At 49.8% G+C, this 47277-nt stretch carries 46 protein-coding genes, 1 tRNA gene and 3 pseudogenes (1 of these 50 running past the window's edge); 24 read left to right on the forward strand and 26 right to left on the reverse strand.

The window, feature by feature from the left end; genetic code table 11:
• Positions 1 to 1790 carry the 3' portion of a prophage tail fiber N-terminal domain-containing protein gene (locus ACLJTG_RS19700; RefSeq protein ID WP_079969972.1) on the forward strand. It extends 889 nt beyond the left edge of the window, so 1790 of the gene's 2679 nt are visible here — the last part of the coding sequence; its start codon lies beyond the left edge, outside the window; the stop codon is at positions 1788 to 1790.
• Positions 1791 to 1804: 14 nt separating this feature from the next.
• Positions 1805 to 2323, forward strand: a complete 519-nt coding sequence (locus ACLJTG_RS19705) for a tail fiber assembly protein (protein WP_000421115.1) — start codon at positions 1805 to 1807, stop codon at positions 2321 to 2323.
• A 314-nt stretch (positions 2324 to 2637) separates the two neighbouring features.
• On the opposite strand, the gene ACLJTG_RS19710 is transcribed toward ACLJTG_RS19705, so the two are convergent.
• Positions 2638 to 2739, reverse strand: a complete 102-nt coding sequence (locus ACLJTG_RS19710; protein ID WP_223230078.1) for a PagK family vesicle-borne virulence factor — start codon at positions 2737 to 2739, stop codon at positions 2638 to 2640.
• A 35-nt stretch (positions 2740 to 2774) separates the two neighbouring features.
• Between ACLJTG_RS19710 and ACLJTG_RS19715 the strand changes: the two are divergent.
• Positions 2775 to 2914, forward strand: a pseudogene (locus ACLJTG_RS19715) (hypothetical protein); the annotation flags it as partial.
• Between the two features lie 47 nt (positions 2915 to 2961).
• Here the strand turns inward: ACLJTG_RS19715 and ACLJTG_RS19720 are convergent.
• Together ACLJTG_RS19720 and ACLJTG_RS19725 are read right to left on the reverse strand one after the other, a co-directional pair.
• Positions 2962 to 3135 (reverse strand): annotated as a pseudogene (locus tag ACLJTG_RS19720) (phage tail protein); the annotation flags it as partial.
• A 16-nt stretch (positions 3136 to 3151) separates the two neighbouring features.
• Entirely contained in the window at positions 3152 to 3922 is a 771-nt protein-coding gene (locus tag ACLJTG_RS19725; RefSeq protein WP_000758584.1) for a transporter substrate-binding domain-containing protein, read from the reverse strand.
• A gap of 475 nt (positions 3923 to 4397) precedes the next feature.
• On the opposite strand from ACLJTG_RS19725, the pseudogene ACLJTG_RS19730 reads away from it, so the two are divergent.
• Positions 4398 to 4541 (forward strand): annotated as a pseudogene (locus tag ACLJTG_RS19730) (helix-turn-helix domain-containing protein); the annotation flags it as partial.
• Positions 4542 to 4569: 28 nt separating this feature from the next.
• On the opposite strand, the gene ACLJTG_RS19735 reads toward ACLJTG_RS19730, so the two are convergent.
• A complete protein-coding gene (locus ACLJTG_RS19735; protein WP_001536069.1) occupies positions 4570 to 5370 on the reverse strand; it encodes a hypothetical protein in 801 nt (266 codons plus the stop codon).
• A 475-nt stretch (positions 5371 to 5845) separates the two neighbouring features.
• Positions 5846 to 6052 (reverse strand): DinI-like family protein, encoded by a 207-nt coding sequence (locus ACLJTG_RS19740; protein WP_000497440.1) that lies wholly within the window; start codon positions 6050 to 6052, stop codon positions 5846 to 5848.
• A gap of 426 nt (positions 6053 to 6478) precedes the next feature.
• Between ACLJTG_RS19740 and pepN the strand changes: the two genes are divergently transcribed.
• The 3 genes from pepN to zapC all read left to right on the forward strand — a co-directional run bounded on the left by pepN (position 6479) and on the right by zapC (position 11017).
• Entirely contained in the window at positions 6479 to 9091 is a 2613-nt protein-coding gene (gene pepN / locus ACLJTG_RS19745; RefSeq protein ID WP_079787389.1) for an aminopeptidase N, read from the forward strand.
• Between the two features lie 207 nt (positions 9092 to 9298).
• The gene (gene pyrD, locus ACLJTG_RS19750) at positions 9299 to 10309 is read left to right on the forward strand and encodes a quinone-dependent dihydroorotate dehydrogenase (RefSeq protein WP_000291723.1); all 1011 of its coding nucleotides are present in this window, start codon (positions 9299 to 9301) and stop codon (positions 10307 to 10309) included.
• Between the two features lie 165 nt (positions 10310 to 10474).
• Positions 10475 to 11017, forward strand: a complete 543-nt coding sequence (gene zapC, locus ACLJTG_RS19755) for a cell division protein ZapC (protein WP_001220671.1) — start codon at positions 10475 to 10477, stop codon at positions 11015 to 11017.
• Here the strand turns inward: zapC and ACLJTG_RS19760 are convergent.
• Positions 11014 to 12123: a YcbX family protein gene (locus ACLJTG_RS19760; RefSeq protein ID WP_410959050.1), complete on the reverse strand. Its 1110-nt coding sequence runs from the start codon at positions 12121 to 12123 to the stop codon at positions 11014 to 11016. The two genes, zapC and ACLJTG_RS19760, sit on opposite strands and share 4 nt — an antisense overlap.
• 98 nt (positions 12124 to 12221) lie before the next feature.
• Here ACLJTG_RS19760 and rlmKL point away from each other — a divergent pair, with 98 nt between their 5' ends.
• The 6 genes from rlmKL (at position 12222) to rmf (ending at position 20146) form a co-directional block, all read left to right on the forward strand.
• Entirely contained in the window at positions 12222 to 14330 is a 2109-nt protein-coding gene (gene rlmKL, locus ACLJTG_RS19765; protein WP_001086485.1) for a bifunctional 23S rRNA (guanine(2069)-N(7))-methyltransferase RlmK/23S rRNA (guanine(2445)-N(2))-methyltransferase RlmL, read from the forward strand.
• Positions 14331 to 14342: 12 nt separating this feature from the next.
• Positions 14343 to 16250: an ABC transporter ATP-binding protein gene (locus ACLJTG_RS19770; RefSeq protein ID WP_023250206.1), complete on the forward strand. Its 1908-nt coding sequence runs from the start codon at positions 14343 to 14345 to the stop codon at positions 16248 to 16250.
• A 14-nt stretch (positions 16251 to 16264) separates the two neighbouring features.
• Positions 16265 to 17518 (forward strand): membrane integrity-associated transporter subunit PqiA, encoded by a 1254-nt coding sequence (gene pqiA / locus ACLJTG_RS19775; RefSeq protein WP_079951478.1) that lies wholly within the window; start codon positions 16265 to 16267, stop codon positions 17516 to 17518.
• 4 nt (positions 17519 to 17522) lie between these two features.
• Positions 17523 to 19163 (forward strand): intermembrane transport protein PqiB, encoded by a 1641-nt coding sequence (gene pqiB / locus ACLJTG_RS19780; protein ID WP_000433414.1) that lies wholly within the window; start codon positions 17523 to 17525, stop codon positions 19161 to 19163.
• Positions 19160 to 19723: a membrane integrity-associated transporter subunit PqiC gene (pqiC, locus tag ACLJTG_RS19785; RefSeq protein ID WP_000759136.1), complete on the forward strand. Its 564-nt coding sequence runs from the start codon at positions 19160 to 19162 to the stop codon at positions 19721 to 19723. The genes pqiB and pqiC overlap by 4 nt, the downstream gene beginning before the upstream one ends.
• A gap of 255 nt (positions 19724 to 19978) precedes the next feature.
• Positions 19979 to 20146 (forward strand): ribosome modulation factor, encoded by a 168-nt coding sequence (rmf, locus tag ACLJTG_RS19790; RefSeq protein ID WP_001537784.1) that lies wholly within the window; start codon positions 19979 to 19981, stop codon positions 20144 to 20146.
• 99 nt (positions 20147 to 20245) lie between these two features.
• Here the strand turns inward: rmf and fabA are convergent, their stop codons facing one another.
• Positions 20246 to 20764 (reverse strand): bifunctional 3-hydroxydecanoyl-ACP dehydratase/trans-2-decenoyl-ACP isomerase, encoded by a 519-nt coding sequence (gene fabA / locus ACLJTG_RS19795; RefSeq protein WP_000227928.1) that lies wholly within the window; start codon positions 20762 to 20764, stop codon positions 20246 to 20248.
• Between the two features lie 68 nt (positions 20765 to 20832).
• A complete protein-coding gene (locus tag ACLJTG_RS19800) occupies positions 20833 to 22593 on the reverse strand; it encodes a Lon protease family protein (RefSeq protein WP_000156448.1) in 1761 nt (586 codons plus the stop codon).
• Positions 22594 to 22778: 185 nt separating this feature from the next.
• On the opposite strand from ACLJTG_RS19800, the gene matP reads away from it, so the two are divergent.
• On the forward strand, positions 22779 to 23231 hold the full coding sequence (matP, locus tag ACLJTG_RS19805) for a macrodomain Ter protein MatP (protein ID WP_000877172.1): 453 nt from the start codon (positions 22779 to 22781) through the stop codon (positions 23229 to 23231).
• Between the two features lie 71 nt (positions 23232 to 23302).
• On the opposite strand, the gene ompA is transcribed toward matP, so the two are convergent.
• Positions 23303 to 24355, reverse strand: coding sequence for a porin OmpA (gene ompA / locus ACLJTG_RS19810; protein ID WP_001670727.1), 1053 nt, complete (start codon positions 24353 to 24355; stop codon positions 23303 to 23305).
• 356 nt (positions 24356 to 24711) lie between these two features.
• Positions 24712 to 25221, reverse strand: coding sequence for an SOS-induced cell division inhibitor SulA (gene sulA, locus ACLJTG_RS19815; RefSeq protein ID WP_000288732.1), 510 nt, complete (start codon positions 25219 to 25221; stop codon positions 24712 to 24714).
• Positions 25222 to 25437: 216 nt separating this feature from the next.
• Here sulA and ACLJTG_RS19820 point away from each other — a divergent pair, with 216 nt between their 5' ends.
• A complete protein-coding gene (locus tag ACLJTG_RS19820) occupies positions 25438 to 26043 on the forward strand; it encodes a TfoX/Sxy family DNA transformation protein (protein WP_001202375.1) in 606 nt (201 codons plus the stop codon).
• Here ACLJTG_RS19820 and yccS read toward each other — a convergent pair.
• Positions 26030 to 28183, reverse strand: a complete 2154-nt coding sequence (yccS, locus tag ACLJTG_RS19825; protein WP_198898297.1) for a YccS family putative transporter — start codon at positions 28181 to 28183, stop codon at positions 26030 to 26032. The two genes, ACLJTG_RS19820 and yccS, sit on opposite strands and share 14 nt — an antisense overlap.
• A gap of 18 nt (positions 28184 to 28201) precedes the next feature.
• On the reverse strand, positions 28202 to 28648 hold the full coding sequence (locus ACLJTG_RS19830) for a YccF domain-containing protein (RefSeq protein WP_080154471.1): 447 nt from the start codon (positions 28646 to 28648) through the stop codon (positions 28202 to 28204).
• Positions 28649 to 28771: 123 nt separating this feature from the next.
• On the opposite strand from ACLJTG_RS19830, the gene helD reads away from it, so the two are divergent.
• Positions 28772 to 30826 (forward strand): DNA helicase IV, encoded by a 2055-nt coding sequence (gene helD / locus ACLJTG_RS19835; RefSeq protein ID WP_198898298.1) that lies wholly within the window; start codon positions 28772 to 28774, stop codon positions 30824 to 30826.
• Between the two features lie 35 nt (positions 30827 to 30861).
• Here the strand turns inward: helD and mgsA are convergent, their stop codons facing one another.
• On the reverse strand, positions 30862 to 31320 hold the full coding sequence (mgsA, locus tag ACLJTG_RS19840) for a methylglyoxal synthase (RefSeq protein ID WP_000424187.1): 459 nt from the start codon (positions 31318 to 31320) through the stop codon (positions 30862 to 30864).
• Between the two features lie 118 nt (positions 31321 to 31438).
• A complete protein-coding gene (locus ACLJTG_RS19845) occupies positions 31439 to 32077 on the reverse strand; it encodes a DUF2057 family protein (RefSeq protein WP_410959051.1) in 639 nt (212 codons plus the stop codon).
• A 173-nt stretch (positions 32078 to 32250) separates the two neighbouring features.
• Between ACLJTG_RS19845 and ACLJTG_RS19850 the strand changes: the two genes are divergently transcribed.
• Positions 32251 to 32664, forward strand: a complete 414-nt coding sequence (locus tag ACLJTG_RS19850) for a CoA-binding protein (protein WP_001537782.1) — start codon at positions 32251 to 32253, stop codon at positions 32662 to 32664.
• A 44-nt stretch (positions 32665 to 32708) separates the two neighbouring features.
• Here the strand turns inward: ACLJTG_RS19850 and hspQ are convergent, their stop codons facing one another.
• Together hspQ and rlmI are read right to left on the reverse strand one after the other, a co-directional pair.
• Complete coding sequence (gene hspQ, locus ACLJTG_RS19855; protein ID WP_000561983.1) at positions 32709 to 33026, reverse strand: heat shock protein HspQ; 318 nt, start codon at positions 33024 to 33026, stop codon at positions 32709 to 32711.
• 57 nt (positions 33027 to 33083) lie between these two features.
• On the reverse strand, positions 33084 to 34295 hold the full coding sequence (rlmI, locus tag ACLJTG_RS19860) for a 23S rRNA (cytosine(1962)-C(5))-methyltransferase RlmI (RefSeq protein ID WP_000140480.1): 1212 nt from the start codon (positions 34293 to 34295) through the stop codon (positions 33084 to 33086).
• A 214-nt stretch (positions 34296 to 34509) separates the two neighbouring features.
• Here rlmI and ACLJTG_RS19865 point away from each other — a divergent pair, with 214 nt between their 5' ends.
• Genes ACLJTG_RS19865 through yccX form a run of 3 tightly spaced genes read left to right on the forward strand, consistent with a single transcriptional unit; the run spans position 34510 to position 36193 of the window.
• On the forward strand, positions 34510 to 35058 hold the full coding sequence (locus ACLJTG_RS19865) for a YbhB/YbcL family Raf kinase inhibitor-like protein (RefSeq protein WP_000859416.1): 549 nt from the start codon (positions 34510 to 34512) through the stop codon (positions 35056 to 35058).
• Positions 35059 to 35083: 25 nt separating this feature from the next.
• On the forward strand, positions 35084 to 35863 hold the full coding sequence (locus ACLJTG_RS19870) for a helix-turn-helix transcriptional regulator (protein WP_000548082.1): 780 nt from the start codon (positions 35084 to 35086) through the stop codon (positions 35861 to 35863).
• 48 nt (positions 35864 to 35911) lie between these two features.
• Entirely contained in the window at positions 35912 to 36193 is a 282-nt protein-coding gene (gene yccX, locus ACLJTG_RS19875; RefSeq protein ID WP_000072884.1) for an acylphosphatase, read from the forward strand.
• Here the strand turns inward: yccX and tusE are convergent.
• Together tusE and yccA are read right to left on the reverse strand one after the other, a co-directional pair.
• On the reverse strand, positions 36190 to 36519 hold the full coding sequence (gene tusE / locus ACLJTG_RS19880) for a sulfurtransferase TusE (RefSeq protein ID WP_410959052.1): 330 nt from the start codon (positions 36517 to 36519) through the stop codon (positions 36190 to 36192). The genes yccX and tusE overlap by 4 nt on opposite strands.
• Before the next feature lie 86 nt (positions 36520 to 36605).
• On the reverse strand, positions 36606 to 37265 hold the full coding sequence (gene yccA / locus ACLJTG_RS19885) for an FtsH protease modulator YccA (RefSeq protein WP_079951474.1): 660 nt from the start codon (positions 37263 to 37265) through the stop codon (positions 36606 to 36608).
• A 393-nt stretch (positions 37266 to 37658) separates the two neighbouring features.
• On the opposite strand from yccA, the gene ACLJTG_RS19890 reads away from it, so the two are divergent.
• Positions 37659 to 37746: transfer RNA gene (locus ACLJTG_RS19890), tRNA-Ser, on the forward strand.
• A gap of 136 nt (positions 37747 to 37882) precedes the next feature.
• On the opposite strand, the gene pipA is transcribed toward ACLJTG_RS19890, so the two are convergent.
• Both pipA and pipB read right to left on the reverse strand, forming a co-directional pair.
• A complete protein-coding gene (pipA, locus tag ACLJTG_RS19895; RefSeq protein ID WP_023196027.1) occupies positions 37883 to 38563 on the reverse strand; it encodes a type III secretion system effector protease PipA in 681 nt (226 codons plus the stop codon).
• Between the two features lie 221 nt (positions 38564 to 38784).
• A complete protein-coding gene (gene pipB / locus ACLJTG_RS19900) occupies positions 38785 to 39660 on the reverse strand; it encodes an SPI-2 type III secretion system effector PipB (protein ID WP_001123044.1) in 876 nt (291 codons plus the stop codon).
• Between the two features lie 214 nt (positions 39661 to 39874).
• Between pipB and ACLJTG_RS19905 the strand changes: the two genes are divergently transcribed.
• Positions 39875 to 40198 (forward strand): hypothetical protein, encoded by a 324-nt coding sequence (locus ACLJTG_RS19905; RefSeq protein ID WP_077905920.1) that lies wholly within the window; start codon positions 39875 to 39877, stop codon positions 40196 to 40198.
• A 9-nt stretch (positions 40199 to 40207) separates the two neighbouring features.
• Here the strand turns inward: ACLJTG_RS19905 and sigE are convergent, their stop codons facing one another.
• Positions 40208 to 40549, reverse strand: coding sequence for a type III secretion system chaperone SigE (gene sigE / locus ACLJTG_RS19910; protein WP_000444724.1), 342 nt, complete (start codon positions 40547 to 40549; stop codon positions 40208 to 40210).
• A 16-nt stretch (positions 40550 to 40565) separates the two neighbouring features.
• Positions 40566 to 42251: an SPI-1 type III secretion system effector inositol phosphate phosphatase SopB gene (gene sopB, locus ACLJTG_RS19915; protein ID WP_001166949.1), complete on the reverse strand. Its 1686-nt coding sequence runs from the start codon at positions 42249 to 42251 to the stop codon at positions 40566 to 40568.
• A 332-nt stretch (positions 42252 to 42583) separates the two neighbouring features.
• Here sopB and ACLJTG_RS19920 point away from each other — a divergent pair, with 332 nt between their 5' ends.
• A complete protein-coding gene (locus tag ACLJTG_RS19920; protein ID WP_001111006.1) occupies positions 42584 to 42754 on the forward strand; it encodes a YlcI/YnfO family protein in 171 nt (56 codons plus the stop codon).
• On the opposite strand, the gene ACLJTG_RS19925 is transcribed toward ACLJTG_RS19920, so the two are convergent.
• From ACLJTG_RS19925 to hprR, 4 genes are all read right to left on the reverse strand, one after another.
• Positions 42755 to 42865: a hypothetical protein gene (locus ACLJTG_RS19925; RefSeq protein ID WP_079951473.1), complete on the reverse strand. Its 111-nt coding sequence runs from the start codon at positions 42863 to 42865 to the stop codon at positions 42755 to 42757.
• 108 nt (positions 42866 to 42973) lie between these two features.
• Positions 42974 to 44443, reverse strand: a complete 1470-nt coding sequence (locus ACLJTG_RS19930) for a C69 family dipeptidase (protein WP_000760235.1) — start codon at positions 44441 to 44443, stop codon at positions 42974 to 42976.
• Between the two features lie 172 nt (positions 44444 to 44615).
• Positions 44616 to 45980, reverse strand: coding sequence for a heavy metal sensor histidine kinase (locus tag ACLJTG_RS19935; protein ID WP_000240026.1), 1365 nt, complete (start codon positions 45978 to 45980; stop codon positions 44616 to 44618).
• Positions 45973 to 46653, reverse strand: a complete 681-nt coding sequence (gene hprR / locus ACLJTG_RS19940; protein ID WP_000698207.1) for a response regulator transcription factor HprR — start codon at positions 46651 to 46653, stop codon at positions 45973 to 45975. The genes ACLJTG_RS19935 and hprR overlap by 8 nt, the downstream gene beginning before the upstream one ends.
• 135 nt (positions 46654 to 46788) lie before the next feature.
• Between hprR and hiuH the strand changes: the two genes are divergently transcribed.
• The gene (gene hiuH, locus ACLJTG_RS19945) at positions 46789 to 47199 is read left to right on the forward strand and encodes a hydroxyisourate hydrolase (protein WP_000833182.1); all 411 of its coding nucleotides are present in this window, start codon (positions 46789 to 46791) and stop codon (positions 47197 to 47199) included.
• Positions 47200 to 47277 lie beyond the last annotated feature (78 nt).

A 47277-nucleotide genomic window follows, 5' to 3' on the forward strand; every position in this document is an offset into this window, starting at 1 on the left:
CCAGCGCAACAGCCGCCTCGTCATCAGCATCGGAGGCATCCAATCACGCCGCCGCATCTGATACCAGCGCATCACTGGCGGCGCAAAGCAGTACTGCTGCCGGAGCAGCAGCCACCAGAGCAGAAGATGCCGCAAAACGGGCAGAAGACATCGCGGACGTGATTTCCCTGGAAGATGCCAGCCTGACGAAAAAAGGTATCGTTAAGTTAAGCAGTGCCACGGACAGTGACAGCGAAGCGCTGGCAGCCACACCAAAGGCGGTAAAAACCGTTATGGGTGAGGTGCAGACCAAAGCGCCGCTGGACAGCCCGGCATTCACTGGAACGCCGACCACACCGACGCCGCCAGACGATGCTAAAGGGCTTCAGACAGCAAACGCGGAGTTTGTCCGCAAACTGATTGCCGCGCTGGTTGGTTCCGTACCGGAGTCACTGGACACCCTGCAGGAACTGGCGGACGCGCTGGGTAACGATCCGAGCTTTGCCACCACTGTACTGAATAAACTGGCGGGCAAGCAGCCGCTGGACGATACACTGACGGCGCTGTCAGGAAAAAGCGTTGACGGTCTTATCGAATACGTTGGTTTACGGGAAACCATAAATCACGCCGCCGATGCATTACTAAAATCGCAGAACGGCGGAGATATTCAGGACAAAAAACAATTTGCGAGAACTATCGGCGCTGTGACTTCAACTACAATTTCACTTGGCGAATCAGGCTGGTTCAAAATTGCTACGGTTGTAATGCCACAGGAAACGTCAACAGCGGTAATTAAGCTTTATGGAGGTTCGGGGTTTAACGTTGGATCATTTGAGCAAGCGGCTATCAGCGAACTGGTTCTGCGCGCCGGCAATGGTTCGCCTGTCGGAATTACTGCCACATTATGGAAACGCTCACCTAACGGTGTTCTTGAGTGCGCCTGGATTAACACATCAGGCGACAATTACGACATTTATGTCAGGATCAACCAGTATGCGTATTGGTTAATTGCACAGTACGATTATTCCGGTAATGCAAATGTCACGCTGCACAGTACACCTGAATATTCATCAGTACAGCCGGGAAACTCAACCAGCGGTCAGACATATGCACTGTTTAATAGTCTGATGAAACCCACAGCCGGTGACGTTGAGGCTCTGTCAGTTAATGGAGGACGGCTAAACGGTGCGTTAGGCATTGGTACTGATAATGTGCTGGGTGGAAGCTCAATTGTATTTGGCGATAACGATACCGGGTTTAAACAGAATGGCGACGGGATACTGGATACGTTTGCGAATAGCCAGCACACCGTTCGTGTCGCTCCCGGTGAAATGCAGGTTCTGGGGGCCATTCGCGCAGGCAATGCCAAACGAATGACCATGACTAGCTCAAATAACTCCGTGCTGAATGCTCAATTTAATTTGTGGGGTGACGGAAATCGACCAACAGTTATTGAGCTGGATGACGACCAGGGATGGCATTTATACAGCCAGCGTAATACCGATGGCAGTATTCAGTTTGTTGTTAATGGACAAGTTATTCCGGATAATTACGGTAATTTCGACGCCCGTTATTTAACATCAGGAAACGTATATACAAAAGGCGAATCAGATAATCGTTATGTCCAGAATATCCAGCGTGGCGCCCCAGTATGGCCGGGCAAAGTAGATGAATATGGACCTGCAGAAGCGCCTGCTGGTTGCTTTTTAACACAAGCCAGACATGACCCAACAACAGCATACGGTGTGACATTTGCGTATCGACCGTTGCAAATGTGGGTGGGTAATGGCTGGCGTACAATTAATGGATGATTAAGGAAACTATAATGGAATTAAAAAACGTAACCAGATACACTCCTGATGACCCGGATTATGATAACAACTTTCTGTATTTTCGTAGTGAAGATGGTCAGGATTTTTATGAGTCGCTGAGTAAATTCACGAAAAAATATAAGTTGTGTATTGACTCCGAAAATATAATCCGTTCCGTATCAGAAGATGTCTCTCGTCTTTATCCGGCTGGTTTTTCAGTTGTTGAGGTTAACAAGTTACCTGCAGGATTTAATATCTATGGCGACTGGAAATATTCGAACGGCGCTGTTGTCGCTGTTCCCGTTGATTATCATGCAAAAGCCGAAACCACACGTCAGAAGCTACTTACCGATGCTAACAGCACCATTGTCGACTGGCGAACCGAACTGGCGTTGGGGGATATCAGCGACGATGATAGGGCAAGCCTGACTAAATGGATGGTCTATATCAGGGCGCTGAAAATGCTGGATTTGAGCGATGTGAAAGATGAGGCCACCTTCACAGCAATCAGGTGGCCTGCATTACCACAGTAATAACTACTGGCTGGCTGGTTTCTCAGGAGGCATGGGCCAGTAAGTCAGTAATATGACGTTGTGAAAAAACAGGCTGGCGTTAATAAAATACACCAGCCTGAAGTAATATTCAGTTCAGGAGGAACTGATGAAGCATAATAACCAGATATACCATCAGTACTGATATGGTTGTTACAGCCTTCTGTAAAAATTAACAACCACAAATCTGACACCACTCCGGTGGTTTTTCTATATCTGGTGGCCAGTTGTCACACCAGGGGGGACGAATAAATGGGGCGGGTATTGGCGGCAGTCCACTGGAGGCGGATTTTGTATTATCTGGTGGGGGGTTTTGTATCACTAGCGGCCATCGCCGATGCCGAAAAGGCTGTAGCCGACAACACCAGAAGCAATGGGGAAAATATACGATGTCTCATAATATCACCCGTGAATATTCAGACTATCCTTACTGTTGACTTCCTTCATTTCCAGCATAGTTCACACTTCATCATCGTGGAATAAATAATTAAGTTTGTTGAGCGAGAATTTACTTACAGAAAAAATAATAAGCATCAATATTTTTGCAATATTTCAACTTATACCAGAATAAATGTGCTAAAAATCTGGTGACCAAGAATACCGACAACCAGTAATCGCTCCTGTGATAATGCAGACCATCTGATTGCTGTGAAGGTGGCCTCATCTGAAACGCCTGTTAAATCCAGCGTTTTAAGCTCCCTGATATAAGCCATCCATTTAGCCTGGCTGGCTTTATCATCGTCACATCTTTCACCCCGCGCCAGTTCTGTTCGTCAGTCGGCAATGGTGCTTGTCAAAACTTTGTGGCGGCTACTCTGGATTTATCTGCCACTTTCTGGCAAGTATGATTCTGTTTTCATCAGATAACCAGCTATTTACAGCGTCAAGAAGATACTGATTATCCTTCGCCATCATATAGACTTTATTACCGGCAGTGTCGGGGAGGATACTCCTGGTTGATACGCAGAAGACACCTGGCTCTTTGTTCTGGTAATAATTACCTTCGAGCAAGTCGGTAAACATGACATCAGCGCTGCGTTCACGAATCCTCTGCAGAGTGGCATCATTATCTTTTTCGCGAATAACATCTGCATACCTGATATGCTTGTCAACATAGTCCTGATTTGTACCACCTGGATTAACAACAATCCGCACGCCCTTACGGTCAATATCTTCAAGAGATTTGAAGTCATTAATCCTGTTACATTGCGTCAGCGCTATTTTCCCATTTTTAAGTACCGGAGAAGAAAGTGCGAACTGTTTTCTTCTGCCGGGAGTTTCTGTAATCCCTCCCATTGCAATATCAAATTTGTCTGCTGCCAGGTCAGTTGACAGCGTAGGCCAACTGCTAGGTACAAACAGGATATTCAGGTGCAGAGCTTTGCCCAGTGAATATGCCATATCAATATCAAAACCGATTAATTTATTTTGTCTGTTGTGAAATGCGAGGGGAGCATAGTCACCAGGCACCCCCACACGTAACTCTTTGCTTTCTTTAATCTCCTGCCAGGGTTTTGCCATCGCGGAATGAATACCTGAAAGTGACAACAAGATAACAAACATAAAATATACTTTTTTCATTACTCTTACCCTAATGTTTGATCAGTAGACTACAGATGAGATTGTCTTCTCTCTATTGCGCCGGTAACCTTTACCGGACAGGGAATCCAATAATAGTGGTATATTAAACGGGAGATCCTCTCGCCACGATATACCATCCGCTATGAAGACCTGCTTCGGGTTAAGTGACAGCTTCAATTAAATTTTCACCCTGATTTTTCACATTTCTGATGTGATGGATTACCTCAGTCACGTTGTTTGCAAGAGCATGCCTTGGTAGGCTACCTGCTGTTTAGTCAGGACTGACTGTAATCGTGTTTATAGGTCGTACAGTTCACTATTGTGATGTAACGTCGTATGTTGATCAGCAGATCGTATGCTGACGATTTCAAAAGTACATAATTAAGTACATTTTTATATGTCACTTTTTTTAATTCTATTTAATTCAGTTAGTTGAGTTTTTGTTTTCGTAATCGTTATTAAATAATAATCACAGGAACAATGGGCGCAGGCCGGGCGCCTGATTGGGGCGGGAGTACCGCGACAGCAGGTAGCGATTATTTATGATGTTGGCGTTTCGACGTTGTACAGAAAATTTCCGGCGAGTAACATGCCTTTGATGCCATTCATGGGAAAATAACACTCCTTTAATCAGCCATAAGAGTTAATTATATAAACTTAAATGGATTTGTTAATTGAATTTCATCAAGATTAACTCTATATAAAAGATTTATTGTCTTTGTTATGGCGTCTATATATTCTGCGCTATTCATTATAGCAGTGTATTTATCGTATGCTTCGAAGCAATGATTTTCATTGATATATTCACTGCTATTGTTTTTATAAATTTCATATGACTCTTCCTTTTTGAAAATGCGCGCATCCAGCCAAGGGTCAAGTATATATTCCGATATTCCTTTTGAATCAGTAAAAGTCAAAAAAACGACCACATGATTCCCTCCTGACGCGCTATTATACATAAGGGATGTGCTTATTCTGGCATCAAATACATTATTTTTCGAAAATCCTATTCCGGTTAGTCTTTGTGGTATATATTTTGCAATAATCGCACCTAAAATTAGCGACATATCAGCACAGTTCCCTGTGTTATATTTTATTGAATCAATGGAAGAATATATTAGACTCAGAGATATTGGGTTTTCTGGTCTTTCAGCCATAGCTCTGTCAAAAGAGTTTGCTTTTATAGTTTGCAGAAATTTCTTGTGATGTTCTCTTTGTAAATTAAGAGCGTCGTATTTTTCCTGCGTATCAATTTTAAGCCTGTCAATTTGCATAGCATCATAACTGTCCGATTTCTTTATTATTGTTCTGACAAAAACGGTACATTCTGAAGCAGCATTAATAATACAGGAGGATAAATCAACTGAAGTACTCTGTTGGTTGTTACAGGCGCTCACTCCAGTTGTGTCGAATTTTTCTGTAGCTACATGTCCAACATTTATAATCAATTACATTTCCCTGTATTCAAAATTAAGCGATATTCTTATGTCACGACAACCTAACAGGGACTGACTACAAAGATCTTTAAAGAAACGTTCATTATTGTATCTATTGATGAACTCCCTTCAGATTTAGAGGTTGTGCCCATGGTCGAAAAGCTCCTCTACGCTCATATACTTAACTTATCGGGGACATGGTAGGTTAGGATGTGAAAACACAGGGACAGTTACTGTCACTGCGAAGGCAGCAATAAGGAGGCCTATCCTGTACGAACTGTGGAAAACTATATCTTGTTCACGATCACCTGCATCGTTGACGATGCGCGATCCTGGAGGTTTGACGACTGCCCGGTATGATCGGTGCCGCAGCCACGTCGTATGCAGGAACGGCCTGCGGCAAACTGGCGATCGTTCGATAGTGCGAATATTGAATGGTTGCCAGTCGCGGCGGATTCTACTGGTTAAGAATGTCTAATCAATGTGTTTAATCTGAAACCAGGCATCTGTTCAACTTTTCGTGATCGCTTTTGTTGGCATCACTATTCAAGCAGTTTGCCTGCATCGGCTTCACCCTCACTTCGGCATCAGGGAAAATCTGGTGCACCTGCTTCGTCAGTTCGGCCAGAATGATCTCGCTGGCCCCTTCGAGTCCTTCAACATTACGCTTGTCATAAACCAGTTCTACGAACATACGTGTTTCGCTAATAACTGTTTGTATATACAGTATTTTTGCTTTGGCGGTTTTGTCTGTCAAGGCATGAACCACTTGTTTTTAAATTTTGGGGAACATACTGCGGGCGTGTTTGTTATCGATTTTCCCTGCAGGGCTGATGGGGTCTGGCGTTGACTAAAATTATGTGTGGGGCATGGATGGGGCAAAAGTGGTCTGTGAAGTTCGTTAAAGTTCGTTAATCAAGCTTCATCTCGATCTCGCTCATCCCTTGTTTAAAGCGCTCCTGGACGATCTTTATCGATTTTAAAAACTATGAGTACATATTATAAAAATGTAGCAAATAGGCCGTTTGTGCCTGAAAAGATGAACATTCTGCGTAGCGCGATTTGCGCAACAGGAATAGACTGGAGTCGACACTCTACACAAAGATGCGAAAGGTTTTTTATGACACAACAGCCACAAGCCAAATACCGCCATGACTATCGCGCGCCGGATTACCAGATTACTGATATTGACTTGACCTTTGACCTCGATGCCGAAAAAACCGTGGTCACCGCAATAAGCCAGGCTGTTCGTCATAGCGCGCCTGATGCGCCTCTTCGCCTTGATGGGGAAGATTTAACGCTGGTATCTATCCACGTCAACGATGCGCCGTGGACAGCATATAAGGAAGAAGAGGGCGCGCTTATCATCAGCGACCTGCCAGAGCGTTTTACGTTACGCATTGTCAACGAGATAAGTCCGGCGGCGAATACGGCGCTGGAAGGATTGTACCAGTCCGGCGATGCGCTCTGTACCCAGTGTGAAGCGGAGGGCTTCCGCCATATTACCTGGTATCTTGACCGCCCGGACGTACTGGCGCGATTTACCACCAAAATTATTGCCGATAAAAGCAAATATCCGTTCCTGCTTTCCAATGGCAACCGTGTTGCGCAGGGTGAACTGGAGAATGGCCGTCACTGGGTTCAGTGGCAAGATCCGTTCCCGAAACCGTGTTATCTGTTTGCGCTGGTGGCCGGTGATTTTGACGTGCTGCGCGATACCTTTACCACCCGCTCCGGGCGTGAAGTCGCATTAGAACTGTACGTTGACCGTGGCAATCTGGATCGCGCGCCGTGGGCAATGACTTCGCTGAAAAATTCCATGAAATGGGATGAAACGCGTTTTGGGCTCGAATATGACCTCGACATCTATATGATTGTCGCGGTGGATTTCTTTAATATGGGCGCGATGGAGAATAAAGGTCTCAATATCTTTAACTCCAAATACGTGCTGGCGCGAACCGATACCGCGACGGATAAAGATTATCTCGATATTGAGCGCGTGATAGGTCATGAGTATTTCCACAACTGGACCGGCAACCGCGTCACCTGCCGCGACTGGTTCCAGTTGAGCCTGAAAGAGGGGCTAACCGTGTTCCGCGATCAGGAGTTTAGCTCTGATTTGGGGTCACGCGCGGTGAACCGCATCAGTAACGTGCGTACCATGCGCGGTTTACAATTCGCGGAAGACGCCAGCCCGATGGCGCATCCTATCCGCCCGGATAAAGTAATCGAAATGAATAACTTCTACACCCTCACCGTTTATGAAAAGGGTGCGGAAGTCATTCGCATGATCCACACGTTGCTGGGTGAGGAAAATTTCCAGAAGGGGATGCAGCTTTATTTTGAGCGCCATGACGGCAGCGCCGCGACGTGTGATGACTTCGTACAGGCGATGGAAGATGCTTCTAATGTCGATTTGTCCCATTTCCGCCGCTGGTACAGTCAGTCCGGCACGCCGATTGTAACGGTAAAAGATGATTATAATCCGGAAACCGAGCAGTACTCGTTGACCATCAGCCAGCGCACTCCGGCGACGGCGGATCAGGCGGAGAAGCAGCCGCTGCATATTCCATTCGCCATCGAACTGTACGATAACGAAGGCAACGTCATTCCGTTGCAAAAAGGCGGTCACCCGGTCAACGCCGTGCTGAACGTCACGCAGGCGGAGCAGACATTTACCTTCGATAATGTTTACTTCCAGCCTGTTCCGGCCTTGCTGTGCGAGTTTTCAGCGCCGGTGAAACTGGAATATAAATGGAGCGATCAGCAGTTGACGTTCCTGATGCGCCATGCGCGCAATGATTTCTCCCGTTGGGATGCGGCGCAAAGCCTGCTGGCCACATACATTAAACTGAATGTGGCGCGTCATCAGCAGGGGCAACCGCTATCGCTTCCGGTGCATGTCGCTGATGCGTTCCGCGCAGTACTGTTGGATGAGAAAATCGATCCGGCGTTGGCCGCAGAAATTTTAACGCTGCCTTCGGCCAATGAAATTGCGGAGCTGTTTGAGGTCATTGACCCGATCGCCATTGCGCAAGTTCGTGAAGCGCTAACGCGTACGCTGGCGGCAGAACTGGCGGATGAGTTCCTGGCTATCTATAACGTCAATCATGTGGATGAGTATCGTGTTGATCACGGCGATATCGGTAAGCGCACGCTGCGCAATGCTTGCCTGCGCTTCCTGGCGTTCGGCGAGACGGAGCTGGCTAATACGCTGGTCAGCAAACAGTATCGCGACGCCAATAATATGACCGATGCGCTGGCGGCCCTGTCTGCTGCAGTGGCGGCGCAGTTGCCGTGCCGCGATATGCTGATGCAGGAGTATGACGATAAGTGGCATCAGGACGGCCTGGTGATGGATAAATGGTTTATCCTGCAATCCACAAGCCCGGCGGAAAATGTACTGGAAACCGTACGCGGCCTGCTCAAACACCGTTCTTTCAGTATGAGCAACCCGAACCGCATCCGTTCATTAATTGGCGCGTTTGCTGGCAGCAACCCGGCGGCGTTCCATGCGCAAGACGGTAGCGGATACCAGTTCCTGGTCGAGATGCTGACCGATCTGAATAGCCGTAACCCGCAGGTAGCATCTCGCCTCATTGAACCGCTGATTCGTCTGAAACGTTATGATGATAAGCGTCAGGAGAAAATGCGCGCGGCGCTGGAGCAGTTAAAAGGACTGGAGAATCTTTCCGGCGATCTGTACGAGAAGATAACTAAAGCGTTAGCCTGACAGTATCCGTTATAAAGAGGTAAGACATGCCCGGTAAGCGTTAGCGCTGCCGGGCATTTTTTTGCCGGACGATGACGCTCGCTGGCGAAACGTGAAGTGAGAATGAAGGAAAACGATTGCTATTTATTGCCGTAGGTCAATTCCCTTTTGCTTTGTTATCGCCCATAATATGCCCCCGGTTTGCACACCGGGAATCCAGGAGAGTTCATGTACTATCCCTTCGTTCGTAAAGCCCTTTTCCAGCTCGATCCAGAGCGCGCTCATGAATTTACATTTCAACAATTACGCCGCATTACAGGTACGCCGCTGGAAGCGCTGGTGCGCCAGAAAGTACCGACAAAGCCGGTTACCTGCATGGGACTTACCTTTAAAAATCCACTGGGGCTGGCTGCCGGTCTGGATAAAGACGGGGAGTGCATCGACGCGTTAGGCGCGATGGGGTTTGGCTCCCTGGAAATCGGCACCGTGACGCCGCGCCCACAGCCGGGTAACGATAAGCCGCGTCTTTTTCGTCTGGTGGATGCTGAAGGTCTGATCAATCGGATGGGCTTTAATAATCTGGGCGTCGATAACCTGGTCGAGAATGTTAAAAAAGCCCATTTTGATGGTATTCTGGGAATTAACATCGGTAAAAATAAAGATACGCCTGTCGAAAATGGCAAAGATGACTACCTGATTTGTATGGAAAAAGTCTATGCTTATGCGGGTTATATCGCCATTAATATTTCTTCGCCGAATACGCCAGGGCTACGTACGCTCCAGTATGGCGATGCGCTGGACGATCTGTTAACTGCCATTAAAAATAAGCAAAACGATCTTCAGGCGATCCACCATAAATATGTGCCGGTGGCAGTAAAGATCGCGCCGGATCTTTGTGAAGAAGAATTGATCCAGGTTGCCGATAGCCTGCTTCGTCATAATATTGATGGGGTGATTGCGACAAATACCACCCTCGATCGTTCTCTGGTACAAGGAATGAAAAATTGCCAGCAAACGGGGGGATTAAGTGGCCGACCATTACAATTAAAAAGCACAGAAATTATTCGCCGTTTATCCCAGGAGTTAAAGGGACAATTGCCTATTATCGGCGTCGGCGGCATTGACTCAGTTATCGCCGCGCGCGAGAAGATAGCGGCAGGAGCTACGCTGGTACAAATTTATTCCGGCTTTATTTTTAAAGGCCCGCCATTGATTAAAGAAATCGTAACGCACATCTAAACTTTAGCCTTTATCAGACAACCAGGGCTTTATTTCCGGCGCTGGTTGTTTTATATTTCTCCACTGTTGCTTATTTAGACATTTTAGGCTTTTATTATTGGGGTAATAAACGAAGCGGCAAAAGGACAATGCTGTTACGAGTTGCTTAAAAGCGGGAGAGAGGTAATGCGAATTAAACCTGACGATAACTGGCGCTGGTATTATGATGAAGAGCACGATCGTATGATGCTCGATCTCGCCAATGGTATGCTTTTTCGCTCGCGCTTCTCTCGTAAAATGCTTACGCCGGACGCGTTTTGCCCGACCGGTTTTTGTGTGGATGATGCCGCGCTCTATTTTTCCTTTGAAGAAAAATGCCGGGATTTCGAATTAACCAAAGAGCAACGCGCGGAGTTGGTATTGAATGCGCTGGTGGCGATTCGCTATCTCAAACCGCAGATGCCAAAAAGCTGGCATTTTGTAGCGCATGGCGAAATGTGGACCCCAGGAACGGGCGATGCCGCAAGCGTCTGGTTAAGCGATACGGCGGAACAGGTTAATTTGCTGGTCGTTGAGCCGGGAGAAAATGCCGCGTTGTGTCTGCTGGCCCAGCCGGGCGTGGTGATAGCAGGCCGAACCATGCAGCTTGGCGATGCGATTAAAATTATGAACGACAGGCTGAAACCGCAGGTTCACTGTCACAGTTTCAGCCTTGAACAAGCGGTTTAATTTTCCAGTCGTAACGCGGTCTTAGGCACGCAGCTACAGCTCAGAATCGTACCATCGTCACCCATAGCCGATTTTTTCAGCGGACTTACTTCGCCTTCCAGCAAACGTATCCGGCAGCAACCACAGATACCAGCCCGGCAAGAATACGGAATACGAATCCCCTTATTCTCCAACTGTTCAAGTAGTACCTGTTGATTATTCCCGCAGAAGGTTTGCCCCTGCCAGTCGATGGTTACACTCGCGTCCGGGTGTTTATCTGGCGTAACGCTGTCGTCGACCGTTGTGGCGCCATAAGCTTTTGCCGGAGCTGTCGCCAGAATCTCCACTTCATCGCCGACGCGAATGACGCCGCTATTGCGGGCAATCAGATTCTGACCGAAATCCACATCGCCATTGTCCTGGGCGGTACGAAAAGCTTGCAGTGTCGCCAGCGGTTCTCCGGAAGGATGTTTTTGACCCTTTTCAGGGCTGACGGTCGTAAAAATACAGCGGCTACAGGGCTTCACGACGTCAAAAATCACATCGCCAATGCGAAGCACTTTCCAGCTATCTTCCTCCCAGGCCGCTACGCCGGAAACCACTAAGTTTGGGCGAAATTGTTCCATTTGTACGCCTGCCGGACAACGCTGTTGCAGATCGCGCAGCGAGGCTTCGTTGGTCAATAAATACGGGTAGCCATCGGCAAATCCCAGCGGCACCGCGTTATGTCGTTTGACCCGGCGCGTCAACTGCGGCCCAACCCAGCGCAACTGGACATCGCGGGAGAAAAAGCCGCTCAACCATTGATTAATCGCCGTCGGGGCGACGCGAGCGGTAAAATGGTTTCCCCAGACCTCGGTCGGCGCATCCTGCGGGGTGAAATCCGTAAAGCGAACCAGCGCGCTACTGCCGTCTGGCGCGGTCAAATGGAGGCCGTCGTGTAAGGGAGAGGGGGTAAAACGTACCATTTGTGGAAACTGGCGGGCGGTAATAAATGTGCCGTCAGGCTCGGTCACCATGAAGATGCGATCAAAAGCCAGGCCGCTGATATCTGCCAGCGCATGAGTGAGGCCAATGCCGCGCATGGATTTGACCGGATGAATAAAGAGCCGTGATAACGTCGCCACCGTACAGTCCCTCAAATGAAAATAAGCCTTCAACTTTATGACATGGGCGTGAGATTAGCTATAATGCGCAACAATTTTCTTAGCGTAAAAGTGACAATATGAATTCTCTGTTTGCCAGTACGGCCCGCGGGCTGGAAGAGCTGTTAAAAACTGAACTGGAAAAACTGGGCGCCGTAGGGTGTCAGGTTGTTCAGGGTGGGGTCCATTTTCAGGGCGACACGCGGCTTATTTACCAGAGCCTGATGTGGAGCCGCCTGGCCTCGCGTATTATCCTGCCGATGGGTGAGTGCAAGGTCTACAGCGATCTCGATCTTTACCTCGGCGTTCAGGCGATAAACTGGACAGAGATTTTTAATCCTGGCGCGACGTTTGCGGTGCATTTCAGCGGCCTGAACGACACCATCCGTAATAGTCAGTATGGAGCGATGAAAGTTAAAGACGCGATTGTCGATGCGTTTACGCGGAAAAATCTTCCGCGTCCAAATGTGGACCGCGAATCGCCGGACCTCCGTATTAACGTCTGGCTGAATAAAGAAACTGCCAGCATTGCGCTGGATCTCAGTGGTGATGGCCTGCACCTGCGCGGTTATCGCGATCGCACCGGGCTGGCGCCAATTAAAGAGACGCTGGCGGCAGCGATTGTTATGCGTTCCGGCTGGCAACCCGGTACGCCGCTGCTCGACCCTATGTGTGGTTCGGGGACACTGTTGATTGAAGCCGCGATGTGGGCGACCGATCGCGCGCCGGGACTGCACCGTGGTCACTGGGGATTTAGCGGCTGGGCACAGCATGACGAAACTATCTGGCAGGAAGTGAAAGCCGAAGCGCAGACCCGGGCGCGTAAGGGACTGGCGGAGTATTCCTCTCATTTCTACGGTTCCGACAGCGATGCGCGTGTCATTGAGCGGGCGCGCAGCAACGCCCGTCGCGCCGGTATCGGGGAGCTTATCACCTTTGAAGTGAAAGATGTGGCGCAACTGAGTAATCCATTGCCGAAAGGCCCGTATGGTACGGTGATCAGTAACCCGCCTTACGGCGAACGTCTGGACAGCGAACCGGCGCTGATTGCGTTGCACAGCCTGCTGGGCCGTACCATGAAAAATCAGTTTGGCGGCTGGAACCTGTCGCTGTTCAGCGCTTCGCCCGATCTGCTGGGCAGCCTGCAATTACGTGCCGACAAACAGTTTAAAGCCAAGAATGGCCCGCTGGACTGCGTGCAGAAAAACTATCATATTGCGGAAACCACGGCGGACAGTAAGCCGGCGACGGTGGCGGAAGATTACGCTAATCGCCTGCGTAAAAATCTTAAAAAGCTGGAGAAATGGGCGCGCCAGGAAGGGATTGAATGCTATCGCTTGTATGATGCCGACCTGCCGGAATATAACGTGGCGGTAGACCGTTACGGCGACTGGGCGGTGATTCAGGAATATGCGCCGCCGAAAACGGTGGATGCGCAAAAAGCGCGGCAACGTCTGTTCGATATTATTGCGGCAACCTTGTCAGTGCTCGGTATTCCGCCGAATAAACTGGTGTTAAAAACCCGTGAACGGCAAAAAGGAAAAAACCAGTATCAGAAAATGAGCGAGAAGGGCGAGTTCCTTGAGGTCAGCGAATATAATGCGCGCTTATGGGTAAATCTGACGGATTATCTCGACACCGGTCTGTTCCTCGATCACCGTATTGCCCGCAGAATGCTGGGAGAAATGAGCAAAGGCAAAGATTTCCTGAATCTCTTTTCTTATACCGGCAGCGCCAGCGTACATGCGGGTCTGGGCGGCGCGCGCAGCACCACAACGGTGGATATGTCCCGTACCTATCTGGAGTGGGCCGAACGTAATTTGCGTCTGAACGGACTGAGCGGCCGCGCGCATCGCCTGATTCAGGCCGACTGCCTGGGCTGGCTGCGCGAGGCGAATGAACAGTTCGATTTGATCTTTATCGATCCGCCGACGTTCTCTAACTCAAAACGTATGGAAGAGTCGTTTGATGTTCAGCGCGATCATGTCGCGTTAATGAAAGATTTAAAACGCCTGCTGCGTAAAGGCGGCACCATCATGTTCTCAAATAATAAGCGCGGATTCCGTATGGATCTGGAAGGGCTGGCGGAACTGGGGCTTACCGCACAAGAAATTACGCAAAAAACGCTTTCCCCGGATTTTGCCCGTAACCGTCAGATTCATAACTGCTGGCTGATCCGCGCCGCCTGAAAGGAAAAGTAAATGTCATTAATCAGTATGCATGGCGCATGGCTGTCGTTCAGCGACGCGCCGCTTCTCGATAACGCAGAGTTGCATATCGAAGATAACGAACGCGTCTGTCTGGTGGGGCGTAACGGCGCCGGGAAATCCACCTTGATGAAGATCCTCAACCGCGAACAGGGTCTGGACGATGGGCGTATTATTTATGAGCAGGATCTGATCGTCGCGCGTCTGCAACAGGATCCGCCCCGTAATATTGCGGGCAGCGTCTATGACTTTGTCGCCGAAGGTATCGAAGAACAAGCGGAATACCTCAAGCGCTATCATGAGATTTCCCGTCTGGTGATGACCGATCCCAGCGAGAAAAACCTCAATGAAATGGCGCGCGTACAGGAACAGCTCGATCATCATAATCTGTGGCAGCTGGAAAACCGTATTAATGAAGTGCTGGAGCAGCTTGGACTCGATCCTAACGCCGCGCTGTCGTCGCTCTCCGGCGGCTGGCTGCGTAAAGCCGCGCTGGGTCGGGCGCTGGTCAGCAATCCGCGCGTATTGTTACTGGATGAACCGACTAACCATCTGGATATCGAAACTATCGACTGGCTGGAAGGGTTTCTGAAAACCTTTAACGGAACGATTATTTTTATCTCTCACGATCGTTCGTTTATTCGCAATATGGCAACCCGCATTGTCGATCTCGATCGTGGCAAACTGGTCACCTATCCGGGAAATTACGATCAATACCTGCTGGAGAAAGAAGAAGCGCTGCGCGTAGAAGAATTACAAAACGCGGAATTTGATCGCAAACTGGCGCAGGAAGAAGTCTGGATTCGCCAGGGTATCAAGGCGCGCCGCACCCGTAATGAAGGGCGCGTGCGGGCGTTAAAAGCGATGCGTCGTGAACGCAGCGAGCGCCGGGAAGTGATGGGCACGGCGAAGATGCAGGTCGAAGAAGCGACGCGCTCCGGTAAAATCGTTTTTGAGATGGAAAATGTCGATTACCAGGTAGAAGGAAAACAACTGGTAAAAGATTTCTCCGCTCAGGTACAGCGCGGTGACAAGATTGCGTTAATTGGCCCGAACGGCTGCGGTAAAACCACGCTACTGAAACTGATGCTGGGACAGCTTCAGGCTGACAGCGGGCGCATCCACGTAGGAACGAAGCTGGAAGTCGCCTACTTCGATCAGCATCGCGCCGAACTGGACCCGGAAAAAACCGTGATGGATAACCTGGCGGAAGGCAAGCAGGAGGTGATGGTAAACGGTAAGCCGCGCCATGTACTGGGCTATTTGCAGGACTTCCTGTTTCACCCCAAACGGGCGATGACGCCCGTCCGCGCGCTTTCCGGCGGCGAACGTAACCGTCTGCTGCTGGCGCGACTGTTCCTCAAGCCGAGCAATCTTTTAATTCTCGATGAACCAACGAACGATCTTGACGTCGAAACGCTGGAACTATTAGAAGAATTAATTGATGGCTATCAGGGCACGGTACTACTGGTCAGCCACGATCGGCAATTTGTCGATAATACCGTGACGGAATGCTGGATTTTCGAGGGCGGCGGCAAAATCGGACGTTATATTGGCGGCTACCATGATGCGCGTGCGCAGCAAGAGCAGCATCTGGCGACGAAACAGCCAGTGGCGAAAAAAAATGAGGAAGTTATTGCCTCTAAAGCAGAAATTGTAAAACGTGGCAGTAGCAAACTAAGCTATAAACTGCAGCGCGAGCTGGAGCAGTTACCCGGTCAGCTTGAAGACCTGGAAGCGAAGCTGGAAGCGCTACAGGCGCAGGTTGCGGATGCGGCCTTTTTTAGCCAACCCCATGAGCAAACGCAGAAAGTTCTGGCCGATTTAAGTCAGGCGGAGCAAGAACTTGAGCAAGCCTTCGAACGTTGGGAGTATCTTGAAGGCCTGAAAAACGGGGCATAACGAAAGGAGCGCCTATGTGTGAACATCACCATGCTGCGAAGCACATATTGTGCCCGCAATGTGACATGCTGGTGGCTTTACCCCGCCTCTCGCATGGGCAAAAAGCAGCATGTCCACGATGCGGCGCAACGTTAACGACCGAGTGGGACGCGCCCCGGCAGCGTCCTACCGCCTATGCGTTAGCGGCACTATTTATGTTGCTGCTTTCTAACCTTTTTCCCTTCGTGAATATGAATGTCGCGGGCGTCACCAGCGAAGTCACGCTTCTGGAAATCCCCGGCGTCATGTTTTCTGAAGATTACGCCAGCCTCGGCACGTTCTTTTTATTATTTGTCCAACTGGTGCCGGCATTTTGCCTGGTGACTATTCTATTACTTGTCAACCGCGCCAGTCTGCCGTTGTCGGTAAAAAAAACGCTGGCAAGGATCTTTTTCCTCCTCAAATCGTGGGGAATGGCAGAAATATTTCTCGCCGGGGTGTTGGTCAGTTTTGTTAAGCTGATGGCCTACGGCGATATCGGCATCGGCAGCAGCTTTATTCCCTGGTGCTTATTTTGTCTCGTTCAACTGCGGGCGTTCCAGTGTGTCGATCGCCGCTGGTTGTGGGATGATATCGCCCCGCAGCCTGTACTGGCGCAGCCGTTAACGCCGGGGGTTACCGGTATCCGGCAGTCTTTGCGTTCTTGCGCCTGCTGTACGGCGATCCTGCCTGCGGAGAGTCTCGTCTGTCCGCGTTGCCATACGAAAGGCTATGTCCGGCGTAAAAACAGTTTGCAGTGGACGCTGGCGTTATTATTTACCTCGATCATGCTTTATCTGCCCGCCAATATTTTGCCGATTATGATTACCGACTTACTGGGCTCGAAAATGCCGTCGACCATTCTGGCTGGCGTGATTTTGCTGTGGAGCGAGGGGTCTTATCCGGTGGCGGCGGTTATCTTTCTCGCCAGTATTATGGTGCCGACGCTAAAAATGATCGCCATTGCCTGGCTTTGTTGGGATGCGAAAGGCCACGGTAAGCGCGACAGTGAACGGATGCATTTTATTTATGAAGTAGTGGAGTTTGTGGGGCGCTGGTCAATGATTGATGTCTTTGTCATTGCCGTACTCTCTGCGCTGGTGCGTATGGGAGGGTTAATGAATATTTATCCTGCGATGGGTGCGTTGATGTTTGCTTTAGTCGTCATAATGACAATGTTTTCTGCGATGACCTTTGATCCGCGTCTGTCGTGGGATCGTGAGTACGAACCAGGCCATGAGGAGTCCTGATAGCATGGAACCTAAAAAAGGGGAAGCCAAAGTACAAAAGGTGAAAAATTGGTCGCCTGTCTGGATATTCCCGATTGTTACTGCGCTTATCGGAGCCTGGATTCTGTTTTATCACTACAGCCACCAGGGACCGGAAGTTACCTTAATCACCACCAATGCGGAAGGCATTGAAGGCGGAAAAACGACGATCAAAAGTCGCAGCGTGGATGTCGGCGTGGTTGAAAGCGCGACGCTGACTGACGATCTGACCCATGTACAAATCAAAGCGCGGCTTCATTCCGGTATGGAAAAGTTGCTGCATAAAGACTCGGTATTTTGGGTCGTAAAACCGCAGGTGGGGCGTGAAGGCATCAGCGGGCTTGGGACGCTGCTATCAGGCGCGTATATTGAACTACAACCAGGAAGTAAGGGCAGCCAGCCGGAAAGCTATCAGCTTCTTGACTCACCGCCGTTGGCGCCGCCCGATGCCAAAGGTATTCGTGTGATTCTGGACAGCAAAAAGGCCGGTCAGCTCAGTCCTGGCGATCCCGTTCTGTTCCGGGGTTATCGGGTAGGATCCGTTGAAACCAGCTCTTTCGATCCGCAAAAACGGACAATGAGTTATCAGTTGTTCATTAAGGCGCCAAACGATCGATTGGTCACCAGTAATGTCCGATTCTGGAAAGATAGCGGTATCGCTGTGGATCTGACATCGGCGGGAATGCGCGTGGAAATGGGATCGTTGACGACGTTGTTTGGCGGCGGCGTGAGTTTTGATGTGCCGGAAGGACTTGAGCAGGGGCAACCCGTCGCCGAAAAAACGGCGTTTAACCTCTACGACGATCAAAAAAGTATTCAGGATTCGCTGTATACCGATCATATCGATTACCTGATGTTCTTTAAAGATTCGGTGCGCGGATTACAACCCGGCGCGCCGCTGGAGTTCCGCGGTATTCGTCTGGGGACGGTAAGCAAAGTGCCTTTCTTTGCGTCTAAAATGCGCCAGGTATTTAACGACGATTACCGTATTCCTGTGCTGGTGCGCATTGAACCGGAGCGTCTGAAAGCGCAATTGGGAGAAAATGCGGATGTTGGCGCGCATTTGACGGAACTGCTTAAGCGCGGTTTACGCGCTTCGCTTAAAACCGGTAACCTGGTGACCGGGGCGCTGTATGTCGATCTGGACTTTTATCCTAAGGAGCCGCCGATTACCGGGCTACGCGAATTTGATGGTTATGAAATTATTCCCACCGTCAGCAGCGGTCTGGCGCAAATTCAACAGCGACTGGTGGAAACGTTGGATAAGATCAACAACCTGCCGTTGAATCCGATGATTGAACAAGCGACCAATACGCTGTCTGAAAGCCAGCGTACTATGCGTCGGCTGCAAACCACGCTGGATAATATGAACAAGATTACCTCCAGTCAGTCGATGCAGCAGCTTCCGGCGGATATGCAAACGACGTTACGCGAACTTAACCGCAGTATGCAGGGCTTCCAGCCTGGATCGGCGGCGTATAACAAAATGGTGGCGGATATGCAGCGTCTCGATCAGGTGCTTCGTGAGTTACAACCGGTGTTGAAAACTCTGAACGAGAAGAGCAACGCGCTGGTATTTGAAGCGAAGGATAAAAAAGATCCTGAGCCTAAGAGGGCGAAACAATGAAAAAATGGCTAGTCGTGATAATGGCGTTCTGGCTGGCGTCATGTAGTTCCGGCGGAGAAAATAAAAGCTATTATCAGCTCCCGATAGCGCAAAGCGGTGTGCAAAGCACCGCAAGCCAGGGCAACCGTCTCTTATGGGTAGAGCAGGTTTCCGTACCTGACTATCTGGCAGGTAACGGCGTGGTGTATCAAACCAGTGATGTTCAGTATGTGATTGCCAATAACAATCTGTGGGCCAGCCCGTTGGATCAGCAATTACGTAACACGCTGGTGGCGAATCTTAGCGCCCGGCTTCCTGGCTGGGTCGTCGCTTCCCAGCCGTTGGGAACCACCCAGGATACGTTAAACGTTACCGTAACCGGATTCCATGGACGCTACGATGGTAAGGTTATCGTCAGCGGGGAGTGGTTATTAAACCACAATGGACAACTGATTAAGCGGCCTTTCCATATCGAAGCCAGCCAGCAGAAAGATGGCTATGATGAGATGGTCAAAGTACTGGCAAGCGCCTGGAGTCAGGAAGCAGCCGCTATCGCAGATGAGATAAAGCGCCTTCCCTGAGATAAAAGTAATGTAAATTTAACCGCTTCAGGTCGTGCGCCTGAGGCGGTTTTTTTATTTTTGACGCCGGAAAAATAGTTGTTATGGCTCACATTTTTTGTACAAATGATTTACCGTATAGCTCACAAATATGACATTGGTGTGAATTTTGCGCATTGACGGGCGATCCATTTAGAGGTATTCGTGTAGTGTGATTGCACATTTTGTAATCACTGTTTTCTTTTCCACCAGATACAAATATGAGGGAAACGAGGCATGAAGAGACAAAAACGAGATCGCCTGGAACGGGCACATCAACGTGGATATCAGGCCGGCATCGCCGGACGATCAAAAGAAATGTGTCCCTATCAGACGCTGAATCAACGGTCATACTGGTTGGGAGGTTGGCGACAAGCCATGGAGGACAGGGCGGTAATGGCCTGATTCTGTCTCTTTAGAAAAAGAAACCTCCGCAGTGCGGAGGTTTCGCCTTTATGGGCTTTGCAAGCATGATACCGATAGCGCGGAATATCAATTCAACACTTAGAACGCGGAAGTATCCTGGAACAAACCGACTTTCAAATCGTGTGCGGTATAGATCAGACGACCATCCACCAGAACCTCACCGTCCGCCAGGCCCATGATCAGGCGACGGTTTACGATACGTTTGAAATGAATGCGATAGGTGACTTTCCTGGCTGTCGGCAGAACCTGGCCGGTAAATTTCACTTCGCCCACGCCCAGAGCGCGGCCTTTGCCTTCGCCGCCCAACCAGCCCAGGTAGAATCCCACCAATTGCCACATAGCATCCAGACCCAGACAACCGGGCATCACCGGATCGCCGATAAAGTGGCATCCGAAGAACCATAGATCCGGATTGATATCCAGCTCGGCTTCGACATAGCCTTTGTCGAAATTGCCGCCCGTTTCGGTCATCTTAACGACGCGGTCCATCATCAGCATGTTCGGCGCAGGGAGTTGCGGCCCTTTAGCGCCAAACAGTTCACCACGACCAGAGGCAAGAAGGTCTTCTTTTGTATAGGATTCGCGTTTATCTACCATGTTTTATGTAAACCTTATTTTATTGAAGCACGCAGGATAGCTAACACGTGTACGCTGAACAAGTCCGATCAGTTCGGAATAAAAGCGTTCAGCCAACGTAATGGCCACGGGAAACGATGACGGCCTTCCTGTTGCGTCGCCTGCGCGATACGCTCCTGGATAGTCTGCATCAACGTCGTTTGACCTTCGCCATCCCACACCAGATTTAACAGTAGCGGTAAGGCGTCGGTCACGTCGTCTACCGCCCAGATAGTGAACTTCTCTTCTTTAACCGCTTGCAGCAGTTCAGATTTAAGACTGAGATGGCGGACATTGGCGGCAGGGATAATCACGCCCTGTTTACCGTTTAATTCCCGCTGCTCGCAGATGGCGAAGAAACCTTCAATTTTTTCGTTTAGCCCGCCCACCGGTTGTGCGCGACCAAACTGATCGACCGAGCCGGTAATCGCAATATTTTGATTCACTGGCACATTGGCCAGCGCGCTGATGAGCGCACATAATTCCGCCATTGAGGCACTATCACCATCCACTTCGCTGTAGGACTGCTCAAAGGTTAACGAGGCAGAGAAGGGAATTTGTTGCTCCAGCTGCAACTCCGACATCAGGAAGGCCTGCATAATCATCATTCCCTTAGCGTGGATATTCCCGCCAAGTTCGGCCTTGCGCTCAATATCGTTAAATTCGCCATCGCCGATATGCACAACACAGCTAATTCGCGACGGTTCGCCAAAGGCGCGAGGATGCCCGGGAAACTCAATGACGGAAAGCGCATTGATTTGTCCAACGCGTTCGCCTTCGGTTTCAATCAGGATCTGCTCTTGCAGAATCTCATCCTGCATCCGCTCCGCCAGAAAGCCTTCTCGCCATTCGCGTCGGGCAAGCATCAGACTGAGCGCTTCTGCGCCGCAGGTATCGCCTTCGCATAAAGGCGACGCCTCCTTAAACTGGCGGGCTATCCACAGTGGGCAAAGAGGCAACGTATCCTGTTCGCCGGTATAGCGCACAGCCTCGCGTATCAGGACGGGCCAGGCGTCCGGTGCCGGAGGGGGCAAATTATCGCGTAAAGCGATACGCGTCACCCATTGACACCACAGGGTCATAGCTTCTGCGTCCGCTATCTGTAAATTGTCTTCAAATTCACTGTAGATAGCCTGTTCCGCGAGCTCCGGTTCCATCTCCTGAAAATCAGCCAGTGATTCACGTTCGCCAACCAGAATCACCTTCAGTTTGAGCGGCATGGATGGCACGGAGACCGGTAATGGACGCGACTCGTCAAAGGCCACCCAGTCAAAACGCTCGCGGCTAACGATGGCTTTCAGACGCATCCACAGTAACGGCTGCGCCAGAAGGGTTCGTAAGGAAATAATCAGCACGCCGCCGTTCGCCTGATGAACCAGTCCCGGCTGCAGGATAATGTCGCCGTTATACTGCCGCAGGCAACCAAAGAGCTGTTCGGCTTCGACCCAGTCCGCGCTGACGACTTGTGTGACGGTGGCAAAGTTGTCTTGCGCATTCTGCGCGGCGCGGTAATGAACAGTATGCCCGGAAACGTCATAATGTCCGCCGGTTAATTGTCCGGCATCGGTTTGCAGAGCGCGGACGGCATCTGAAAGTAAAGTGAGATACTCTTGCTCTTCAGGCGCTTTAGTCAGCATAAAAGAGGATGATGCCCACGGCTGTATAAGTTGCTCAAGCGCAAATTGCAGTCGTGGCTGAGTATCACTGAGTAAGGTGTCGTTTTCGTCAGTCGCGTGTGGCTGTGCAAATATCTCCTGATAGCTTTCGCTATCAGGAACCAGATCACGCCATGCAAGTTTCGTAATGGTCAAAGTTGAGGTTTTTTAGTCTGTTGTAAAAGGGGGGATTATAGCCTAACCCGTCACGCTGCACACGCGGAAAGCGAATGCAAAGTAATATGAAGACGTGTAACCATTCACAGGTTCGAGATTCTTTTCTTCAGATGGCTAAAAAACTGATATTCTGATAACAGTTACACGGTAACATTGGGATCACAATGAAATATCAACAACTTGAAAATCTTGAAAGCGGTTGGAAATGGAAATATCTGGTGAAAAAGCACCGCGAAGGGGAGCTGATCACCCGCTACGTGGAAGCCAGTGCTGCCCAGGAAGCCGTCAATTTGTTGTTGGCCCTCGAAAATGAACCGGTGCGGGTAAATGTCTGGATAGACAGGCATATGAATCCTGCCTTGCTTAATCGGATGAAACAAACCATTCGGGCAAGACGCAAACGACACTTCAATGCGGAACATCAGCATACGCGCAAAAAATCTATCGATTTAGAGTTTATGGTCTGGCAGCGTCTGGCGGGCCTTGCGCAGCGACGCGGTAAAACATTATCCGAAACGATAGTGCAACTGATAGAAGACGCGGAGCATAAAGAGAAATATGCCACGCAAATGACCACGTTAAAGCAGGATTTACAGGCGTTATTAGGCAAGAAGTAACGCTGAAAGGCGTTGTCACCCAGACCAGAGCAAAAAACCCCGCGACGCGGGGTTTTTTATCAGACGGAAACTTAAGCCTGCGGCTGAGTTACCACGTCTTTAACGCCTTTAACTTCGATCTCTACGCGACGATCCGGAGCCAGGCAATCGATCAGGGCAGCGCGAGGTTTCACGTTGTCACAGGTGTTGCCGGTAACCGGGTTAGATTCGCCCATACCACGTGCGGAGATTTTGTCAGACGGAATACCTTTGGAGATCAGGTAATCAACAACAGACTGAGCACGTTTCTCGGACAGACCCTGGTTGTAAGCGTCAGAACCGATACGGTCAGTGAAGCCCAGAACGACAACGGAACCGTCTTTCGGATCCAGGTTGCTCAGCTGGCTGTACAGCTGATCCAGAGCCTGCTGGCCTTCCGGCTTCAGGGTAGATTTGTTGAAGTTGAACAGTACGTCAGACTTCAGAGTGAAGTGCTTGGTCTGTACTTCCGGAGCCGGTGCCGGTGCCGGAGCTACTACCGGAGCAGCTTCTTGCTGGCCGAAACGGTAGGAAACACCTACGCTCAGCAGGCCGTTGTCCGGACGGGTGCCGATGGTGTTGGCATCACCGATGTTGTTAGTCCACTGGTATTCCAGACGGGTTGCGATTTCAGGGGTGATAGCATACTCGATACCGCCCGCGAATACCGGGGAAACGCCGGTGTCGTGGTCTTTAGTAGACGGGCCGCCAGGGACGTTAGACTTGGTGTCTGCACGCCATACCATACCACCCAGACGGGTATAAACGTCCAGATCGTCAGTGATTGGATAACCCAGTTTAGCGGTCAACTGAACGCCCTGAGCTTTATAAGCGCCATTGATGTTGTCGCCTTTGTACGGCATACGGCCTAACCAGTCGTAGCCCATTTCAAAGCCAACGTACGGGTTAACCTGGTAACCACCAAAAGCACCTGCGCCCAGTTGGTTTTCATGAGTTGGGCCATCATTGTTAATGAAGCCGGTGTCATGGTACTGAGACCAGCCCAGTTTAGCACCAGCGTACCAGGTGTTATCTTTCGGAGCGGCCTGCGCTACGGTAGCGAAACCAGCCAGTGCCACTGCAATCGCGATAGCTGTCTTTTTCATTTTTTGCGCCTCGTTATCATCCAAAATACGCCATGAATATCTCCAACGAGATAACACGGTTAAATCCTTCACCGGGGGATCTGCTCAATAGTTACTCTACCGATATCTACGGCTTATGCTGAGCACCCCTGGCGATGTAAAGTCTACAACGTAGTTGGAAACTTACAAGTGTGAACTCCGTCAGACATGTGAAAAAAACATGACGGATATACACATCATTTAACAGTTTCAGATGATAAATCGTACAGCAAAAATTGCGGAAACCGCTTCTGGCAAGCGTTCTCGCAAAAAAAACGTTAGCACTCAAAGGAGATACGTTCGCGTAAAAAAAAGTCCAGGATAAATCCTAATTTTACTTAATGATACAAATTAGAGTGAATTTTTAGCCCGGAATGCTGTCTCCTGGGTAAAGCGTGCGCACGTACAGGGCGCATGATAAACCCTACCGCATTACCTACCTTCGCTGCTTCAACCAGGCTGGCATGTTCTTCTTCTGTCAGTTCTTCAGTCATCCAACCAATTACCACGCTGTAATTTCCTGTACGCAAAGCGCGGATCATCGACTCCAGCGTATGACGAGGCGCAAGCTGGCTAATTTGCATCACTTTCGTTAATGGCAAACCTGAAGACTGTACCCATTCACGGCTGAGCTTTTGCTGCGGCGTGAGCCAGAGCTGCCAGCGTGATTGTTGGCCTAACTGACGGAGTAAAGGCAAAAGCAGGAGTTGCGCCATCATGGGCTGGTCTTCGTGGTAGACAACTTCACTGACCAGTCCTGCCGCGGCATTTTCCGTAGCGGTGCGCGCAGCGTTGTGGGTAGTGGTAGGAAATGACGAAGAACGATTTGCATAACCTGAAGTGTACATAATCAATCCAGCCCTGTGAGTTACTGTATATTCATACAGTACCCCTGTGGCGATGAAAGATCAACTCTATTTTCGGAAACTGTCTCGCAATTTTTATTCTTAGTGGCGTCAAAAATAAAAATCATCTTGCTCGCGGAGTATAAGTTGCCTATTTTCGTCATTAACGGATCCGTTACTGCAAATCATTCTTTTACTTTATGATTTAAAAGGAATTTTATGAGAGCACTCTCTTATGACAGGATCTATAAATCGCAAGAATATTTGGCCTCTTTGGGGACGATCCAGTATCGATCTTTATTCGGTAGCTATAGTCTGACCGTGGAGGATACCGTCTTTGCGATGGTGGCTAATGGCGAGCTTTATCTCCGCGCCTGTGAAGAAAGCGTACCCTACTGTGTGAAGCATCCTCCCGCCTGGCTCATGTTTATGAAGTGTGGACGTCCCGTTATGCTCAACTATTACCGGGTGGATGAAAGCCTGTGGCGCGATCAGCAGCAGCTGGTGCGTTTATCGAAGTATTCTCTTGACGCGGCAATGAAGGAAAAACACAGCCGTATTTTACAGCACAGACTCAAAGATCTCCCCAATATGACCTTCCATCTGGAAACATTGCTCAATGAGTCAGGGATAAAGGACGAAAATATGTTACGCATACTGGGCGCGAAAATGTGCTGGCTAAGGTTGCGACAAAGCAATCCCTTGCTGACGGTGAAAGTTTTGTATGCCCTGGAAGGCGCAATTGTCGGCGTACATGAAGCGGCGCTCCCGGCGAGTCGTCGCCAGGAGCTTGCCGACTGGGCTCATTCGCTTACGGCTGGGTAATTAATGTAGAAGTCGGCGGTGAAATTTGCCGTTGCAAGCGTCCAATCTCGGGCAGTAAGGCAATGAGCAAACCAATTTGTTGAACAACCAGAGGTTCTTTGCTGTCCGGACGTGTTTCCAGTGACTGAACTCGCTGCTTTAAACCCTCCAGCGCCTGGTGTACGCGCTGTTCGTCTTCAGGTTGATGATGAAGCGCATCATCAACGTAGCAGACCGCGTCATCCAGAAGCCCCAACACGTCCGGATTACTGAGCTTTTCGCGGTGCGCGCCGAGGGCGGAGATATAGCTGGTAAAAGTGTGATTGAGGCAAAGCAGCCTGAACGCCGCCTCCCGGGTTTCAGCCGTGACGTCGGGTTCGCTCGACATATTAGAAACCACGGATGCCAGTTCTGCATCGCGGTTGTGCGCGTCGCGTCTGGCAATGCGATAGGCCAGGCGGTTATCCCGTCCCTGGTGATATTGCTCAAGGATCGCATCAAGGTAGCGGCAATTAGCATCGGTGGCGCGCTGGAGTACCCGGGGAAGGTTGCGAAAGCGCCAGTCCGGCCAAATAAAGCTGACCGCAGCCCAGGCGATAGCGCAGCCAATTAACGTGTCGACGACGCGCGGTAACGCTACCTCAAAGCCTTCGCCCAGGAGGTTAAAGCAGAGTAATACCAGCAGGGTGATGAACATCGTCGCATGGGCATACTGCACATTACGGAATGCGAAGAAAAGCACGCCGGTAATCACCAGCAGAACTAACTGTCCTTCAAGCGAAGGGACAAACCATAAAATCGGCAGGCCGATCGCAACGCCTACCAACGTACCGATAATCCTGAGCGCAAGGCGATGGCGGGTCGCGTTATAGTTAGGCTGGCAAACAAACAGGCTGGTGAGCAATATCCAGTACCCGTGGCGCATCCCGGTAATTTGGATGAGAGCATAACCGATGCACAATACCAGCGACATGCGTACCGCATGGCGAAAGAGAGCGGACTCCGGGGTAAAATTACGGCTCAGATGCAGCCAGATGTCGCTAAACCCGTGCAGGCTATCGTCAGCCAACTGGTTTTCTGACTCATTGCGCGGCATTGCCTGGGCCTGCTCCGACTCGATCGTCGCCAGTTGCGCATCAATAGCGCGTAGGTTGGTTAATAAGAATCCAAGCGTATTCAGCAGTTCCAAGGAAGCGCCGCTGGCGCGCATACGCTCAAGCGCGGCGTCAATGTGGGTAAAGACGCGTTCAAAGCGCGGATCATGCTGGTACGGCGTACGCAGTAAGATACAGCGCGCCAACTGCGTACAGGCCTGCGCCTGCATCGACATCAGACGCTGAAAGCGGAACATAACGTCGCTATGGCGAAAATAATCGCGCAGCGTCTGGTATTGAATATGCGAAGAACTGGCGCGTTCATGAATATCCTGCGCCACAAAATAGTAATGGAGGGTGCGGCGCGTACCGCGTTGACCGCGATCGCCGCGCAGGCGACTCAATAACGACACTTTCGTTTGGTTCAGCGTCGCCATTAACTGCCCGTTCGCTAACGCTAAATCATAGAGCGGCGCCTGGCTTTCATCTTCAATATCAGGATCAAACAGACGTGATTTCAGTTCCAGATAGTGCGCCAACTGTTCGTAACTGCGTGCCAGATTATCCTGCAACGGACGGATCGGAAATAGCAGATGCCCGGTTAGCGTCAGTAGGTTATACCATACTGCGCCTGCCAGCAGGAGCAGTGGTTGCTGATACCAGTGATCGTATAGAGAGGTACCCAGCATCGTATAGATGGCAATGAGTAACGCGCCGAACGCGATGGTGGCATAGCGTTGCCCTAATCCTCCCAACAGAATAAACCCGCTGGTGGATAACGTTAAGCCCAACGCAAATAGCCACGGCCAGGGAAAGAGCAGCTCAACAGAAGCCGACGCGATAAAAAAGCAAATTAAGGTAATGATTAAATTACGCAAGCGTCCGGCAAGGCGGTCGTCAAGATCGGTTAGCGCCGCGGCAACCATACCGAGCGTGAGCGGGATGGTCAGTTTGACGTCGCCCAGCCACCAGGGCAGGGCGGTGGTGCCGCACAGAGCGATAAAAATGCGGATGTAATACAGCCAGGTACTGTTCCAGGTATAACGGCGAATCAACGGACTTAACATAAAGGCTATTTGTCCCGATCATTCAAAACGGCGGCGCGCGTTAGCTTCTCGCGCGGCGCGAGCGGTTTCTACAGAGACGACGCGGCGACCGACAGGCCAAAGCGCAATCGCGGCAATTTTAAAGTTCGCAATACCGACAGGTATCCCGATGATAGTGACACACTGCGCGATACCGGAGGCAATGTGCATCAGGCATAGCCACCAGCCGAAAAAAAGTAACCAGAAAATATTCAGCAAGGTACCGCCAGTATTCATTAATACGCTTTTCGCCACCGGATTAAGTTCGTCAACGTGAATGGCTTCATTACCGTAAGGGAACAGGGACAGTTTGGTTATCTCCCAGCAGGAGCGGGTCAACGGCAGGGTAAAAATAAGCACAATACTGACCAGCGTCGCCAGCAGCCAGGCCAGCGTAGTGGCAAAGCCGCCCAGTACAAAGTTTAAAATATTCAGAACGGTACGCATAAACCCTCAGTTCATTCCGGTTTTCTATCACTGCGGGCAATTGTAACGTTTTTTTAGACTGGAGCACGTTTTCTCTGGCGGTTACACTGATAAGCACATCTTTACGTCTGGATTCGCTGAGTCATGGAACTGAAAGCAACTTCTCTTGGAAAACGTCTGGCGCAACACCCGTATGATCGTGCCGTGATCCTCAACGCTGGGGTGAAAGTGTCTGGCGACAGGCATGAATATCTTATTCCATTCAATCAGTTATTGGCGATTCACTGTAAGCGTGGGCTGGTATGGGGCGAGCTGGAGTTTGTCCTCCCGGAGGATAAAGTCGTGCGTTTGCACGGTACCGAGTGGTCGGAAACCCAGCAATTCCATCGCTATCTGGACGCGCACTGGCGTCGCTGGAGCCAGGAGATGAGTGATGTCGCCGCGCAGGCATTACAAGAGCAATGGGCGCGTATTAGTGAGCGAACGGGCGAAAACCAATGGCTTACCCGTGAACGCGTTCGGGGGCTGGAACACGAAATTCGCCAGACGTTTGCCGCTTTGCCGCTGCCGGTCTCACGTCTGGAGGAGTTTGCTCACTGTCGCGAGATATGGCGTAAGTGTCTGGCCTGGTTACAGGATAGCGAGGGAAGTCGGCAGCAGCATAATCAGGCGTATGCTGATGCCATGCTGGAAGCGCATGCCGACTTTTTTACGCAGATAGAATCTTCTCCGCTTAATCCTTCCCAGGCCAGGGCGGTGGTTAACGGCGAATCATCGTTACTGGTACTGGCGGGCGCGGGAAGCGGTAAGACCTCGGTGCTGGTGGCGCGCGCGGGTTGGCTGTTGGCGCGCGGACAAGCAGATGCGGGGCAAATTCTTTTACTGGCGTTTGGTCGCAAGGCGGCAGAGGAGATGGATGAGCGTATCCGCGAGCGCTTACATACGGAAGAGATTACTGCCCGTACGTTCCATTCGCTGGCGCTGTATATTATTCAGCAAGGCAGTAAAAAAGCGCCGGTTGTCAGTAAGCTGGAAAGTGACGCCACCGCGCGGCATCAGCTATTTCTGCACACCTGGCGTCAGCAGTGTAGCGAGAAAAAAGCGCAGGCCAAAGGCTGGCGTCAGTGGCTGGAAGAGGAGATGCAGTGGGTAGTGCCGGAAGGTAATTTCTGGGACGATGAGACATTACAGCGGCGTCTGGCCCCTCGCCTGGATCGTTGGGTCAGTTTGATGCGTATGCACGGCGGCGCGCAGGCAGAAATGATCGCTGGCGCGCCAGAGGAGTGCCGCGAGCTGTTTGGCAAACGCATTAAGCTGATGGCGCCGCTGCTAAAGGCCTGGAAAAGCGCGTTGAAAGCGGAAAATGCCGTTGATTTCTCCGGGCTGATCCATCAGGCAATGGTGATCCTCGAAAAAGGGCGTTTTATTAGCCCGTGGAAGCATATTCTGGTCGATGAATTTCAGGATATTTCCCCGCAACGGGCGGCGCTGTTAGAGGCGCTACGCAAGCAGAATAGCCAGACTACGCTGTTTGCCGTTGGCGATGACTGGCAGGCGATTTACCGTTTTAGCGGGGCGCAGCTCTCCTTAACGACGGCGTTTCATCAGACGTTCGGCGAGGGCGAGCATTGCCACCTGGACACCACGTACCGTTTTAACAGTCGGATTGGCGATATTGCCAATCGCTTTATACAGCAGAATCCGCACCAGCTTAAAAAACCGTTAAATAGTCTGACCCCAGGCGATAAAAAAGCGGTGACGTTATTGGATGAAAGCCAGTTGGACGCGTTACTGGATAAATTATCCGGCTATGCGAAGGAGGATGAACGTATCCTGGTGCTGGCGCGCTATCACCATCTGAAACCCGCGAGTCTACAAAAAGCGGCGACTCGCTGGCCGAAGTTACAGATAGACTTCATGACTATCCATGCCAGCAAAGGCCAACAGGCCGATTACGTGATTCTTGTCGGATTGCAGGAGGGTAACGACGGTTTCCCCGCCCCGGCGCGAGAATCCATTATGGAAAGTGCGCTTCTTCCTCAGGTTGAGGATTTTCCGGACGCTGAAGAGCGGCGTTTGTTATATGTGGCGTTGACGCGCGCGCGTGCGCGGGTCTGGCTGCTTTTCAATAAAGATAATCCCTCGCGCTTTGTGGAGGCGCTTAAACAGCTGGATGTGCCGGTGGCGAGGAAGCCCTAAAGCGCGGGCGGTACAGCATCCCGCCCGCGTAGCGGTTATTTCAGGCGCTCGGCCAGATAACGCGCATAATCCGGAATAAGAATATCTACAGCGTCATTAAAATGCGGGGACTGGATGATAAAGTCCGCCGTTGAGACGTTAGTGGCGACAGGGATATTCCATACGGTGGCCAGACGCAGTAGCGCTTTGACATCGGGGTCGTGCGGTACCGCGTTAAGCGGGTCCCAGAAGAAAATCAACACGTCGATTTTCCCTTCTGAAATGAGTGCGCCAACCTGCTGGTCGCCGCCCATCGGGCCGCTCAGCATCGCATTAACGTCCATACCGGTTGCGCGCTGGATCAGATTCCCCGTGGTGCCGGTTGCATAAAGAACGTGTTTTTCCAGCAACGGCTGATGGCGTTCCACCCAGTTCATTAACATCTGTTTGCAGTGGTCGTGAGCAACCAACGCGATATGTTTGCGCGTCGGCAAGGTGCGAGTCGTCAGTTCCATAATTCGATTCCGTAGTTAACCTGTCTACAGATTACTGGAAGCGCTTGATGCTGCAAGAGAAAGACAAAAAAATTGCGCGCTGGGACAACTCATATCAAGAGGGCGGCTGTTTTTCCGCCTATTGCAGAAAATGATGGCGTGTCTGCGGGTCGGCCAGTCGGAACCAATATTTCAGCCGCTGTTCTGTCAGAGTTTGTGATTGCGGCGGTACGGTATCAAGCTCTGAGACGTCGGAAAGTAATGTGCTGTCGTCTGCCATCATCGTGGCGAACTGAGGAAGCGAGGCGCGTTTCGCCGATTTATTATAACGCTCGGTCTCTATTTCATAATCGACCACTTTAGCCGTAGAAGTAATGGCCAGAATATCGAGTTTTACCGGAATGGGCATGGCGTCGCCGTCCAAAAGTGCCAGACGCGGCGCCGCGTTAAAATGCGAGGCTTCGCGCTCGTTTTCCAGCCGCGGGAGCTGAAAATTGACCTGACTTATCAGCTGGGTATCGAAGCTTATCACCAGCGGCGGAGAAATATAAAGCCGCTCTTCATTACCGGGCAGGCGGATGGTTTTTTCCACCCGGAAAACGAGTTGATGCGGCCCGTTTTCTAGTTCGATGCTCTCTGCGCCGCGTAATAAAGAGCTGGACACCTTTTTGCCGTCCAGCACCAGCAGATCAACCTCATTCGACAAACGGAGCGTTGTAGCAAAAACAGTCACCGGCAAACAGAGAGCAAGGAAGGTGGTTAGCGCGCCGGTTTTCATAAGGTTCTCCTGTCCAAAGGCCGTCTGGCTAATAATGTATCGAAATTTTTCTTAGATCATGTTTACTAACATATAGACATATTTTGGCGTTTTGCTCTCATACATCGGTATGGGATGAATGGTTGCTATGTCAGGTTTGTCGTACACTTTGCAAAACAGCCAGGAGAAAGATGATGAAAGAGACCGATATTGCTGATGTTTTGACGTCCACTCGCACTATCGCGCTGGTAGGTGCGAGCGATAAACCCGATCGTCCAAGTTATCGGGTAATGAAATACCTGCTTGAACAGGGCTACCATGTGATTCCGGTTGCGCCAAAAGTCGCGGGTAAGACATTGCTGGGGCAACAGGGGTATGCCACGCTGGCGGACATTCCCGAAAAAGTCGATATGGTGGATGTTTTTCGCAACTCTGAAGCTGCATGGGGCGTCGCGCAGGAAGCTATCGCCATCGGCGCAAAAACGCTATGGCTACAGCTTGGCGTGATCAATGAACAGGCGGCGGTACTGGCGCGGGATGCAGGCATGACCGTGGTGATGGATCGCTGCCCGGCGATTGAGATCCCTCGCCTGGGGCTGGCGAAATAAAAGTTTAAATGGCCGGATATCGCTTTCCGGCCTATTAAATACAATCAGTTACGTAGTCGCGGCGCCTGAAGCTGCTTGCGAATGGTACGCGCCAGTTCATCCATCGATGGCTGTTCTGGATGCTCGTCCCGCATTTCGCTTCGCAACTGGGCCTCGGCCAGATAAGTATGCACTGGCTGACCATCATCATCTTCCATTACCACGTGGTACCACGGAGCGGCGCGAAGTTCGTCGTTAACCGCCAGTTCATCAGGCGACGGCTCATCAAGCGAATATTCCGGGTCGATATCGACGACCACTCCGAGGTAACCTAACAGGGAATGGCGGACCTGTTGGCCGATACCGAATTTGCTGGCTATCATAGTCACCTCCCGGGAAATAGATACCCTTTATATGAGGATACTATTCCACTTTTCAAGTTACATGACGCGACAGGCAAACCCTTTCAGATACAGCCCTTCCGGGTAGGTGGCGATCACCGGGTGATCGGCGGCCTGACGGAACTGCTCTATAAATTGTACATCACGACCGGCATCTATTGCGGCATCGGCAATGATTTTCTGAAATAAATCGCTGGTCATCAGTCCGGAGCAAGAGAATGTCAGCAGTATGCCGCCCGGATTGAGCAGTTGAATCGCTAACATGTTAATGTCTTTATAGCCCCGACAGGCACCCATTAACTGGCTTTTATTTTCGACGAATTTGGGCGGGTCCATGATGATGACGTCGAATTTTTCGCCGTGTTCACGGTAAGCGCGCAGCAACTTAAACACGTCATCGCGCACGAATTCGGCTTTGCTCAAGTCCAGTTGGTTCAGTTCAACGTTTTGCCTGGCGATATCCAGCGCATCCTGTGAGGTATCCACGCTGACAACCTGGCGACAACCGCCCATTAACGCCGACACGGCAAAACCGCCGGTATAAGAGAAGCAGTTCAGTACCCGCTGATTTTCCACGTAGCGGCGCGTCGCCAGACGACTGTCGCGCTGATCAAGATAATAACCGGTTTTGTGGCCGCCCTGGATATCGACCAGCAATTTCATACCGTGTTCTTCAATTGGCAAAAGCGCAGGCGGCAGTTCGCCAGTGACCGGACCTTGCGTCAGCGCCATCCCTTCTTTTTTCCGCACGGCGACGTCGCTGCGATCGTAAATAGCGCAATCCGGATAGCATGTTTGCAGCGCGCTAATTAATGCGGCGCGTTGATATTCGGCCCCGGCGCTGAGCAGTTGCAGCACCAAAAAATGACCAAAACGATCGATAGTGACGCCAGGCAGGCCATCGGACTCACCGGCGATCAGACGATAGCTATCCAGGCCGTCTTTTTTCGCCAGCCAGTCGCGCCACTGCTGCGCCTGGCGCAGGCGGCGGGTGAAAAACGCAATATCAATGGATTCTGCTTTATCAAATGTCCAGACGCGCGCGCGGATCTGGGAGGCTGGCGACCAGGCGCCGCGTGCTAACCACTTTCCCTGATGGTCGACGATATCGATAGTTTCACCGAGGTTGGCTTTGCCTTCCAGACGGGATACGGCGCCGGAAAAGACCCATGGGTGGCGGCGGAGTAAAGATTTTTCTCGCCCTTTGCTGAGGACTAAACGGGGATATTGCGGAAATGTAGATTCAGTCATGCGGAGTAACCTCTCACAAACAGTGACGCGGGCCGGATGATAGTTCCAGCCTGGGACCGTGAAAACGAAATGGCGCGTAGGGTAGCACAGATGAGAGGGGCAATCACCAGCGTATGGTGGTGAGCGTTTCTGCACAAAATAGAATCGTAAAGGCACAGTTTCTTCAGCGGACGCTTTTTATAGTGTTATTTCTTTACATGAAGAAGGAAATACAATGAAAACAGTCTTCTCTTTGACCGCAGCCGCAATGATGGCATTGAGTGGCGGCGTATCTGCCGCGTCGGCGTTTAGCCTCAGTAGCGCGGATATTCCGGCGGATTTTCGTTTAACGCAACAGCACGTCTTTAAAGGATTTGGTTGTAGCGGAGAAAATATTTCGCCGCAGCTGAGCTGGCGCAATCCGCCTGCCGGAACCAAAAGCTACGCTATTACCGTCTTCGATCCTGATGCGCCCACCGGAAGCGGCTGGTGGCACTGGACGATGGTGAATATTCCTGCGCAGATTCACGACCTGCCCACGGGGGCTGATAAAAAAACGTTACCCGCCGGAGTGGTGCAGGGACGTAATGATTTCGGTTATGCTGGCTTTGGCGGCGCCTGTCCGCCGCCGGGCGATAAGCCTCATCGCTATCAGTTTACTGTGTGGGCGCTGAATACGGCAACACTGCCGCTCGACAGTGAGTCAAGTGGCGCGTTGGTAGGGTTTATGCTTAACGCGCATGTGATTGCGAAAGCAAAATTCACGGCCACATACGGAAGATAAAACAGAGGACGGCACGGTGCAGGAGATGCATATTCGACATCAGGATCTTACGACGGCAGAGGTGCGTTCCAGTCATCTGCACCGTTTGCATCGTGTTACGCTTTTTTCCGCCGCTATCTGCCATATTACGCAGGGCAGTAAAGTCATCATTCAGGATGATAGCCGCCTTGTCGCCGGGCCGGGCGAGTTGATTATTATTCCGGCGAACACGCCGCTGGAGATTATTAATCAGCCTGCGCAGAACGGTTTTCGCTCCGACCTGTTGTTACTTTCACCGGAGATTATTGCTCGCTTTAAAACGATGTACGTTCAGGATTATCCACCGGCAAACCTGACATCGCTGTGTACGCCGATGAGCCGTAGCCTGACATTTATGTGGGAGAACGTGTTGGATGCTGTGCGCCAGGGGTTGCCCGTTGGGCTACAGGAACATCAGGCGATGGGGTTACTGTTAGCGCTTTTACATGATGGCGCGGCGGGACCGCTGCTTATTGAACGGCGTTACACCCTCACGGAGCAGGTGCGGCAACTGATTATGCTCTCGCCTGCTAAGCTATGGACAGCCCAGGAGATAGCCCGCCGTCTTGCTATGGGAACATCGACGCTGCGTCGGCGTTTGCAGCGCGAATCGCAGAGTTATCGACAAATTGTTGAAGAGGTGCGCATGTCCTGCGCGCTTTCTCAACTGCAATCGACGACGCTGCCGATCGGCGAAATAGCGCTACGGTGCGGCTACCTGTCGGGGTCGCGGTTTACGGCCAGATTCCGCCAACATTATGGGTGTCTGCCCAGTCAGGTACGTTAAGTATGTCCTGTATGAGCCTCCACCACTGATTATGAAAGGAGAACCATCATGTCGAACGTCTGCATTATCGCCTGGGTTTATGGTCGCGTTCAGGGAGTCGGGTTTCGCTATACCACGCAGCATGAGGCGCAGCGGCTGGGGTTAACCGGCTATGCGAAGAATATGGATGACGGAAGCGTAGAAGTAGTGGCCTGTGGCGACGCGGCGCAGGTGGAAAAACTCATCAAGTGGCTGAAAGAGGGCGGGCCGCGTTCTGCTCGTGTGGACAAAATCCTCACTGAACCGCACAGCCCTCGCGAGACGCTAACAGGCTTTAGTATTCGGTATTAAATACATTTTACCGGCTTGGGCAGACCGGCGATTTTGGTCGCTTGCTTTGCCGGGCCTTTCGGGAACAGACGATATAGATAGCGGCTGTTGCCTTTTTCTTCGCCGAACTTAATCGCCATCGCTTTTACCAGCATTCGGATGGCGGGAGAGGTATTAAACTCCAGGTAAAATTCGCGCACGAAGCGCACGACTTCCCAGTGTTCCGCAGAGAGCTCAATGCCTTCATTGGCGGCGATAGCGACTGCCAGCGTTTCACTCCACTGCGTCGTCTCTTTCAGATAGCCTTCGCTATCAGTACTGATTTCTTTACCTTCAAAGATCAACATAACGTTTCACTGCGTAATCAACACGGACGGCAGTGTAGCAAAAAATAAAGCCCTGCATAAGCAGGGCTGGAAGAGGGGAATGTCGATTAGTCGCGGCTGGCGAAGCCCAGAATGCTGAGCAGGCTGACAAAGATGTTGTACAGCGAAACGTACAGGCTGACGGTCGCACGAATATAGTTGGTTTCACCGCCGTGAATGATGTTACTGGTTTCATACAGGATAGCGCCCGAGGAAATCAGGATAAACACCGCGCTAATCGCCAGGTGCAATGCAGGTAGTTGCAGGAAAATATTCGCCACCATACCAATCAGCACGACGACGATCCCGGCCATTAACATACCGCCCAGGAAAGACATATCCTTACGGGTGGTCAGAACGTAAGCGGAGCAGCAGAAAAATACTAACGCGGTACCACCCAGCGCCAGACCAATGACATCGCCCATGCCTGCTGACAGATAGACGTTAAGAATCGGGCCCAGGATATAGCCGAGGAAGCCGGTAAACGCAAAAGCAGACAGGATACCGACCGGCTTATTGGCGGTTTTATAGGTCAGGAACATCAGCCCATACATACCGACCAGCGTCAGAATCAGGCCGGGGGAGGGCAGCATCAGTACCGTACTGGCTGTCGCGGTAATTGCGGAGAAAGCCAGCGTCAGGCTCAACAGAAAATAGGTGTTGCGCAGTACTTTGTGCGTACTCAGTAGCGAGCTACGATCACGCGATGATGTAATGATACGATCCATTAGTCACTCTCTTATGACAGATGTAATTAATAAAGGAGAATAATAAAAACAGTCACTGTCACCCAGTGGTTTTACCCATCTTTACGCATTCGTTTACGTTTAGTTTCCTTAAGAGATTTCAGGTGATTACCGTCGTTAAAACGGTCTGCTCATGCCTGGCGCTACGCCATAAAACAGGCGGCAGCGCCAACCACGCGTTACCGATAAAAAATTGATAATCACAGCGGTGAAACAGTGGAGGCGATCAATACGTATTCAGCCAGTTTTGTGTTGAAGAAATGGTCAATGTGCTGCTATTTCAGGCAATTAACAAAGTTTTGCCTGTTTTTCACGCAAACGAACACATTCGGTCTTTACATGACGCACCGGGATGTTTATAGTGCGCCTCATTCCGGAAGTGTGGCCGAGCGGTTGAAGGCACCGGTCTTGAAAACCGGCGACCCGAAAGGGTTCCAGAGTTCGAATCTCTGCGCTTCCGCCAGATTAAACAAGGGGTTACCGAAAGGTAGCCCCTTTGTTTTTTGGGCGCTTAGAATATAGTTAGAAAATACTGCTAGAATATTTCCCGAAAAAAGGGACTACGTGGGTTTTTAGTTTCTTTTCGTTTCCTGATGTGTCTATTTATTGAAGATGTAGACCATTCTGGGAGGTGAAGGATGCCCCATCTCTTTCAGAATAATGTTGGTATATTCGACAACAGGGCCTCTTGGATGATTTTCTTCTTTATCCTGAAGATGGGTCAGTGCATGTACAACTTCATGAATAAATGAACGTTTTGTGTCAAAAAGTTGTCTTCCTTCGTTACTTTCATAATGTTCGGTATATGAATCATCAGAATCGTCCAGATTGAGACAAATAACTTTCCTGCCTTCTGAAAGTTTGAAGTGTTCCTGAGCCACGGTAGTTTCAAAGGCTTCGCCGGCCCCCAGTAGCCAGCGCTGCTCCACATCATGTAGTTCTTTTTCATATGCGTAATTCATCAGTCTGCGGAATGTTTCGCTTTGGGTGTACGCATTTTGAAGTACGGAGGATAGTTCATCGTAGCATTCGTCATAAATGTCGTCATCAATTTCTGTATCAGGGTCTATTCCACCCGCGCCTGAGATAAGGTACTCCACCACACACTCTGGCTCCAGACGGAATTCCCTGTTTATGGCAAGGCTGTCATGAGCAAGGCGTAGCCGTGAGGGGTTTGGTGCATGTTCGGGAATATCGGGGAAAACAGGTGTATCTGCGGTATTTAATCCATATGTGGATACTCCGCTTTGAGGTATTAATCTGTAGGTGACCGGAAGCATAACTTCTTATTTCCTGACTACAATTATGAATTATTTAAATTAAACAATAATAGTGTTTTTAGTTAATGTGCCACATACAGGTAACGCTATGATTCAGACAAAGCCAACAAGTAATACGCTGAAAATGTTATTTATAATGAAACTTAGGGGCGGGGTTTATTTAATAAAACAAGGGGACCTCTGTTTGAATACTTCTTGTTTATAAAATCCCTTTATCTCGACTAAAATATCGGATGGGGGAAAAGAGTTCTATCATTGTAATCCGGGAGTGGAGTAGGGGTATGTTGACTACCTGTCAGATCGGCTCCTGTTAATGATTTCGCTAAAGTTAGAGCTATCTTATCTAATTTCGCACCATTTAGTTTGGTGTCAGTTAAGTCTGAGCCGAATAGAATTGCAGCGGTTAAGTTTACACCGGACATGTTAGCGCAAGTCAGGTCTGCGTGAGTCAGGTTTGCTTTAGTCATGTTTGAACCCATTAGATTTACAGCGTGTAGATTTGCACAACACAAATTTGCACCGACTAAATTTACATTAGATAGATTTGTTTCACGGAAATCTGCATCAGAAGCATCTATGTCTGACAAATCTTCCCCCTGGAAATCTTTATGAGCCAGGTTTACTCCGCGCAGGTTCAGAAAACCATCCTCGGTTATAAGTGAATCAGGCTGTTGTATATTATGTTTACTCATCAGTTTTAACATTCGACATACATTCCAAAATCTCTCACTATCAACTTTATCCGTTACAGTTTTTCCATTTTTGTTCACTTCAATAATGACCATGGGATCCGTATTTTCGGATGCTGCTCCACATGACAGACATATAGTACACCCGTTGACATCCTCCAGAAATATTTTATTACCATCGAAGAAAGCATTTTTATTTACATATAATAATGATGTGGTCAGTTTTCCAATTACCTCCCGAAACCATCTTTCATTGCTTCTTCTTACTCCACCACAGGTAAAAAAATTGACAAACCATTCCAGTATACCGCGTGGTGAAGTTGCACTTTTCATTGCTTCTTTCGTACCGGTACCGGCCGCATGCAAATATCTTAATATATTTTCTGGGGACGCGTTAGTTATTGGCATTTTGATTCCTTCTTATGGAAGTGAGTCGACTCCTTATAGGTGTGAGTCAAGTCACATTTATACAAGGAATAATAAAAAAAGATATAAGGTGATTTTTGTATTTAGAGCTTTGGTTGAGTATGAGTAGGTGTCTGGCATCTGACAAGAGGCGATGATATCTGCCATAACGGTGAAGCAGAAGTAATATCACCCGTGAATAATAAGATTATCCTTGCTGTTAGTTTCCCTCATTTTCAGCATAACTCACGCTTCATTATCATTGAATAAACAATTAAGTTTGTTGAGCGAAAATTTACTTAAAGAAAAAATAATAAGCACTAATATTTTTTGCAGTATTTCAACTTATAGCAGAATAAATGTGCGTAGATGGCGTAAAAACCTGATGAGCAGGAATACTTACACACTAAAAATGCTCCCGCAAACAGAGCAAAATGAGAGAGATGAACGTTTGCCCCTTACATTTCCACCAAAGATTCTGGTCTTGTCTCTTGTAAAGGGCATACGTATCGCGTTTTATCTCATTAAGAAAGTATGTTGACGTATTAAATTATGCATAATGCTCTTTCAATTGCTTCACGTTTGAAATGAATAATTCAAAACCAGTGAGCGCCTCTTCTTCGGTACTGGTTTGCGGCAAGCGATAAAGCGCCACTAAAGCAGTATTGTCTGCGTCAGCGCCGATAGTGACGGCGCTGGTGTAGTTCAGACGTAAAAAATGCTGCAAAGTCAGGATGTCGTCAGGCAATGGCATAAAGGGACAGCACATTTCCAGTGTATGATCGGATTCATTAAAATAAACCTGTATCCCATCATCAATGATAAGCAGTGGCTCATCTTCTGGCGCATCCAGGCCTAACGCGTCATATAAACGATTTAATAGACTTTCCATATAGTTACCTCAAGACTCAAGATGTGATTAATGAAGAAATGCCTTTTACTGACTGCCAAATATTTTCATCCCCAACTCGTTTTTGATAGGAAAGATTGAGCACCTCTGGCGATAAATTTTTCATTACTTTGTTTCCCGCCCCGCCCGTATTTTGTTTCTGAATCTCCAGGTTACCGCTATTCAGTAATACTTTTTGGAAAATTTTCTGTCCACCGCTATCCGGAAGACTACCAGGCGCACTTAACATATGGGTCTGATGTAAAGAAATGTGCTCTCGCTTGATTTCTGAATCCATCATTCCTGTACGATCTTTGCCGCTTTTACAATTCCAGGCGGGTACCGCGTCAATTTCATGGGCTAACATGGCAAGGCGTTGTGCGAGTTTATAGGGTTCGCCGCCATCTTTATGATGTTGGTTATTTTTCCATATATCCTTAATCTGGCGCGCTAATGTATTGACGACCTCATAATTATCCGGGTATTGCGCCAGCCATTCGCCAACCCAGCCACCTGGTCTGGCTTCAGGGCGTAAATCATTGCCTAATAACTGATGTAGCGCCTCGGCATTATAGCTATCCGATGCCTTAAGGCCAAAGCCGAGCTTGAGCGCCAGCTCATTAACACCCACATTAAATGCGGCGACGTCCGGTTTTATTTTTACCGTCTGTAGATCGCCATCTTTATTGCGGATTTTTAAATGAATCATTTTTCCCGGCTGGGTCAACGATTGCCATGCGCGCATTTGGTCCTCGACCATCGTTCCCTCTTTGCCGAAAATATTCGACGCGGTGAGTAACCCGACGGATACCAGTTTCAGGCTTACCGCCTCGCCCGCTAAGGCTTTGTTAAGCAACTCAGGTTTACTAAAAAGTGCCGCAGTTAATACTTCTTTGGCTTTGTTTTCAGCGCCGACGTGACGCAGAAGCGGATCTTTTTCATGATAGGGGGAAAGCACGCCATGACGTATCCCGCAAAAAAGCGTTTTATCTTTACCGTCCTCATGCACACTCACCGTGGACATCCACAAATTATTGGCGTGATGAATATTCTTGGTATCCCAACTGCATACGCCCTTTCCCTCATAAGCACTGGGAAAGATATCTTTTGCGCCGATTTTCATCTCTGCTGCAGGGAGCTGCGTGTTGGTATAGTGATGCCCGTTATGCGTGAGTGTATTTTTTATGGTTTGCCAGGGCTGGTTATTAAGCTGCTTGACCTGAGCATCTCTAAACGCTACTGCCGCAAAGCGATGAGCTTCTTTTGCAGGTAAGCCATCCTGCTGCTGAGTGCGTGCTGCAATAAGTTCGATAAGATTTTTCTTCAATGCTTTTGCCGCGGCTTCTTCTTGTTTTGTTGCTGGCCGGTCCGCTTTAACTTTGGCTAACTCCATTTGGTTTGCCATTGACGTTAGAACCGGGTCTTGTTTACCCAGAACGGTTGCCGCGACGGTAAGAAGATCGCGCTGTAAGTTATAGAGGTTATGCAGCGAGTGGTTAGACGTCTTCTGATGCTGTAGATAATTCCCCCATGTCGCGCCAGGTTCTCGCAGGACAATAATTTCCGGGCGAGCGTCGGGCGCTTTAGCCGGCGCTTTGCCCTGGCCTGAGAGAATCTGCATTCCGTTGTATAAGGTTTTTTGTAGGCTTTTAAAAGCCTCCTGGGTTTTTAGTGAAGCTGAGTGATAGAAGCTCTGTATTTGCATAGCGTTTTTAATATTCCTGAATAGGGGAGTGGGAACATTCAACAGGGTTAACAACCCTTTAAAAGGATGTGACTTTTATGCGCCAGGAACTTTAAAAAAATGTCCTTTTTAGTGAGAAAACGCTTCTGATCAGGCGGGGTGGTGTCCTGACGTCCATACGTAGTGGCGATCATGGGGGGAGATCGGTACATCAAATGTTCATAAAATCTACAAACTTCACAATTTAGGGCACAAGTTTTATTGAAAACCCACCTTCTTGACTCAGATCAAATTCACCGATTTACTCCTGCGTAAAGTAACGGCGTTACATCAAATGTTATACAGGTGTGTGTATGCCAGCAAAGCCCCGGACAAGTAAGACCGTGACGAAGAATATTCGTTTTTCCTATTCCATGCTTGAACAGATAGAATTCGCGTTGAAATCTGAAAAGACGCGGAATTTTTCCGCATGGGTAAAAGAGGCCTGTCGGGAAAAGTTATGTAACACGGGACATAAGCTGTAGTTATCGTCTTATGTGAGAGGGGGCGGCCATTTTGAAAAGAAGAACGTGCTTATATACCTCCTGGGTTTTTGCCGCTTTTGTCTCTCTGCTGATATTTGCCTGGAGTGTCATAAACTATCCTCTCTATGAATCCATAATAATTATTGTCTTTTATATCTGGCTAATTCTGGTGCCGCTTTATCTTATTGTGTATGAGTGGCTAATAGATTGTCATTAAATTTATGGTTGCGTACTTGAAAAGTGATATTTCATATCTGTGCGGTAAGTCATTGTCGTAATAATATTATTGGTCAGGCGACGGGCGAGCGTCTGCGCATTTTGCATCGTTTTATCTTCAAAATTTTGCAGTAAGCGTTGCGCTTCTTTCGGATGTGACGCATATAGTCTCAGATAGCTCTGCTCCATCTTATACTGCTGCTTAGCTGTTTGCTGTTCAAATGTTTTCCAGGCGTGTTGCACATCTGGCGCAAACGCATTGTAGTCCTGCATAACCAGCGTTTGCAGCGTGCGGAATGTCCAGTAGGTAGAGTCGTTGCTCGCCCGATCGGTTCCTTTATCATCTCCGGGTTGATAATGACGCATCCCCTGATAATAGGGGAGATAGACGCTAAGAGATGGCATTCCATAGGCGATGTATTCTACGTTGCCGATAGCCTGCGGTAATTTCGGTCTGACCTGTAAAATATGCGACTCCTGGGTACGAAAAACGGATATAGGTCGCCATGGTTCTTGTGGATTATGACTGGCATAAGGGTCGTGCGACGTTCCCTGATAGTGATTGCGTAACGCGTTTTTTACTGCCGCCACGCTGATCTTCGTTATTGGCGTTAAAAAAACAGGAAATGTTTCCCCTTCGCTAACGACCGTATCCAGATGCGGATTAAACTGGTGTTGTAGCGTCCAGACGCGCGGATAATTATAGGTGGTATCGTTTTTGTTATCCTGCGAATAGGCTTGATGAAAGTCGAATTCGCCGCGGGCCGGATCATATAATCCCTGCTTTTTCGCAAAGCTTACTAACGTTGGTGACGCCATATAATTCGCGTTATCATTCGGATCGTAATGGCGTAAACGTCCCTGATTGGCGGAAACGAAATAGCTATCTGCCGGAAGTCGTACTGCCAGCCATTGATGACCGCTTCCCGTCTCCAGATACCATATCTCTTTGCTATCAATAAACGCGACGCCGAAACCTTCGCCCGCGCCTTTTTGTTCAATAATATCTCCCAGTAATTTGGCGCCCTGACGCGCCGATTGCGCCACTGGCAGGATCACGGACTCAATGGCGTCTTCCGTGATTCCCGTTTTTGTCACGTAAGGATCGGCAGCCAGCGCCGCTCTGCCGTTATAAATGGTTTCCGTTGCGCTCATTCCGACGCCCGCCGAATTGAAACCGGCTTCACCCATGGCGTTATCGTTAGTATCAAAGTCATGAATCGCCGTATAGCGCATCGCTGTCTCCGGAAGCGGCCAGCTAAAATTGTTGCGATGCGCTTTATACTCGCCTTGTTGATGAAACGCGACGGGATGAATAACCTTATGCTTGGCGTTATTTGCCGAGCCATCCTCGTTGCGCGCGATAATGAAGGAGCCGTCAGCCGAAGCCTGATTGCCTACCAAAAGGGTAGTACAGGCGATGACTTTACCCATACCCAGCAGCGTAACGGCGAATGCAAGATACTTTTTCATAAAGGTTCCCACTGAATAACGCGTTATGGGATGAATTGACCCTGGATTGGAAACCGAGAAAGTGATCGAGCCAGCAATATTCTTTGCCGGCATCCTTTATTTTCTCTTTATTGAGGTTGTATTGATAACCACAGCCCTGTGGCAGGCAAGGGGAACAGAACCTGTACTGACCTTAGCTATCACCGCTATCAGGCAGACGAACCGAAAAGATATTATGTTCATCGGCATAGCGGTAAGATGCCGAGCCACCGTGCAATAGAGCAATCGCGTTAACCAACGATAGCCCCAGGCCGAAACCGGCAGTGTGGCGGGCATTATCTCCTCGCCAAAAACGCCGGAAAAGCTTATCCGCATCGGCGGGGTGGCTGCCCGGATTAGCGACCCGAATTTCTGCAACGTTATCATCATAAGCGCTTTCAATACGTATCACGGCGTTTTCATCAGAATAACGGATGGCATTCGTCAGCAGGTTTGAGAGCACTCTTTGTAATAATATTTCGTCAGCCCATACCGTTCCCTGACATTGATTTATAAAACAGATGCGCTTCTCCTCGGCAAGGGGGCTAAGATAATCCAGCATATTTTCGACCAGCGCATTGAGCGAAACAGGCTGTTTTTTTACCGCTATATTCTGGTGCTCCGCGCGTGCCAGAAAGAGAATATTTTCTGTCAGTCGCGACAGTCCCTCCAGCTCTTCAATATTATCGACAAGGGCTTGTTGATACTCTTCGGCGCTGCGTTCCTGACTCAGCATCACCTGATTCTTCCCCAGTAAAATATTAACCGGCGTGCGCAGCTCATGCGCCAGATCGTCGGCAAATTGGTTCAGGCGTTCAAAATCGTCGGAAAGCTTCTGGCGCATAGTATTTAGCGCTTGTCCAAGCGGCCTGAGCTCGACGGGTAACGCCTGTTCCGCCAACGGCTGGCGAAGTGTGCCGCTATCTGTCGCCGCGGTGAGTCGGCTGAGCGACGTAATGGCCCGCAGCCCGTTTCTGATGACTAATGGACTGAGCGCCGAACAGACGAGGATCGCGATAAGGCTAATCAGCAAACTGTTACGGCGATATTGCGCCAGCATTTGCCGCCTTTCCGTCGCCAGCCTGGCAATAGTAAGGGTCAGCGGGTCATCGCCGCTTCTGGCGTTTACTCGTACCGCGGTCAGCTCCGTGCCTTGCACCGCCTGGCGAAATAAGGTTTCGCGGGTGATGTTTTTAGCCAGCGGAATCTCGTTAAAGCGTTGGTCGGGGATGCCGCTATGATTAATCGCAACATTGTGGCCTGTTGCTGAATGGATCAATAAGATGTCCTGCTTCGTATCCACCATCCGATTGAAATAGAGCGGCAGATTTTCCGGCCTGGCGCCATCCAGTAACAGTTGCTGCATTTGCGCCGCCCGATTTATTAGCGTCATATCATCCCGATACGTTAATTCTTTGCTCAGCGCGTTATAGAGCGTCCAGCTAATGCCGGTACAGGCGAGGATAAGGATGGCGATAAAAGAAATTGTCAGGCGCAGCGTCATTGATAACTTAACCATTCTGCGACGTTTCCGCCTGTAATCGATAACCCATCCCCCGGACGGTCATAATGAGCTTCTTTTCAAATGGATCGTCTACTTTGGCGCGCAGCCGACGAATCGCGACATCAACGGTGTTGGTTTCACTATCAAAGTTAATTCCCCAAACTTCGCTGGCGATCGCGGTTCGGGGCACGATTTCTCCTGCCCGGGACGCCAGTAACCAGAGGAGCAGGAATTCTTTGCGGGTCAGGGAAATCGGTTTGCCATTTCGTGACACCGATTGCTTTGTGGCATCCATGTCCAGACCATTGATCGTCAGTCGGGTAAAGACCGGGACATGCTGTCTGAGTTGAGCTCTCACCCGGGCCAGCAGTTCGGCGAAGGAAAAAGGCTTAACAAGGTAATCATTAGCGCCCGCCTCAAGACCTTTGACGCGATCCTCAACCGAGTCGCGCGCCGTCAGGCAAATAACAGGGGACTGATGCGCAGTGCGTAACGCGCGTAAAACCTGCCATCCATCAAGCCCCGGCAGCATAATATCAAGAATAATCAATGAATAATGTTCCTGAAGGGCGAGGTGTAATCCGTCTCGTCCATCACAGGCATAATCAACCACATAGCCTGCTTCCGTGAGTCCCTGACGTACCCACTCAATGGTTTTCTGGTTATCTTCAATCAATAAAATCTTCATCGACGCAGTATGCCATAGGCTTGTTAGCGAATCCGTAAATCTCCAACAAGATGACATAATTGTCATGTCCGTGTAAGGTTAATCCTGGACGCGCCAGATATATTTTCCTGCATCAATACCGTAAAGGAGTGAAGCATGAAACGATATATACTGGCTACCGCGATAGCGTCTCTTGTTGCAGCCCCGGCAATGGCGCTGGCCGCTGGCAACAATATTCTCAGCGTACATATTCTCGATCAGCAAACAGGCAAACCGGCGCCCGGCGTGGAGGTGGTACTGGAGCAGAAAAAGGATAACGGATGGACGCAATTAAACACCGGGCATACCGACCAGGACGGACGTATTAAAGCACTGTGGCCCGAAAAAGCTGCCGCGCCGGGGGATTATCGCGTTATTTTTAAAACCGGCCAGTATTTTGAAAGTAAAAAACTGGATACGTTTTTCCCGGAGATTCCCGTCGAGTTTCATATCAGCAAAACGAATGAGCACTATCATGTGCCGCTGTTATTAAGTCAGTATGGTTATTCAACCTATCGCGGGAGCTAATTTAGAGCCTATCCCATTAGGGCTATTTTACTTGCCATTTTGGACCTGGGCAGTGCTCGCCAAAACGCGTTAGCGTTT

It is taken from the genome of Salmonella sp. SAL00672, assembly GCF_046552175.1.
Classification (GTDB): Bacteria; Pseudomonadota; Gammaproteobacteria; order Enterobacterales; family Enterobacteriaceae; genus Salmonella; species Salmonella enterica.

Coding starts and splice junctions, on each gene's coding strand:
- ACLJTG_RS19705 (WP_000421115.1), top strand. CDS start 1,805: ATGGAATTAAAAAACGTAACCAGATACACTCCTGATGACCCGGATTAT.
- ACLJTG_RS19710 (WP_223230078.1), bottom strand. CDS start 2,739: ATGAGACATCGTATATTTTCCCCATTGCTTCTGGTGTTGTCGGCTACA.
- ACLJTG_RS19725 (WP_000758584.1), bottom strand. CDS start 3,922: ATGAAAAAAGTATATTTTATGTTTGTTATCTTGTTGTCACTTTCAGGT.
- ACLJTG_RS19740 (WP_000497440.1), bottom strand. CDS start 6,052: ATGTTCGTAGAACTGGTTTATGACAAGCGTAATGTTGAAGGACTCGAA.
- pepN (WP_079787389.1), top strand. CDS start 6,479: ATGACACAACAGCCACAAGCCAAATACCGCCATGACTATCGCGCGCCG.
- pyrD (WP_000291723.1), top strand. CDS start 9,299: ATGTACTATCCCTTCGTTCGTAAAGCCCTTTTCCAGCTCGATCCAGAG.
- zapC (WP_001220671.1), top strand. CDS start 10,475: ATGCGAATTAAACCTGACGATAACTGGCGCTGGTATTATGATGAAGAG.
- rlmKL (WP_001086485.1), top strand. CDS start 12,222: ATGAATTCTCTGTTTGCCAGTACGGCCCGCGGGCTGGAAGAGCTGTTA.
- ACLJTG_RS19770 (WP_023250206.1), top strand. CDS start 14,343: ATGTCATTAATCAGTATGCATGGCGCATGGCTGTCGTTCAGCGACGCG.
- pqiA (WP_079951478.1), top strand. CDS start 16,265: ATGTGTGAACATCACCATGCTGCGAAGCACATATTGTGCCCGCAATGT.
- pqiB (WP_000433414.1), top strand. CDS start 17,523: ATGGAACCTAAAAAAGGGGAAGCCAAAGTACAAAAGGTGAAAAATTGG.
- pqiC (WP_000759136.1), top strand. CDS start 19,160: ATGAAAAAATGGCTAGTCGTGATAATGGCGTTCTGGCTGGCGTCATGT.
- rmf (WP_001537784.1), top strand. CDS start 19,979: ATGAAGAGACAAAAACGAGATCGCCTGGAACGGGCACATCAACGTGGA.
- fabA (WP_000227928.1), bottom strand. CDS start 20,764: ATGGTAGATAAACGCGAATCCTATACAAAAGAAGACCTTCTTGCCTCT.
- matP (WP_000877172.1), top strand. CDS start 22,779: ATGAAATATCAACAACTTGAAAATCTTGAAAGCGGTTGGAAATGGAAA.
- ompA (WP_001670727.1), bottom strand. CDS start 24,355: ATGAAAAAGACAGCTATCGCGATTGCAGTGGCACTGGCTGGTTTCGCT.
- sulA (WP_000288732.1), bottom strand. CDS start 25,221: ATGTACACTTCAGGTTATGCAAATCGTTCTTCGTCATTTCCTACCACT.
- ACLJTG_RS19820 (WP_001202375.1), top strand. CDS start 25,438: ATGAGAGCACTCTCTTATGACAGGATCTATAAATCGCAAGAATATTTG.
- yccS (WP_198898297.1), bottom strand. CDS start 28,183: ATGTTAAGTCCGTTGATTCGCCGTTATACCTGGAACAGTACCTGGCTG.
- ACLJTG_RS19830 (WP_080154471.1), bottom strand. CDS start 28,648: ATGCGTACCGTTCTGAATATTTTAAACTTTGTACTGGGCGGCTTTGCC.
- helD (WP_198898298.1), top strand. CDS start 28,772: ATGGAACTGAAAGCAACTTCTCTTGGAAAACGTCTGGCGCAACACCCG.
- mgsA (WP_000424187.1), bottom strand. CDS start 31,320: ATGGAACTGACGACTCGCACCTTGCCGACGCGCAAACATATCGCGTTG.
- ACLJTG_RS19845 (WP_410959051.1), bottom strand. CDS start 32,077: ATGAAAACCGGCGCGCTAACCACCTTCCTTGCTCTCTGTTTGCCGGTG.
- ACLJTG_RS19850 (WP_001537782.1), top strand. CDS start 32,251: ATGAAAGAGACCGATATTGCTGATGTTTTGACGTCCACTCGCACTATC.
- hspQ (WP_000561983.1), bottom strand. CDS start 33,026: ATGATAGCCAGCAAATTCGGTATCGGCCAACAGGTCCGCCATTCCCTG.
- rlmI (WP_000140480.1), bottom strand. CDS start 34,295: ATGACTGAATCTACATTTCCGCAATATCCCCGTTTAGTCCTCAGCAAA.
- ACLJTG_RS19865 (WP_000859416.1), top strand. CDS start 34,510: ATGAAAACAGTCTTCTCTTTGACCGCAGCCGCAATGATGGCATTGAGT.
- ACLJTG_RS19870 (WP_000548082.1), top strand. CDS start 35,084: ATGCATATTCGACATCAGGATCTTACGACGGCAGAGGTGCGTTCCAGT.
- yccX (WP_000072884.1), top strand. CDS start 35,912: ATGTCGAACGTCTGCATTATCGCCTGGGTTTATGGTCGCGTTCAGGGA.
- tusE (WP_410959052.1), bottom strand. CDS start 36,519: ATGTTGATCTTTGAAGGTAAAGAAATCAGTACTGATAGCGAAGGCTAT.
- yccA (WP_079951474.1), bottom strand. CDS start 37,265: ATGGATCGTATCATTACATCATCGCGTGATCGTAGCTCGCTACTGAGT.
- pipA (WP_023196027.1), bottom strand. CDS start 38,563: ATGCTTCCGGTCACCTACAGATTAATACCTCAAAGCGGAGTATCCACA.
- pipB (WP_001123044.1), bottom strand. CDS start 39,660: ATGCCAATAACTAACGCGTCCCCAGAAAATATATTAAGATATTTGCAT.
- sigE (WP_000444724.1), bottom strand. CDS start 40,549: ATGGAAAGTCTATTAAATCGTTTATATGACGCGTTAGGCCTGGATGCG.
- sopB (WP_001166949.1), bottom strand. CDS start 42,251: ATGCAAATACAGAGCTTCTATCACTCAGCTTCACTAAAAACCCAGGAG.
- ACLJTG_RS19920 (WP_001111006.1), top strand. CDS start 42,584: ATGCCAGCAAAGCCCCGGACAAGTAAGACCGTGACGAAGAATATTCGT.
- ACLJTG_RS19925 (WP_079951473.1), bottom strand. CDS start 42,865: ATGACACTCCAGGCAAATATCAGCAGAGAGACAAAAGCGGCAAAAACC.
- ACLJTG_RS19930 (WP_000760235.1), bottom strand. CDS start 44,443: ATGAAAAAGTATCTTGCATTCGCCGTTACGCTGCTGGGTATGGGTAAA.
- ACLJTG_RS19935 (WP_000240026.1), bottom strand. CDS start 45,980: ATGGTTAAGTTATCAATGACGCTGCGCCTGACAATTTCTTTTATCGCC.
- hprR (WP_000698207.1), bottom strand. CDS start 46,653: ATGAAGATTTTATTGATTGAAGATAACCAGAAAACCATTGAGTGGGTA.
- hiuH (WP_000833182.1), top strand. CDS start 46,789: ATGAAACGATATATACTGGCTACCGCGATAGCGTCTCTTGTTGCAGCC.